Source organism: Roseivivax sp. GX 12232 (assembly GCF_021272185.1).
GTDB lineage: Bacteria > Pseudomonadota > Alphaproteobacteria > Rhodobacterales > Rhodobacteraceae > Roseivivax.
In genome coordinates, this window is the sequence record NZ_JAJSEC010000001.1 from 730,847 (window position 1) to 786,443 (window position 55,597).

Annotated in this window: 56 protein-coding genes and 3 tRNA genes (2 of these 59 cut by a window edge); 39 read left to right on the plus strand and 20 right to left on the minus strand. The window is 68.8% G+C overall.

What is annotated here, in order from left to right:
• The 6 genes from LR948_RS03345 to LR948_RS03370 all read left to right on the plus strand — a co-directional run.
• Positions 1-1,135, plus strand: the 3' portion of a protein-coding gene (locus LR948_RS03345) for a diguanylate cyclase (protein WP_232752503.1). 1,010 nt of this gene lie to the left of the window's left edge; only the last 1,135 of its 2,145 coding nucleotides appear in the window; its start codon lies off the left edge, out of view; the stop codon is at positions 1,133-1,135.
• A 59-nt stretch (positions 1,136-1,194) separates the two neighbouring features.
• Positions 1,195-4,638, plus strand: coding sequence for a pyruvate carboxylase (locus LR948_RS03350; protein ID WP_232752504.1), 3,444 nt, complete (start codon positions 1,195-1,197; stop codon positions 4,636-4,638).
• Entirely contained in the window at positions 4,635-5,039 is a 405-nt protein-coding gene (locus tag LR948_RS03355) for a VOC family protein (protein WP_232752505.1), read from the plus strand. Before LR948_RS03350 ends, LR948_RS03355 begins: the two co-directional genes overlap by 4 nt.
• Positions 5,040-5,115: 76 nt before the next feature.
• Positions 5,116-5,523: a rhodanese-like domain-containing protein gene (locus LR948_RS03360; protein ID WP_232752506.1), complete on the plus strand. Its 408-nt coding sequence runs from the start codon at positions 5,116-5,118 to the stop codon at positions 5,521-5,523.
• A gap of 84 nt (positions 5,524-5,607) precedes the next feature.
• A tRNA-Gly gene (locus LR948_RS03365) sits at positions 5,608-5,682 on the plus strand.
• Between the two features lie 22 nt (positions 5,683-5,704).
• Positions 5,705-5,779: transfer RNA gene (locus LR948_RS03370), tRNA-Gly, on the plus strand.
• A 128-nt stretch (positions 5,780-5,907) separates the two neighbouring features.
• Here LR948_RS03370 and LR948_RS03375 read toward each other — a convergent pair.
• Positions 5,908-6,147 carry an Lrp/AsnC ligand binding domain-containing protein gene (locus LR948_RS03375; protein WP_232752507.1) on the minus strand — a complete coding sequence of 80 codons (240 nt, stop codon included), beginning with the start codon at positions 6,145-6,147 and terminating at the stop codon, positions 5,908-5,910.
• A gap of 132 nt (positions 6,148-6,279) precedes the next feature.
• Here LR948_RS03375 and hisB point away from each other — a divergent pair, with 132 nt between their 5' ends.
• Together hisB and hisH are read left to right on the plus strand one after the other, a co-directional pair.
• Positions 6,280-6,867 carry an imidazoleglycerol-phosphate dehydratase HisB gene (gene hisB, locus LR948_RS03380; protein ID WP_232752508.1) on the plus strand — a complete coding sequence of 196 codons (588 nt, stop codon included), beginning with the start codon at positions 6,280-6,282 and terminating at the stop codon, positions 6,865-6,867.
• A 2-nt stretch (positions 6,868-6,869) separates the two neighbouring features.
• Positions 6,870-7,508: an imidazole glycerol phosphate synthase subunit HisH gene (gene hisH / locus LR948_RS03385; protein WP_232752509.1), complete on the plus strand. Its 639-nt coding sequence runs from the start codon at positions 6,870-6,872 to the stop codon at positions 7,506-7,508.
• Between the two features lie 253 nt (positions 7,509-7,761).
• On the opposite strand, the gene LR948_RS03390 is transcribed toward hisH, so the two are convergent.
• Positions 7,762-8,151, minus strand: a complete 390-nt coding sequence (locus LR948_RS03390) for a DUF2147 domain-containing protein (RefSeq protein WP_232752510.1) — start codon at positions 8,149-8,151, stop codon at positions 7,762-7,764.
• Positions 8,152-8,290: 139 nt separating this feature from the next.
• On the opposite strand from LR948_RS03390, the gene hisA reads away from it, so the two are divergent.
• On the plus strand, positions 8,291-9,013 hold the full coding sequence (gene hisA, locus LR948_RS03395) for a 1-(5-phosphoribosyl)-5-[(5-phosphoribosylamino)methylideneamino]imidazole-4-carboxamide isomerase (RefSeq protein WP_232752511.1): 723 nt from the start codon (positions 8,291-8,293) through the stop codon (positions 9,011-9,013).
• A 22-nt stretch (positions 9,014-9,035) separates the two neighbouring features.
• Here the strand turns inward: hisA and LR948_RS03400 are convergent, their stop codons facing one another.
• Positions 9,036-9,497, minus strand: coding sequence for a DUF302 domain-containing protein (locus LR948_RS03400; protein WP_232752512.1), 462 nt, complete (start codon positions 9,495-9,497; stop codon positions 9,036-9,038).
• A 136-nt stretch (positions 9,498-9,633) separates the two neighbouring features.
• On the opposite strand from LR948_RS03400, the gene hisF reads away from it, so the two are divergent.
• Positions 9,634-10,392 carry an imidazole glycerol phosphate synthase subunit HisF gene (hisF, locus tag LR948_RS03405; protein ID WP_232752513.1) on the plus strand — a complete coding sequence of 253 codons (759 nt, stop codon included), beginning with the start codon at positions 9,634-9,636 and terminating at the stop codon, positions 10,390-10,392.
• Complete coding sequence (locus tag LR948_RS03410; protein WP_232752514.1) at positions 10,389-10,700, plus strand: phosphoribosyl-ATP diphosphatase; 312 nt, start codon at positions 10,389-10,391, stop codon at positions 10,698-10,700. Before hisF ends, LR948_RS03410 begins: the two co-directional genes overlap by 4 nt.
• Before the next feature lie 96 nt (positions 10,701-10,796).
• Here LR948_RS03410 and LR948_RS03415 read toward each other — a convergent pair whose 3' ends face one another.
• The 15 genes from LR948_RS03415 to tldD form a co-directional block, all read right to left on the minus strand.
• Complete coding sequence (locus tag LR948_RS03415; RefSeq protein ID WP_232752515.1) at positions 10,797-12,053, minus strand: aminotransferase class V-fold PLP-dependent enzyme; 1,257 nt, start codon at positions 12,051-12,053, stop codon at positions 10,797-10,799.
• On the minus strand, positions 12,050-12,253 hold the full coding sequence (locus LR948_RS03420; RefSeq protein WP_232752516.1) for a DNA gyrase inhibitor YacG: 204 nt from the start codon (positions 12,251-12,253) through the stop codon (positions 12,050-12,052). The genes LR948_RS03415 and LR948_RS03420 overlap by 4 nt, the downstream gene beginning before the upstream one ends.
• On the minus strand, positions 12,250-13,272 hold the full coding sequence (locus LR948_RS03425; protein ID WP_232752517.1) for a ribonuclease E/G: 1,023 nt from the start codon (positions 13,270-13,272) through the stop codon (positions 12,250-12,252). Before LR948_RS03425 ends, LR948_RS03420 begins: the two co-directional genes overlap by 4 nt.
• Positions 13,269-13,850 (minus strand): nucleoside triphosphate pyrophosphatase, encoded by a 582-nt coding sequence (locus tag LR948_RS03430; RefSeq protein WP_232752518.1) that lies wholly within the window; start codon positions 13,848-13,850, stop codon positions 13,269-13,271. Before LR948_RS03430 ends, LR948_RS03425 begins: the two co-directional genes overlap by 4 nt.
• A gap of 64 nt (positions 13,851-13,914) precedes the next feature.
• Positions 13,915-14,133 (minus strand): translation initiation factor IF-1, encoded by a 219-nt coding sequence (infA, locus tag LR948_RS03435; protein WP_005978431.1) that lies wholly within the window; start codon positions 14,131-14,133, stop codon positions 13,915-13,917.
• 90 nt (positions 14,134-14,223) lie between these two features.
• Complete coding sequence (locus tag LR948_RS03440) at positions 14,224-15,114, minus strand: carbon-nitrogen hydrolase family protein (protein ID WP_232752634.1); 891 nt, start codon at positions 15,112-15,114, stop codon at positions 14,224-14,226.
• Between the two features lie 19 nt (positions 15,115-15,133).
• Positions 15,134-15,424, minus strand: a complete 291-nt coding sequence (locus LR948_RS03445; protein WP_232752519.1) for a GNAT family N-acetyltransferase — start codon at positions 15,422-15,424, stop codon at positions 15,134-15,136.
• Positions 15,417-15,809: a DUF1801 domain-containing protein gene (locus LR948_RS03450; protein ID WP_232752520.1), complete on the minus strand. Its 393-nt coding sequence runs from the start codon at positions 15,807-15,809 to the stop codon at positions 15,417-15,419. Before LR948_RS03450 ends, LR948_RS03445 begins: the two co-directional genes overlap by 8 nt.
• A 4-nt stretch (positions 15,810-15,813) precedes the next feature.
• Positions 15,814-16,440, minus strand: coding sequence for a 3-oxoacid CoA-transferase subunit B (locus tag LR948_RS03455; RefSeq protein ID WP_232752521.1), 627 nt, complete (start codon positions 16,438-16,440; stop codon positions 15,814-15,816).
• Between the two features lie 3 nt (positions 16,441-16,443).
• Positions 16,444-17,502: a PAS domain-containing protein gene (locus tag LR948_RS03460; protein WP_232752522.1), complete on the minus strand. Its 1,059-nt coding sequence runs from the start codon at positions 17,500-17,502 to the stop codon at positions 16,444-16,446.
• Positions 17,503-17,506: 4 nt separating this feature from the next.
• A complete protein-coding gene (locus tag LR948_RS03465; protein WP_232752523.1) occupies positions 17,507-18,205 on the minus strand; it encodes a CoA transferase subunit A in 699 nt (232 codons plus the stop codon).
• Positions 18,206-18,291: 86 nt separating this feature from the next.
• A complete protein-coding gene (topA, locus tag LR948_RS03470; RefSeq protein ID WP_232752524.1) occupies positions 18,292-20,805 on the minus strand; it encodes a type I DNA topoisomerase in 2,514 nt (837 codons plus the stop codon).
• A 458-nt stretch (positions 20,806-21,263) separates the two neighbouring features.
• A complete protein-coding gene (locus LR948_RS03475; RefSeq protein ID WP_232752525.1) occupies positions 21,264-21,437 on the minus strand; it encodes a hypothetical protein in 174 nt (57 codons plus the stop codon).
• 158 nt (positions 21,438-21,595) lie between these two features.
• Complete coding sequence (gene dprA / locus LR948_RS03480; RefSeq protein WP_232752526.1) at positions 21,596-22,861, minus strand: DNA-processing protein DprA; 1,266 nt, start codon at positions 22,859-22,861, stop codon at positions 21,596-21,598.
• A 77-nt stretch (positions 22,862-22,938) separates the two neighbouring features.
• Complete coding sequence (gene tldD, locus LR948_RS03485) at positions 22,939-24,360, minus strand: metalloprotease TldD (protein WP_232752527.1); 1,422 nt, start codon at positions 24,358-24,360, stop codon at positions 22,939-22,941.
• A 281-nt stretch (positions 24,361-24,641) separates the two neighbouring features.
• Here tldD and coxB point away from each other — a divergent pair, with 281 nt between their 5' ends.
• The 11 genes from coxB to LR948_RS03540 all read left to right on the plus strand — a co-directional run bounded on the left by coxB (position 24,642) and on the right by LR948_RS03540 (position 36,745).
• Positions 24,642-25,529 (plus strand): cytochrome c oxidase subunit II, encoded by an 888-nt coding sequence (coxB, locus tag LR948_RS03490; RefSeq protein ID WP_232752528.1) that lies wholly within the window; start codon positions 24,642-24,644, stop codon positions 25,527-25,529.
• Between the two features lie 87 nt (positions 25,530-25,616).
• Positions 25,617-26,561, plus strand: coding sequence for a heme o synthase (cyoE, locus tag LR948_RS03495; RefSeq protein WP_232752529.1), 945 nt, complete (start codon positions 25,617-25,619; stop codon positions 26,559-26,561).
• 20 nt (positions 26,562-26,581) lie between these two features.
• Positions 26,582-26,737, plus strand: coding sequence for a hypothetical protein (locus LR948_RS03500; RefSeq protein WP_370634857.1), 156 nt, complete (start codon positions 26,582-26,584; stop codon positions 26,735-26,737).
• Positions 26,737-27,321: a cytochrome c oxidase assembly protein gene (locus tag LR948_RS03505; protein ID WP_232752635.1), complete on the plus strand. Its 585-nt coding sequence runs from the start codon at positions 26,737-26,739 to the stop codon at positions 27,319-27,321. The genes LR948_RS03500 and LR948_RS03505 overlap by 1 nt, the downstream gene beginning before the upstream one ends.
• 26 nt (positions 27,322-27,347) lie before the next feature.
• Positions 27,348-28,148 (plus strand): cytochrome c oxidase subunit 3, encoded by an 801-nt coding sequence (locus tag LR948_RS03510; RefSeq protein WP_232752531.1) that lies wholly within the window; start codon positions 27,348-27,350, stop codon positions 28,146-28,148.
• Positions 28,149-29,268: 1,120 nt separating this feature from the next.
• Positions 29,269-29,955 (plus strand): SURF1 family protein, encoded by a 687-nt coding sequence (locus LR948_RS03515; RefSeq protein WP_232752532.1) that lies wholly within the window; start codon positions 29,269-29,271, stop codon positions 29,953-29,955.
• On the plus strand, positions 29,952-31,340 hold the full coding sequence (thrC, locus tag LR948_RS03520; protein ID WP_232752533.1) for a threonine synthase: 1,389 nt from the start codon (positions 29,952-29,954) through the stop codon (positions 31,338-31,340). Before LR948_RS03515 ends, thrC begins: the two co-directional genes overlap by 4 nt.
• Complete coding sequence (locus LR948_RS03525) at positions 31,337-32,599, plus strand: pitrilysin family protein (protein ID WP_232752534.1); 1,263 nt, start codon at positions 31,337-31,339, stop codon at positions 32,597-32,599. Before thrC ends, LR948_RS03525 begins: the two co-directional genes overlap by 4 nt.
• Complete coding sequence (locus LR948_RS03530) at positions 32,599-33,183, plus strand: GNAT family N-acetyltransferase (protein WP_232752535.1); 585 nt, start codon at positions 32,599-32,601, stop codon at positions 33,181-33,183. The genes LR948_RS03525 and LR948_RS03530 overlap by 1 nt, the downstream gene beginning before the upstream one ends.
• Positions 33,184-33,686: 503 nt before the next feature.
• On the plus strand, positions 33,687-34,439 hold the full coding sequence (locus tag LR948_RS03535; RefSeq protein ID WP_232752636.1) for an MBL fold metallo-hydrolase: 753 nt from the start codon (positions 33,687-33,689) through the stop codon (positions 34,437-34,439).
• Positions 34,440-35,323: 884 nt separating this feature from the next.
• Complete coding sequence (locus LR948_RS03540) at positions 35,324-36,745, plus strand: FAD-binding oxidoreductase (RefSeq protein WP_232752536.1); 1,422 nt, start codon at positions 35,324-35,326, stop codon at positions 36,743-36,745.
• Here the strand turns inward: LR948_RS03540 and LR948_RS03545 are convergent.
• Positions 36,737-37,585, minus strand: coding sequence for a lytic transglycosylase domain-containing protein (locus tag LR948_RS03545; RefSeq protein ID WP_232752537.1), 849 nt, complete (start codon positions 37,583-37,585; stop codon positions 36,737-36,739). The genes LR948_RS03540 and LR948_RS03545 overlap by 9 nt on opposite strands.
• Before the next feature lie 334 nt (positions 37,586-37,919).
• Between LR948_RS03545 and LR948_RS03550 the strand changes: the two genes are divergently transcribed.
• The 17 genes from LR948_RS03550 to LR948_RS03630 all read left to right on the plus strand — a co-directional run bounded on the left by LR948_RS03550 (position 37,920) and on the right by LR948_RS03630 (position 54,980).
• Complete coding sequence (locus LR948_RS03550; RefSeq protein ID WP_232752538.1) at positions 37,920-38,120, plus strand: hypothetical protein; 201 nt, start codon at positions 37,920-37,922, stop codon at positions 38,118-38,120.
• A 163-nt stretch (positions 38,121-38,283) separates the two neighbouring features.
• The gene (locus LR948_RS03555; RefSeq protein ID WP_232752539.1) at positions 38,284-38,484 is read left to right on the plus strand and encodes a hypothetical protein; all 201 of its coding nucleotides are present in this window, start codon (positions 38,284-38,286) and stop codon (positions 38,482-38,484) included.
• 36 nt (positions 38,485-38,520) lie between these two features.
• Entirely contained in the window at positions 38,521-39,360 is an 840-nt protein-coding gene (gene cpaB / locus LR948_RS03560) for a Flp pilus assembly protein CpaB (protein WP_232752540.1), read from the plus strand.
• A gap of 205 nt (positions 39,361-39,565) precedes the next feature.
• Complete coding sequence (locus LR948_RS03565) at positions 39,566-40,981, plus strand: type II and III secretion system protein family protein (protein ID WP_232752541.1); 1,416 nt, start codon at positions 39,566-39,568, stop codon at positions 40,979-40,981.
• Positions 40,982-40,985: 4 nt separating this feature from the next.
• On the plus strand, positions 40,986-41,681 hold the full coding sequence (locus LR948_RS03570) for an OmpA family protein (protein WP_232752542.1): 696 nt from the start codon (positions 40,986-40,988) through the stop codon (positions 41,679-41,681).
• Positions 41,682-41,874: 193 nt separating this feature from the next.
• Complete coding sequence (locus LR948_RS03575) at positions 41,875-43,125, plus strand: AAA family ATPase (protein ID WP_232752543.1); 1,251 nt, start codon at positions 41,875-41,877, stop codon at positions 43,123-43,125.
• Between the two features lie 15 nt (positions 43,126-43,140).
• Positions 43,141-44,571 (plus strand): CpaF family protein, encoded by a 1,431-nt coding sequence (locus LR948_RS03580; RefSeq protein WP_232752544.1) that lies wholly within the window; start codon positions 43,141-43,143, stop codon positions 44,569-44,571.
• Positions 44,572-44,576: 5 nt separating this feature from the next.
• Positions 44,577-45,542, plus strand: a complete 966-nt coding sequence (locus tag LR948_RS03585; RefSeq protein ID WP_232752545.1) for a type II secretion system F family protein — start codon at positions 44,577-44,579, stop codon at positions 45,540-45,542.
• A 10-nt stretch (positions 45,543-45,552) separates the two neighbouring features.
• Positions 45,553-46,524, plus strand: a complete 972-nt coding sequence (locus LR948_RS03590; RefSeq protein WP_232752546.1) for a type II secretion system F family protein — start codon at positions 45,553-45,555, stop codon at positions 46,522-46,524.
• A 3-nt stretch (positions 46,525-46,527) separates the two neighbouring features.
• On the plus strand, positions 46,528-47,100 hold the full coding sequence (locus tag LR948_RS03595) for a tetratricopeptide repeat protein (protein WP_232752547.1): 573 nt from the start codon (positions 46,528-46,530) through the stop codon (positions 47,098-47,100).
• 27 nt (positions 47,101-47,127) lie between these two features.
• Positions 47,128-47,976, plus strand: coding sequence for a lipopolysaccharide assembly protein LapB (locus tag LR948_RS03600; RefSeq protein WP_232752548.1), 849 nt, complete (start codon positions 47,128-47,130; stop codon positions 47,974-47,976).
• 13 nt (positions 47,977-47,989) lie between these two features.
• On the plus strand, positions 47,990-48,484 hold the full coding sequence (locus LR948_RS03605; protein WP_232752549.1) for a prepilin peptidase: 495 nt from the start codon (positions 47,990-47,992) through the stop codon (positions 48,482-48,484).
• 98 nt (positions 48,485-48,582) lie between these two features.
• Positions 48,583-49,890 (plus strand): ATPase, encoded by a 1,308-nt coding sequence (locus LR948_RS03610; protein ID WP_232752550.1) that lies wholly within the window; start codon positions 48,583-48,585, stop codon positions 49,888-49,890.
• A gap of 103 nt (positions 49,891-49,993) precedes the next feature.
• A tRNA-Met gene (locus LR948_RS03615) sits at positions 49,994-50,070 on the plus strand.
• A 923-nt stretch (positions 50,071-50,993) separates the two neighbouring features.
• Entirely contained in the window at positions 50,994-51,515 is a 522-nt protein-coding gene (locus LR948_RS03620; RefSeq protein ID WP_232752551.1) for a hypothetical protein, read from the plus strand.
• A 423-nt stretch (positions 51,516-51,938) separates the two neighbouring features.
• Entirely contained in the window at positions 51,939-53,489 is a 1,551-nt protein-coding gene (gene murJ, locus LR948_RS03625; protein ID WP_232752552.1) for a murein biosynthesis integral membrane protein MurJ, read from the plus strand.
• A gap of 3 nt (positions 53,490-53,492) precedes the next feature.
• Positions 53,493-54,980 (plus strand): phosphatidylserine/phosphatidylglycerophosphate/cardiolipin synthase family protein, encoded by a 1,488-nt coding sequence (locus LR948_RS03630; protein ID WP_232752553.1) that lies wholly within the window; start codon positions 53,493-53,495, stop codon positions 54,978-54,980.
• 46 nt (positions 54,981-55,026) lie between these two features.
• On the opposite strand, the gene LR948_RS03635 is transcribed toward LR948_RS03630, so the two are convergent.
• Positions 55,027-55,597 carry the 3' portion of a rhomboid family intramembrane serine protease gene (locus tag LR948_RS03635; RefSeq protein ID WP_232752554.1) on the minus strand. 113 nt of this gene lie beyond the right edge of the window, so only the last 571 of its 684 coding nucleotides appear in the window; its start codon lies off the right edge, out of view — the gene reads right to left on this strand; it ends in the stop codon at positions 55,027-55,029.

Consider the following 55,597-nt stretch of genomic DNA (forward strand, 5'->3'; position numbering starts at 1 on the left):
CCGCGACGTGCTGGACGGCATGGCCGCCTGGAACGGCGGGCGCGCCGCCGACCATATCCGCCCCGACAGCTGCTGGGGCCTGCGCCGCGGCCGCAGCTACGCCTATGGCAGCAGCGAGGTGAACTTCGCCTGCGCCCATGTGCCCGACGTGGACGACCGCGCCTATTACTGCTTCCCGATCCTCGCCCATGGCGAAACCGTGGGCCTCATGCATGTCCGCGCCCGCCCCGAGATCACCAACGCGCGCTTCCGCGAGCTGCGCAAGCTCGCCCAGATGTGCGCCGAACAGATCAGCCTGGCCATCGCCAATGTTCGGATGCGCGACCAGCTGCACGACCAGTCGGTGCGCGACCCGCTGACCGGCCTTTATAACCGCCGCCACCTGACCGAGGCGCTGCGCCGCGCCATCGACGGCGCCGCCCGCAGCATGGGCGCCGCGGCGCTCCTCTCCTTCGACGTGGACCACTTCAAGAAGTTCAACGACACCCACGGCCATGACGCCGGCGACATGGTGCTGCGCGCCGTGGGCTCGGCCATGGACGCACTCGCCGACGGCGACGAGGCCGCCTGCCGCACCGGCGGAGAGGAGTTCATGCTGCTCCTGCCCGAGGCCGACGCCGAGGCCGCCATGGACCGCGCCGAACTGCTGCGCCGCACCGTCGAGGCGGTGACCGTGCGCTATGGCGAAAAGACCCTGCCGCATATCTCGATTTCGGTGGGCGTGGCGGTCTTCCCCGACCACGGGCGCCTGCCCCAGGACCTCATGCGCGCCGCCGACGAAGCGCTCTACGAGGCCAAGCACCGGGGCCGGAACCAGGTGGTCCTCGCCGGCAGCGGCGCGGCCCTCGACGCACCCGGCACGGCGGAAGCGCAACGCCCTGCGCAACCCGTCGCGACCGACACGGCCTCAGGTCAGCTCGCAGCCCTCCGCTCCGCCCCAAGCACTCCCGACGCGGCACCGCAGAAAGCCGGTCCGGCGCCCGAAGCCGCGCTCCGCAAGGCGACCGAGACCGGCGCGGCCCCCGGCGCTTCGCCCCGCAAAACCGCCCAGACCGCCGCCCCGCGCGGCCCCGCAGGCGCCGCCAGGAACGGCCCCGAGGGCCCGCAAAAACCCGCCACACACGGCACTGGTTGAGGTCAGAATAGTTCCACCCTACGATGCTGCGCAGCAGAAAATTGCGGGGTGGACCCAAAATGCCAGACTTCCAAAAAATCCTCATCGCCAACCGCGGCGAGATCGCGATCCGCATCATGCGCGCCGCCAACGAGATGGGCAAACGCACGGTTGCCGTCTTCGCCGAGGAGGACAAGCTGGGTCTGCACCGCTTCAAGGCCGACGAGGCCTATCGCATCGGCGAGGGCCTCGGCCCGGTCCAGGCCTACCTCTCGATCGAAGAGATCATCCGCGTCGCCAAGGAAAGCGGCGCCGACGCGATCCACCCGGGCTACGGCCTCCTCTCCGAGAACCCCGATTTCGTCGACGCCTGCGACGCCGCCGGCATCGTCTTCATCGGCCCCAAGGCCAAGACCATGCGCGCGCTCGGCGACAAGGCCTCGGCCCGCCGCGTCGCCATCGAGGCCGGCGTCCCGGTGATCCCCGCGACCGAGGTCCTGGGCGACGACATGAAGAAGATCCGCGCCGAGGCCGACGAAATCGGCTACCCGCTGATGCTCAAGGCCTCCTGGGGCGGCGGCGGCCGCGGCATGCGCCCGATCCTGTCGGCCGACGAGCTCGAAGACAAGGTCAAGGAAGGCCGCCGCGAGGCCGAGGCCGCCTTCGGCAACGGCGAGGGCTATCTCGAGAAGATGATCACCCGCGCCCGCCACGTCGAGGTGCAGATCCTCGGCGACAGCCAGGGCAACATCTACCACCTCTTCGAGCGCGACTGCTCGGTCCAGCGCCGCAACCAGAAGGTCGTCGAACGCGCCCCCGCGCCCTATCTCTCGGACGCCCAGCGCGAACAGCTCTGCGAGCTCGGCCGCAAGATCTGCGCTCATGTGAACTACGAATGCGCCGGCACTGTCGAATTCCTGATGGATATGGACAGCGGCGAGTTCTACTTCATCGAGGTCAACCCGCGGGTGCAGGTCGAACACACCGTCACCGAAGAGGTGACCGGCATCGACATCGTCCAGGCGCAGATCATGATCGCCGAGGGCAAGAGCCTGGCCGAGGCCACCGGCAAGGCCAGCCAATACGACATCGCGCTGAACGGCCATGCGCTGCAGACCCGGATCACCACCGAGGATCCGACCAACAACTTCATCCCCGACTACGGCCGCATCTCTGCCTATCGCTCGGCCACCGGCATGGGCATCCGGCTCGACGGCGGCACCGCCTATGCCGGCGGCGTCATCACCCGCTACTACGATTCGCTCCTGGTGAAGGTCACCGCCTGGGCCGCCACGCCCGAGAAGGCCATCGCCCGGATGGACCGCGCGCTGCGCGAATTCCGCATCCGCGGCGTCTCGACCAACATCGAGTTCGTCGAGAACCTGTTGCGCCACCCGACCTTCCTGTCGAACCGCTACACCACCAAGTTCATCGACGAGACGGCGGACCTGTTCGACTTCAAGCCGCGCAAGGACCGCGGCACCAAGGTGCTGACCTATATCGCCGACATCACGGTGAACGGTCACCCCGAGACCGAGGGCCGCCGCAAGCCCGCCGCCGACCTGCGCCCGGCGAAACCGCCCAAACCCCTGACCGAGACGCCCGCCAAGGGCACCCGCAACCTCCTCGAGGAGAAGGGCCCGCAGGCGGTCGCCGACTGGATGGCCGCGCAGAAGCAGCTCCTGATCACCGACACCACCATGCGCGACGGCCACCAGTCGCTCCTGGCCACGCGCATGCGCTCGATCGACATGATCAAGGTGGCGCCGAGCTATGCCGCCAACCTGCCGCAGCTCTTCTCGGTCGAATGCTGGGGCGGGGCGACCTTCGACGTGGCCTACCGCTTCCTGCAGGAATGCCCCTGGCAGCGGCTGCGCGACATCCGCGCCAAGATGCCCAACGTGATGACCCAGATGCTGCTGCGCGCCTCGAACGGCGTGGGCTACACGAACTACCCCGACAACGTGGTCGAGGGCTTCGTGAAGCAGGCCGCGACCTCGGGCGTCGACGTCTTCCGGGTCTTCGACAGCCTGAACTGGGTCGAGAACATGCGCGTCGCCATGGACGCCGTGATCGAGAGCGGCAAGCTCTGCGAAGGCACGATCTGCTACACCGGCGACATCAACGACCCCGACCGGGCGAAATACGACCTCAAGTATTACGTCGCCATGGGCAAGGAGCTGAAAGCCGCCGGCGCCCATGTGCTGGGCCTGAAGGACATGGCGGGGCTGCTGAAACCCGCCGCCGCCGGCCCGCTGATCCGCGCCCTCAAGGAGGAGGTCGGCCTGCCGATCCACTTCCACACCCATGACACCTCGGGCGCCGCCATCGCCACGGTCATGGCCGCCGCCGAGGCCGGCGTCGACGCGGTGGATGCCGCCATGGACGCGCTCTCGGGCAATACCTCGCAGCCGACCCTGGGCTCGATCGTCGAGGCCACGCGCTTCACCCCGCGCGAGACCGGGCTCGACATCAAGTCGATCCGCGCGATCTCGGACTACTGGGAGGTGGTGCGCGCGCAATATGCGGCCTTCGAATCGGCCATGCAGTCGCCCGCCTCCGAGGTCTACCTGCACGAGATGCCGGGCGGCCAGTTCACCAACCTGCGCGCCCAGGCGCGCTCCATGGGGCTCGAGGAACGCTGGCCCGAGGTGGCGCGCACCTATGCCGAGGTGAACCAGATGTTCGGCGACATCGTGAAGGTCACGCCGTCGTCGAAGGTGGTGGGCGACATGGCGCTGATGATGGTCAGCCAGGGCATCACCCGCGAGGAGGTCGAGGACCCCAAGAAGGACATCTCCTTTCCCGATTCGGTCATCGACATGATGAAGGGCAACCTCGGCCAGCCCCCCGGCGGCTGGCCCAAGGGGCTGCAGAAGAAGGTGCTCAAGGGCGAGAAGCCGCTCAGCGACCGGCCCGGCAAGCACCTCAAGCCCGTCGACATCGAGGCCGCACGCGCCGAGCTGGCCGGCAAGTTCGAGGACGTGGAGTTCGACGACGAGGACCTGAACGGCTACCTGATGTATCCCAAGGTCTTCACCGATTACATCACGCGCCACCAGCAGTACGGCCCGGTGCGCACCCTGCCGACCAAGACCTTCTTCTACGGCATGGAACCCGGCGAGGAGATCACCGCCGAGATCGACCCGGGCAAGACGCTCGAGATCCGGCTGATCACCGTGGGCGAGACCCAGGAAAACGGCGAGGCCCGCGTCTTCTTCGAGCTGAACGGCCAGCCGCGCTCGGTCCGGGTGCCGGACCGCAAGGCCACCGGCGGCAAGGCCGCGGCGCTCAAGGCCGAGATGGGCAACGCCGATCATGTCGGCGCGCCGATGCCGGGCGTCGTGGCCTCGGTCGCGGTGGAGCCGGGCAAATCGGTGAAACAGGGCGATCTTCTGCTCACCATCGAGGCGATGAAGATGGAGACCGGCCTGCACGCCGAGCGCGACGCCAAGGTGAAGGCGGTGCACGCCAAGCCCGGCGCCCAGATCGACGCCAAGGACCTGCTGGTCGAATACGAATGAGCAGCGGGGCCCCGCGCCGCCGCCTCGCCCTGGTCTCGGTCCTGGTGCCGGACTACGCGGCGGGGCTGGCGTTCTTCGTCGACACGCTCGGTTTCGAGTGCCGCGAGGACAGCGACCTGGGCGGCGGCAAGCGCTGGGTCCGGGTCGCCCCCGAGGGCGCCGAGACCGAGTTCCTCCTGGCCGAGGCCAAGGAAGACCAGCGCGCCGCCATCGGCGCCCAGGGCGGCGGGCGCGTCTGGCTGTTCCTCGCGACCGACGATTTCGACCGCGATCACGCGCTTTTCACCCGCCGCGGGGTGGTCTTCGAAGAGGCGCCCCGCCATGCCCCCTACGGCAAGGTCGCGGTCTTCCGCGACCCTTTCGGCAACCGCTGGGATCTGATCGAATACGCCCAGGGTTAGGGCCCGGAACCCCCGCGGCCCCGACGGCACGCGCCCCAGGGCGCCCGACATCCGCCCCAGCAAGGGAAGGCACCCCATGAGCAAGCTCACACTCTCCGCCGCCGATCTGGTCGCCGAGGCGCGCAGCCAGATCGCCGAGATCCCCACCGAGGAGGCGCTGTCGCTCGCCGAGGCCGAGGATGTGGTGATCGTCGACATCCGCGACGTGCGCGAACGCGCCAAGACCGGCTACATCCCCGGCTCGGTGCATGCCCCGCGCGGCATGCTCGAGTTCTGGGTCGACCCCGACAGCCCCTATTTCCGCGAGGTCTTCGGCCAGGAGGAGAAGCGCTACGTCTTCCACTGCGCCTCGGGCTGGCGCTCGGCGCTGGCGGTCTTCCAGCTGCAGAAGATGGGCTTCGAGGCCGCGCATCTGCGCGACGGCTTCAACGACTGGGTGGCCAAGGGCGGCCCGGTGACCGGCCCCGAAGCCCAGAAGGGCTGAGGGGGAAATTTCCTGCCGCCGCGCGAAATTTTCCCCTTGCAGCCCGCGCGGCGATTTTTTACATCCGCGTCACTCGATTGGTAAGCGGGCGTAGCTCAGGGGTAGAGCATTACCTTGCCAAGGTAAGGGTCGGGCGTTCGAATCGCCTCGCCCGCTCCAAATCGAGCCAGACGATGGATATGCGGGCGTAGCTCAGGGGTAGAGCATTACCTTGCCAAGGTAAGGGTCGGGCGTTCGAATCGCCTCGCCCGCTCCATCGGTCTTCTTCTCTTCGGAAAGTTTCAGAATCTGCGCCGAGCGCCGTCGCGCGCCGCCGCGTTGGATCGCAACAAACTGCGCCCCGCCCGACGACATCAGCCCCGCGACGCCAAGCCCCTGCCCCGCTCAGAACGCCTTGAAGGTCAACGTCGTCAGCGACCGCTCGATCCCCGGGATCACAAGCAGGTTCTCGTTGATGAACTTCCCGATGTCCTGGTCCTCGGGCACATAGAGCTTCAGCAGCAGGTCGTATTCCCCGGAGGTCGAATAGAGCTCCGAATGCAGCTCGCGCAGGGCGATCTCCTCGGCGACCTCGTAGGTCTTGCCCGGCGTGCAGCGGATCTGGATGAAGACACAGGCGCTCATGGCACTCTCCCTTAAGCTCGGGCGCCAAGCTGGCACGGAAGTCACGGGCGCACAATGCCCCCGCGAACCGCCCCTTTTACTTCGCCGGACCGAGACCTATAACCCGCCCCGAACGCAGGAAGGACGCCCAGGATGCGCAAGGCCGAGATCACCCGAAAGACCGCCGAGACCGAGATCTCGGTCACGCTGGAGCTCGACGGCAGCGGCACTTTCGACAACCAGACCGGCGTCGGCTTCTTCGACCACATGCTCGACCAGCTCGCGCGTCATGCGCTTTTCGACATGACGGTGCGCTGCGACGGCGACCGCCATGTCGACGACCACCACAGCGTCGAGGACACCGGCATCGCCATCGGCCAGGCGCTGGCCAAGGCCATCGGCGACAAGCGCGGCATCCGCCGCTATGGCTCGTGCCTCTTGCCCATGGACGACGCGCTGGTGCGCGCCGCGCTCGACCTCTCGGGCCGGCCCTACCTGGTCTGGAACGTCGCGCTGCCCTCCGAGAAGATCGGCAGTTTCGACACCGAGCTGGTGCGCGAGTTCTTCCAGGCGCTGGCCACCCATGGCGGCATCACCCTGAACGTCGAGGCGCTCTCGGGGCTGAACAGCCACCACATCACCGAGGCCGCCTTCAAGGCCGTCGCCCGCGCCCTGCGCGAGGCGGTCGAGCCCGACCCCCGCACATCCGACGCCATCCCATCGACGAAGGGCTCGCTCTGACCATGCTCACCGCGATCATCGACTACGAAAGCGGCAACCTGCACTCTGCCGACAAGGCTTTCCGCAACATGGCCCGCGAGCATGACGCCGGCGAGGTCGTGGTGACCTCCGAGGCCGAGATGGTCGCCCGCGCCGACCGCATCGTGCTGCCCGGCGACGGCGCCTTCCCGGCCTGCGCCGCGGCGCTGCGCGGCAAGGGCGGCGTCTACGAGGCGCTGCTCGAGGCGGTCGAGACCAAGGGCCGGCCCTTCATGGGCATCTGCGTCGGCATGCAGCTCATGGCCCGCAAGGGCCACGAATACGAAGAGGCCGAGGGCCTGGGCTGGGTCGACGGCGAGGTCCTGAAGATCACCCCCTCGGACCCGGCGCTGAAGGTGCCGCACATGGGCTGGAACGACCTGGTGATCGACCAGCCGCACCCGGTGCTCGAGGGCGTGCAGACCGGCGATCACGCCTATTTCGTGCATTCCTACCAGATCCGCATGGCCGATGCGGCGCAGCGGCTTTCCTACGTCGACTACGGCGAGGAGGTCACCGCGGTGGTGGGCTCGGAGAACCGCATCGGGCTGCAGTTCCACCCCGAGAAAAGCGCCGCCACCGGTCTGCGGATGATCGCGAACTTCCTGAAGTGGGCGCCCTGAGCGGGATCTGAGCCGGGCGCGGCGGGCAGGATTGGGCGTGGACCTAACGCCCGGCACGCCCACGCCTGACGCCCGGACCTAAAGCGCGACGGCCACCGCTCTGCCACGGTGCAGCGCCCGAGACCTACGGGCCCCAGCGTCCCAGCCACAGGCGCCTCAGCGCCCCACTCCCACCACTAAACAAAAAAAGGCCGGGCACCCGCCCGGCCTTTCTCGCATCACGACGCCGGCCCCGGCGCCCCGGGGCCCGCGATCAGTTCACCCGGCTCCAGGTCTGGCTCGAGCAGATCAGCCCGCCCGCGACGCAGCCCTGCAGCTTCAGCTTATTGCCGTTGAGCTGCATCTTGCCGAGGTAGATCTTGTCGTTCGACGGCCGCCAGACGCGGCCCTCGTATTTGCCGCCCCCCTGCGGGACCATGTTGCGCACCAGCGCCTTGCCCTTGTTGGGCGAGTCGTATTCGCCCTCGGCGTTGAAGGTGCGGTCGATGGTGCCGCAGATCTTGCCGCCGTTGCAGCTCACCAGGCCGATATGGGCATAAGACCCGTCGTCGACCTCGGTCTTCCAGGTGCCGAGGATCGGATCGGCGAAGGCCGCGGTGGCGCTCAGGGCCAGGCCCGCCAGGGCCATCAGGACAGGCTTCATGACTTTCCTCCCAAAAAGTTCATCGCCCGCAGCCTGACGCGCTTTGCCCGCGCCGATCAAGGTTGACGCAAGGTCGCGTTGCATGTGCCGTCCCGTCATGCCATCTGGCCTGCGACCCGAGAGCCTTGGAAGCACCGCCATGATCCTTTTCCCCGCCATCGACCTCAAGGACGGCCAAGCCGTGCGCCTCCTGCGCGGCGACATGGAGAAATCCACCGTCTTCAACGACGATCCCGCCGACCAGGCACGGGCCTTCGTCGCGGCGGGCTGCGACTGGCTGCATCTCGTCGACCTGAACGGCGCCTTCGCGGGCACGCCGGTCAATGCCGCCGCGGTCGAGGCGATCCTCGCCGCCTGCCCGGACACGCCGGCGCAGCTCGGCGGCGGCATCCGCGACATGGCGACCATCGAGACCTGGCTCGACAAGGGGCTGGCGCGGGTGATCCTCGGCACCGTGGCGGTCGAACAGCCCGATCTCGTGCGCGAGGCCGCGCGCGCCTTCCCGGGCCAGGTGGCCGTGGGCATCGACGCCCGCGACGGCCGCGTCGCCACCAAGGGCTGGGCCGAGACCACCGATGTCGACGCCACCGATCTGGCCCGCAGCTTCGAGGACGCGGGCGTCGCGGCGATCATCTACACCGACATCAACCGCGACGGCGCCATGGGCGGGCCCAACACCGCCGCGACCGAGGCCCTGGCCCGCGCGGTCTCGATCCCGGTCATCGCCTCGGGCGGGGTCTCCTCGCTCGAGGACCTGACGCGGCTGCGCGACACCGGGGTGATCGCCGGGGCGATCTCGGGCCGGGCGCTCTACGACGGGGCGCTCGACCTCTCGGCGGCGCTGGCCGCGCTCAAGGCCTGAGCCGCGCCCCACCGCGCGCCGCTCACTCCGACGTGGCGGCGCCGGTAAGCTTCTCGAGCGCCCCGGCCATCTGGTCCAGGTAGTCCGCCTCGGGCGCGACCCCGTAGCCCTCGAACATCGCCGCAGGCCTCTCGTAGGCCAGCTGCACCTGCCCCTCGGCATCCTCGTAGGCCAGGACCTTCAGCGGCAGCTGCAGCCCGGCCAGCGCATCGTCCTGCATGGCGGGCGTGCCGATCTCGGGGTTGCCGAAGATCAGAAGCTCGCTTTCCGCCAGCTCCATCTCGACGCTCTCGGCCCCGCCGGCGTGATCGACCCGGGCGAAGATCGTCGCGCCGGCGTTCTTCACCGCGGTCTCGAGCTTGTCGATGGTCACCGCCACCGAATGCGGGCTTTCCTTCTGCACCACATGATTGTCGGCCAGGGCCGGGGCGGCGCCCAGAAGCAGGCAGGACAGGGCGGCGACGGGGCGGGCAAAGCGGGTCATCTGTGTCTCCTCGATCAATTCTCACGCCCAACGCGCGCCCGCGCCCCGCCGTTTCCCCGCCCCGGCCCGACTGGCCGACTTGTGATCGGCGCCGCGCTTCGGCATATCCGGGTGCAAGCGAAAGGACGGATGTTTCATGCTGAAGACACGTATCATCCCCTGTCTCGACGTGGCCGATGGCCGCGTGGTCAAGGGCGTCAACTTCGTCGACCTGCGCGATGCGGGCGATCCGGTGGATGCCGCGCGCGCTTATGACGCCGCCGGCGCCGACGAGATCTGTTTCCTCGACATCACCGCCAGCCACGAGGACCGCGACACCATGCTCGACGTGGTGACCCGGACCGCCGAGCAGTGCTTCATCCCGCTCACCGTCGGCGGCGGCGTCCGCTCGGTCGAGGATGTGCGCAAGCTCCTGCTGGCGGGCGCCGACAAGGTCAGCTTCAACTCCGCCGCGGTGGCCGATCCCGACGTGGTGACCCGCGCCGCCGACCAGTTCGGCAGCCAGTGCATCGTGGTGGCGATCGACGCCAAGACCGTCGAGGACGGCCGCTGGGAGATCTTCACCCATGGCGGCCGCCGCGCCACCGGCATCGACGCGGTGGACTTCGCGCTGACCATGCAGGCCAAGGGCGCGGGCGAGATCCTCCTGACCTCGATGGACAAGGACGGCACTCGCTCGGGCTTCAACATCCCGCTGACCCGCGCCATCTCCGAGGCGGTGACGATCCCGGTGATCGCCTCGGGCGGCGTCGGCACGCTCGACCACCTGGTCGAAGGCGTGACCGAGGGCGGCGCCTCGGCGGTGCTGGCCGCCTCGATCTTCCACTTCGGCGATTACACCATCGCCGAGGCGAAGGAGCACCTGGCCCAGCACGGCATCCCGGTGCGGCGATGACCCTCGAGGAACTGGCAGAGATCGTCGCGGCCCGCGCCGCGGCCGACCCCGAGGAGAGCTGGACCGCGAAGCTCCTGGCCAAGGGCCCGGAGAAATGCGCCGAGAAATTCGGCGAAGAGGCCGTCGAGGCGATCATCGAGGCCGCCAAGGGCGACCGCGCGCGGCTCACCTCCGAGGCCGCCGACGTGCTCTTTCACCTGCTGGTGATGCTGCGCGCCCGCGACGTGGAGCTTTCCGACGTCATGGAAGAGCTTGCCGCGCGCCAGGCGCGCTCGGGCCTCGCCGAAAAGGCCGCCCGCGGGAGCTGAGCGCCCCGCCCCACCCTTCATCTTGGTCAAAATACCTCGGGAGCGCGAGGGCAGCGCCCTCGCCCGGGCCCCTAGGCGGGGCCCGGCCGTCACGTCTCAGGTCATCCGCGCCAGCGCCGAGAGCAGCGCGGCCACTTCCGCGCGGGTGTTGTAGTGGCAGAAGGAGACCCGCACCGCCGAACCCAGCCCCAGCGGATCGAGCACGTTGCCCGAATAGTGGTCCGCCTTGCGGGTATGGGTGCGGATGCCCTCGGCGTTCAGCCGCTCGACGATCTCGGTGGCCTCGAGCCGGGCATGGGCGAAGGTCACCAGCCCCTCGCGGCGGGCGTTCTCGGCCCCGCCCAGCACCGTGACCTCGGGCATCTCGGCCAGGCCGCGCAGGTTGTCGGTGCCGAAGAGCGCCGCGTCGCAGAGCATCTTCTCCTGCGCCGCGATGGCCCCCGCGGCGGCCTCGAGCCGCGCGCGCGGCGCCTCGGCGCCCGAGACCGCGCCGCCGAGCCAGTCGAAATAGGCCACCACGTCCGAGAAGGTCGCATAGGCCCCGGTGTCGCGGGTGCCGAGCTCCCAGCTGCCGGGGCCGCCGGCGAGCGTGTCATGCGGCAGATCCGCCAGCCGGTCCGAGGCCCAGGCCACCCCGTAGCCGTGCCGCGAGAAGACCTTGTAGGGCGAGATCACGTAGCCATCGACATCCGCGCCGTCGATGTCGATGCCGCCGTGACAGGCGTGCTGGATGCCGTCGACGATGACCAGCGCCTCGGGCGCCACGGCGCGGATCGCCGCGGTGATGCCCGCGATGTCGTTGCCGATGCCGGTCACCGGCGAGGTGTGCAGGATCGTGGCGACCCGGGTCTCGGGCGTCACCAGCCGGGCGTAATCCTCGGGCGCGACGCCGCCCGTCGCGCTGTCATGCGGCACCTCGACGTAGGGCCGGCTGGATTCGGCTGCCCAGCGCCGCGCCGCCGAGCGCGAGGCGGGATGTTCCACCGAGGAGCCCAGCACATGGCCGCCCTCGGGCGCGCCGAGGCAGGCCTCGCGGATCAGCCGGAACAGCAGCTCGGTGCCGCTTTCGCCCAGGATCACCTGGCCGCCCTCGGCGTTGAAGAAGCGCCGCGCATCGGCGCGGGCCCGGTCGATCGCGGCGTTGAGCGCGGCGCTCGCGGCATTGGCCCGGCCCTGGTTGTCGGGCACCGCGGCGTAGCGCGCGGTGGTCTCGACCACGGATTTCAGCGTCAGCGCGCCGCCGGCGTTCTCGAAGAAGACGCGCGGGCCGGTGAAGGGGCAGCTCTCGACATGGGCGAAGCGGTCGCGGACTTCCGCGATCAACCCGTCATGGGCCTCGATGGGTGTAGTCAATGCGTGCTCTCCCCGGTGGTGTCGCTTTTGGCCCGTGCCCGCATCGCCTGGTCGAGCGCCTCCTCGACGTCCTCGGGGTTCTCCGAAGGCACGGCATAGCCGCCCGAGAACCACTTCGACAGGTCCAGGTCGGCGCAGCGGCGCGAGCAGAAGGGCCGGTAGTCGGCCTTGGTGTCCGCGTTGCAGATCGGGCAGCTCATTGGATCAGATCCCCCAGCGCGACGCGGTCGCGTTTGCGTTGCAGCTCGATGTTGCCCATGGGCGTCCAGCCCACGAAGGTCGTCTCCACGGCATCGGACTTCAAGGCGGCGCGCAGGACCTGTTCAATCTGCCGGCGCTCCTTCTTGGGGAAGGGCGCGGGGTCGATGACCACCACGCCGCCGAGCCCGCGCAGGCGCAGCTGGCGCGGCAGGTCGCGCAGCGCGGCGATCGTGGCCTTCAGCCCCGCCGCGGGCGAAGTGTCGCCGCCGGTGTTCACGTCCACCGCGACCAGCGCGCGGGTCAGCTCCACCGCCATGTGGCCGCCGCCCTTGAGCGGCACCAGCGGGTGCGCCAGCGCCTCGATGGCCTCGGCGACGCCGCTCTCCTCGAAGGCCTCGGGGCCGCGCAGGACCTCGGCGGGCATGTCCCATTCGCGCCAGGCGCGGGCATGGGGGCTGTCGCCCGCCACCAGCACCTCGGGCGCGCGGCCCTGGTCGGCCAGCACGCTGTCACAAAGCGCGCGCATCTCGCGGATGTCCTCGGCGATGGCCTCGCCGTCGGCGCCCGCGCAGGAGGACCGCAAGATCAGCCCGTGCTCGGCGCCTGCCATTTCCGCATGGGCGATCTCCAGAAGCGCGTCGCGCATCTCCTCGTCGCGGATGCGGCGCGAGATGTTCAGCCCCGGCGCCTCGGGGGTGACGATGGCGTAGCGGCTCTTGAACAGGAGCTTCGCGGTGACCGGCACCGCCTTGCCCGGCTCGGCATGGCCGGTGACCTGGCACAGGAGCGGCTCGCCCGGCGAGATGCCCTTGATCTGGCGCAGGTAGACCTTGCCCTCGGGGGTCTCGAGGAAGATGCCCCCCTGCCCTTTCATCGGCCGGCCCGCGACGCCGCGGTAGATGGTGCCCGGCACCGGGCCGTCGCCCTCGAGGAAGAGGTCCTCGAGCTGCCCGTCGATCATCAGCGCCGCCGCCTCGCGGCCGCGGTGCTCCCCCAGGACAACCTGTGCGCCCTTCATGCCGTCTCTCCGTTCCAGACCTGAATGCCCGCCGCGCCCAGAAGCTGCGCCGTCTCGGCGAGCGGCAGGCCCACGACGGCGGTGAAGGAGCCCGAGATCCAGGGGATCAGCGCCCCCGCGGGCCCCTGGATGCCGTAGCCGCCCGCCTTGCCCTGCCAGTCGCCGGTGGCGAGATAGCCGCGGATCTCGTCTTCCGAGAGGCGCTTCATCTTGACCTGGCTGACCACCTCGCGCTCCCAGAGCGCGTCGCCCCGGCGCACCGCGACGGCGGTGATGACCCGATGACGGCGCCCCGAGAGGCCGCGCAGGAAGGCCTCGGCCTCGCCCGCGTCGGCGGGTTTGCCGAGGATGCGTCGGCCGAGCGCCACGGTGGTATCCGCCGAGAGCACCACGTCGCCCTCTCCGGCGCGGACGGCCAATGCCTTTTCCCGCGCCATGCGGATGCAATAGGGCCGCGGCAGCTCACGCGGGCGCGGCGTCTCGTCGATATCGGGCGGGCGCACGTCATCGGCCACGAGCCCCAGCTCGGCCAGAAGGTCGCGCCTGCGCGGGCTTCCCGATCCCAGAATCAGCGCCATGTGGCACACCCCCGACATGAAAGAGGGGCCCGAAGGCCCCCGTTTCGCACCGCGCGGACGCGGTTCACTTGAAGCGGTAGTTGATGCGGCCCTTGGTCAGATCATAGGGCGTCATCTCAACCTGCACCTTGTCGCCAGCCAGAACCCGGATGCGGTTCTTCCGCATCTTGCCTGCCGTATGCGCGATGATCTCATGGCCGTTTTCAAGCTCGACCCGGAACGTCGCGTTCGGCAGGAGTTCCTTCACGACACCGGGAAATTCGAGCGTATCTTCCTTGGCCATGGTCTCTCCTGCATTGCGTTCACCCACCGAGAAGCCGTGCCTCTCCGTGCGATGCTGTTAAATGGTCCGGTTTTCCCGGCATTTCAAGGGTCAATCTGGCTTCAGCCGCACTTCGACCGGCGGACCGTCGCGGCCGGACTGCTCTTCCCAGTGGGTGCGGTTCAGAACCACGCCGTCGCGGCGGACCCGGCCGACGCGGTCGAGGTCGACCGAGGCATAGGCCCAGCCGGGCTGGTCGAGCCGCCCCTCGGCCAGGATGCCGTTCGGCGGGAAGCCGGTGTCGGGCGGGCCGAAGACGCCACCCATGCCGCAGTTGAAGTCCACCGCCTCGTTCCAGGCAGCCGCCCCCACGGTCGAGGCCATGACCGCGACGCATTGGTTCTCGAGCGCGCGGGCCATGGCGCCGATGCGGACGCGGGAATAGCCCGCCCGCGCCTCGGTGCAGGAGGGCACCAGCAGGAGCTCCGAGTCCTTCAGCGCGCGGCCGAAAAGCGGATATTCCGCGTCGTAGCAGATCAGGATGCCGATCCGGCCCAGCGCGGTGTCGAAAATGTGCAGCGGCCCGCCCGAGGCGATGCCCCAATCCTCGCGCTCGAAGCGGGTCATGATCTGCTTGTCCTGGTGGCCCGCCTGCCCGTCCGGCGAGAACAGCCGGGCGCGGTTCACCGGGCGCGGCCCGAGCCCGGGGTCGAAGACCGGCCCCGAGGCGGCGAGGATATGCACCCCGTGTTCGGCGGCCAGCCTTGCGTGCAGCGCGTCGGCCTCGGGCACCCGGTCCGAGACCGCCCGAAGCGAGGCTTCGAGGTCGCCCGCCACCCGCAGGCCGCCCAGGGTCGCCAGCTCCATCGCGCCGTATTCGGGGAAGACCAGCAGATCGGCGCCCGCGCCCGCGGCATCGGCCACCCAGTAGGACAGCTTGGTCTCGTAGGCGCCCCAGTCGGGCAGGATATCCATCGGGTAGGCCGCGGCGGCCACGGTAATCATTCGTCCGGCCATGTTCTCATACCTGGAAGACATCGGCCCAGTCCGGGTGACGCCGGCGCTGAGCATTCACGAAAGGGCAAAGCGGCACGATCTTCACGCCCTCGGCGCGGGCGTCCGCGACCATCCGGGCGACCAGCGCCTGCCCGGCGCCGGTGCCGCGCAGGGCCTCGGGGACGCCGGTGTGATCGGCGATGATGAGCCGCGGCGAGGCGATGGAATAGGTCAGCTCGGCCTCGGCGCCGTCCTGCCGCAGGAGATAGCGGCCCCGGCCCTCGGCCACTTCACGGGTGATCTCGCCCTCAGCCAAGTGCGGCGCGCCTTTCCTCGAGCGCCGCCAGCAAGAGCGCCCGCAGGCCCGGCGCGGCGACCGCCTCGGGCGAAGTGAGCTTGACGTGCCGCAGCGCCTTGCCGCCGCCCTCGAGCAGCCCCTCGGGGTCGGGCAGCGAGGCGCCCTGGAAGAACCCGAGGTTCACATGGGAGGCATGCGGCATGGCATAGGCGTAGCCGTCGCGCATCTTGGCCGGGCCGAGGCCCCACCAGACGCTGTTCTCGCGGCGGCTGGCCTTTTCATGGGCCCCGGGGTCGATCCCGGCCACCAGCGCGCGGATCGCCTGCAGCGTTCCGGCATGGGCCGGGGCCGCCGCGATCAGGTCCTCGAAGCTGCCCAGCGTCGTGTCGCGGCGGAACTCCATGCGCTCAGAGGATCGTCGCCTCGGTGGCTTCGCGCAGCTGCTCCTCGGTCACGCCCTCGGCCAGTTCAACGATCTTCAGACCGCCCTCGACCACGTCGAGCACGCCGAGGTTGGTGATGATCCGGTTGACCACGCCGGTGCCGGTGAGCGGCAGCGTGCAGGCCTTCAGGAGCTTCGATTCACCGGCCTTGTTCTGGTGGTCCATGACCACCACCACGCGCTGCACCCCGGCGACGAGGTCCATCGCGCCGCCCATGCCCTTGACCAGCTTGCCGGGGATCATCCAGTTCGCCAGGTCGCCGTTCTCGGCCACTTCCATGGCGCCGAGGATCGCCATGGCGATCTTGCCGCCGCGGATCATGCCGAAGCTGGTGGCGCTGTCGAAATAGGAGGTATGCGGCAGCTCGGTGATGGTCTGCTTGCCGGCGTTGATGAGGTCGGGGTCGGCCTCGCCCTCGTAGGGGAACGGCCCCATCCCGAGCATCCCGTTCTCGGATTGCAGGGTCACGTTGACGCCCTCGGGGATGTAGTTCGGCACCAAGGTGGGGATGCCGATCCCGAGGTTGACATACGTGCCGTCCTCCAGCTCCTGCGCGGCGCGCGCGGCCATCTGCTCACGGTCCCAAGGCATGTGTCAGGCTCCTTCCTGGTCCAGATCGTAGGGGTCGATGGGCACGTCCACCATGACGATGGTGCCCGCCGCGCCCCGCACGACGTTTATGGTTGCGTCAAGCCCTTCCAAGAGGGCGGCGATCAGCCGCCCGCCGACCGTCGCGGTCGAGGGCCATTCGATGTTCTTCGAGATGCCGACGCCATCGTCGGCGACGACGATGCGCAGGCCGCCCGCGGCGAGCCGCGTCACGCGCAGCTCCACGAGGCCGCGGTCGAGCCCGGAGAAGGCATGGGTGAAGGCGTTGGAGAGCGCCTCCGAAAGGATCAGCGCCAGCCGCACCGAGGTGTCGAGGCTGACCTCCACCTGTTCGAGGTGCTGCATGAAGCGGATGCCGGGGCGGCATTCGTGGAAGACCACATTGGCCGCCACCCGGCTCATCATCGCGCCAAGGTCGATCCGGTGCCGGCCCGGAGTCTCGTCGCTCATGCGCATTTCTTCGTAGACCAGCTGCAGGCAGTCGAGCCGCCGCGGCAGGGCCTCGATCTCGTGCACCGGGTCTTCCTGGCTGCGTTCGGGCGCGGGCTCCGAGATCGAGGCCAGGATCAGCGACAGGTCGTCCTGCACCCGCTCGCGGATCGCCTTCAGGCTGTCGTCCAGGAACTCCCCGTCCGACTCGTCGTCGCGCAGCTCCTTCTGGAGGCCGAGGTAATACATCGGCTCGCCGCCCTCGCCGAGGATCGGCGCGATGATCAGCCGGTTCAGGAAGGGCTCGCCGCTGGCGCGGTAGTTGAGGATGTCGACGCTCACGTCCCGGCACTTCTCGACCGCGGTGCGGATCCGGTCCACGTCGTCCTTGTCGGTGCGCTGGCCCTGCAGGAACCGGCAGTTCCGGCCGATCACCGAGGAGCGGTTGTAGCCGGTGGTCCGCTCGAAGGCGTCGTTGACGTAGACGATCGGGTTGTCGGGCGCGTTGGGGTTGGTGATCACCATGGCCAGCGAAAGCCGGGAAAAGCCGGCCAGCGCGGCCCTGTCATCTAGGACCGCGCTCAGCTTTCTGGGGGTGACCGGCGCGCTCGACATGCGCTCAGGCGGCGGGGCGCGTCGTCAGCTTCTCGATGCGCTTTTCGTGCTCGCCCTGGATCAGGCGGTGCACGTAGACGCCCGGAAGATGGATCTGGTCGGGATCAAGCTCGCCGGGTTCGACGATCTCCTCGACCTCCATCACGCAGACCTTGCCGCACATGGCCGCCGGCGGATTGAAGTTGCGGGCGGTCTTGCGGAAGATGCAATTGCCCGTGGTGTCGGCCTTCCAGGCTTTCACGATCGACAGATCCGCGAAGATCCCACGCTCGAGAATGTAGTTCTCGCCGTCGAAGTCCTTGACTTCCTTGCCTTCGCCGATCTGCGTGCCGTAGCCGGTCTTGGTGTAGAAGCCCGCGATGCCGGCGCCGCCGGCGCGCATCCGCTCGGCCAGGGTGCCCTGCGGGTTGAACTCCAGCTCGAGCTCGCCCGAGAGATACTGGCGCATGAATTCCGCGTTTTCGCCCACGTAGGAGGACATCATCTTCCGCACCTGCCGGGTCTGCAGCAGGATGCCGATGCCGAAGTCGTCGACGCCGGCGTTGTTCGACGCGAAAGTGAGGTCCTTGACGCCCGACTCCTTGATCGCCTGGAGCAGGAGCTCGGGAATGCCGCACAGGCCGAAACCGCCCGCCGCGATAAGCATTCCGTCATGCAGGAGACCGTCAAGCGCCTCGGTTGCGGATCCGTAGACTTTTTTCATTCTGCCGTCCCTCTGAAGCGAATTTGCTCACTTGTGGCCCCAGCCCTCCGCGAAGTCAATGCGGCCAGCCGGGACCCGGGGAGGGGCTATTTCTTCGCGGCCTTCTTCTTCGGCGCGGCCTTCTTCTTGCCGCCCTTCTTGGCCTGTTTCTCGGCGATCAGCTCGACCGCGCGCTCCATCGTGACGTCGGCGGGCTCGACCTCCTTGGGCAGGGTCGCATTGACCTTGCCCCATTTCACGTAAGGCCCGTAGCGCCCGTCGAGCACGTTGACCGGGCCGCCCTCCTCGGGGTGTTCCCCGAGCTCTTTCAAGGGCTTGGCCGCAGCACCCCGGCCCGCGCCGCGCTTGGCGGCCTTCTCGGCCAGGACGTCGACGGCGCGGTTGATGCCGATCTCGAAGACCTCGTCGACCTCCTTGAGGTTGGCGTAGAGCCGGCCGTGTTTCACGAAGGGCCCGTAGCGCCCGATCCCGGCCTCGATGGGCTCGCCGTCCTCGGGGTGCTTGCCGACCTCGCGGGGCAGGCTCAGGAGCGTCAACGCCTTCTCGAGGTCCATGTCCTCGGGGGCCCAGCCCTTGGGCAGGCTGGCGCGCGGCGGCTTCTTGTTCTCCTCGGTCGCCTCGCCGCGCTGGACATAGGGCCCGAAGCGGCCCGAGCGCAGGCTGATCTCGTCGCCCTGGTCCTCACCGAGGATGCGGTCGCCCGCGCCCTCGTCGCCGCCGATCGGGCGGGTGTAGCGGCACTCGGGGTAGCGCGAGCAGCCCACGAAGCCGCCCGACCTCGAGGTCTTGAGGTGCAGGCTGCCCTCGCCGCAAAGCGGGCAGATGCGCGGGTCGCTGCCGTCTTCCTTCGGCGGATAGAGCTGCGGCGCCAGCGCGTCGTCGAGCACGTCCAGCACCTCGGCGATGCGCAGGTCCGAGGTCTCGGAGATCGCCGCGGAGAAATCGCGCCAAAACTTCGAGAGCAGCTCCTTGTAGTCGCGCTCGCCCGCCGAGACGTCGTCGAGCTCCTCCTCGAGCGCGGCGGTGAAATCGTATTCCACGTAGCGCTTGAAGAAGTTCAGAAGGAAGATCGTGACGATCCGGCCCTTGTCCTCGGGGATCAGGCGGTTCTTGTCCTTGCGGACGTATTCGCGGTCCTGGATCGTGGTGATCACGCTGGCATAGGTCGAGGGCCGGCCGATGCCCAGCTCTTCCATCTTCTTGACCAGCGTCGCCTCGGTGTAGCGCGGCGGCGGCTGGGTGAAATGCTGCTCGGGCGTGATGCCGCGCTTCTCGGGGGTGTCGCCTTCGGAAATCTGCGGCAGGCGCTTGTCGTCGTCGTCGACCACGTCGTCGCGGCCTTCCTCGTAGACCCGCATGAAGCCGTCGAAAAGCACCACCTGCCCGGTGGCGCGCAGGCCGACCTGTTCGTCGCGGCTGCCGATCTCGACGGTGGTGCGCTCGAGGCGCGCGGCCTCCATCTGGCAGGCCAGGGTGCGCTTCCAGATCAGGTCGTAGAGCTTCTTCTGGTCGGCGTCGCGCAGGCCCAGCGCGACGGCGTCCTTGGTCATGTCGGTCGGCCGGATGCATTCATGCGCTTCCTGCGCGTTCTTGGCCTTGTTCTTGTACATCCGCGGCGAGGAAGGGACGTATTCGGCGCCGTAGCGGTCCTTGATCGCGTCGCGGGCGGCATGCACCGCCTCGGGTGCCATGTCGATGCCGTCGGTCCGCATGTAGGTGATGTGCCCCGCCTCGTAGAGCCGCTGCGCGGTCGACATGCAGATCTTGGCGCCCATGCCGAACTTGCGGCTGGCCTCCTGCTGCAGGGTCGAGGTCATGAAGGGCGCGGCAGGGTTGCGGTTGGCGGGCTTGGCCTCGACCGAGGTGACGCTGAGGTCGCGGCTCTCGATGGCTTGGACCGCCATTTCCGCCTGGGTCTGGTTCTCGAGGTCGTAGCGGTCGAGCTTCTTGCCGGCCAGCGTGACCAACCGGGCCTCGAACTCCTTGCCGCGCGGGGTCGCGAGCAGCGCCTTGACCGACCAGTATTCCCGGGCGCGGAAGGCCTCGATCTCCATCTCGCGCTCGACCACGAGCCGCAGGCAGACCGATTGCACCCGGCCCGCCGATTTCGCCCCCGGCAGCTTGCGCCAGAGCACCGGCGAGAGGTTGAAGCCCACCAGGTAGTCGAGCGCCCGGCGCGCCAGGTAAGCCTCGACCAGCGGGGCGTCGATCTCGCGGGGCGATTTCATCGCCTCGGTCACCGCCTGCTTGGTGATGGCGTTGAAGGTGACGCGGCGGACGTCGGTGTCCTTCTTGATCGAGCGCCGCTTGGTCAGCGCCTCCTTCAGGTGCCAGGAGATCGCCTCGCCCTCGCGGTCGGGGTCCGTGGCGAGGATCAGCGCGTTGTCGTCCTTCAGCGCGTCGGCGATGGCCTTGACATGCTTGCGGCTGTCGTTGGCCACCTCCCAGGTCATGTCGAAGTCCTGGTCTGGGTTCACCGAGCCGTCCTTGGGCGGCAGGTCGCGGACATGCCCGTAGGAGGCCAGGACCGTGTATTCCGATCCCAGGTACTTGTTGATCGTCTTGGCTTTGGCCGGGGATTCGACAACGACAACGGGCATAATGAACGGACCTCGGGGAAAAAATGTTCAGCGGGATATGGGCGGGGAACATGTGTCGTGCAAGCCGAGATTGTCAATCAAGCTTGGCGGCGGGGTGCCGGGCGGCGGGTTTGCGGAGGTGGGTTTCGGGGGCTGTTTCGCTGGCGTGGCACGGCGGGATGGCGGGACAGAGAGGCCGCGGCGGCGTGGCCCGGTGAGGGCTGGCGGCGGCGCGCCAAGGCGCGGGCGCAGGGCGGAATTCCACGGGCGGGGGGCGCGGGACGGCGCGTCCGACTTCGGCCGCGCGGCGGGATCTCGCGGCGCAGGTGCTGCGTGCCACGTCACGCCCAGACGCCGCGGCGGACTGTCACGGCGGAGCCTCGTGCCGGAATGTCACGGCCCGGCAAAAGAAACGGCCCGGTGCGGGACATGCACCGGGCCGTGTCGCATCGCGCAGCGCAACCGCTGAAGCGGCGGCGTCAGCTGTCGGGAAGATCCCGGGTGTTCACGATGACCCAGTCCTCTTCGAGGACGGTGCCGTCCTTGGCCAGAAGCGGATCATAGGCCAGCTCGACCTCGTAGCGTTCGACAACCGCGCAGGCCGAGAGGGTCAGGGCGAAGACGGAAAGCAGAGCAAGTTTGACGGATTTCATTAGGACATCCCCATTTTACATAAACGGTTTAAGACCTTACGTAACCTGCCCCATTAGCAATTCTACGTCAAAACGTTAACGAATCAACTTATTTGAATGTGTGCGTGCGGCTTCCGCGCAGCATGGTTAATGCTTGGGCGGTGCCGGCTGAGCGGGGCTCAATCGGGCAGCCGCGCGACCATGCCGCCGGCGGCGCGGCGGATGCGGCCTTCCAGCTCGAGATCGGTGAGCAGCGGCGCGATGTCCCGCGCCGGCCGCGCGAGGTCGCGCATGAGCTGATCCTCGGCGATGGGCGAAGGCCCGAGACGTGACAGGATTTCCTGGTGCAGCGCGAGAGTGGTGTCGGGTAGCACCGGGGGTTTCGCGGTGTTTGCAGGCGCCGGGGCCTTCGGTGTGCCTGCCTCCGCCATGTCGTCCCGGGCCCCCTGCCCGGCCCGTGACACAGCCGCCCTGCCCGGCCCTGCTTCCCGCGCGACCCCCGGCCCCAGCGGCAGCGGCGCTTGCGGGTCGTCCTGGTCGATCACCTCTTCGGGGTCGAGCGCCTCGAGCACGTCGCCCGCGCCACGCACCAGCGCCGCGCCGTCGCGGATCAGCATGTTGCAGCCCGCGGCCCTTGCGTCGAAGGGATGGCCCGGCACCGCCATGACCTCGCGGCCGAGGTCCAGCGCCGCCCGCGCGGTGATCAACGAGCCCGAGCGCGCCGCCGCCTCCACCGCGATCACCGCCCTTGAGAGCCCGGCGATCAGCCGGTTCCTGGCGGGGAAATGCCGCGCCTGGGGCGTCATGCCCATGGGTTGTTCGCTGATCCTGCAACCGCCGCCTGCGACGATCTCAGCCGCGAGGCCCGCGTTTTCCTGCGGGTAAAGCACATCGACCCCGCCGCCCATGACCGCCAGGGTGCCGGTCGACAGCGCCGCGCGATGCGCCTCGGCGTCGATACCGCGGGCAAGGCCCGAGACCACCACCTGCCCCGCGTCACCAAGGTCCGTGGCCAGCCGCCGCGCCATGCGCCGGCCCAGCGAGGAGGCGTTCCGCGCCCCGATGAGCGCCACCATGGGGCGCGCAAAGAGCGCCGGGTCGCCCATCACCCAGATGAGCGGCGGCGCATCCTCCAGATCGGTGAGCCGGGCGGGATAATCGGCATCGCCCCGGCAGATCAGCCGCGCCCCGGCGGCCCGGCCGGCGCGCAGTTCGGCGGCGACCACGGCTTCGGGGCAGATGCGATAGCCGCCCACGCCCGCCTCGGCGGCAATCTCGGGCAAAGCCTCAAGCGCCGCGCCCGGCGTGCAGAACTCGCCCAGGAGCCGGTAGAAGGTCGAAATGCCGACGCGGCGGCAGCGCAAGAGACGGAGCCAGTCGAACCGCGCGTCTTCCGTGGGGGGTGGGAGTAGGGGATGAGTGGAAGAAGGAAAATCCTCGGCCATTCGCCAGCCCCGTCTCGTTGCCCGAGCAGGTCTAGCGCACCGAGGGTTAAGCCACCCTTAACATCCCGCAAAAAACCTCAGGTGCCGGCGCCGCCCACGGTCAGCCCGCCGATCAGCACCGAAGGCTGGCCGACGCCGACGGGCACCCATTGCCCCTGCTTGCCGCAGTTCCCCATGCCCGGATCCAGCGCCATGTCATCGGCGAGCCCGCGGATCTGCTGCAGCGCCGTGGCGCCGTCGCCGATCAGCGTGGCGCCCTTGACCGGGGCGCCGATCTTGCCGTCCTTCACGCGGTAGGCCTCGGTGCAGGAGAAGACGAACTTGCCGTTGGTGATGTCGACCTGCCCGCCGCCGAAGCCCACGGCGTAGATGCCGTCCTTCAGCTCGGCCACCAGATCCTCGCGCTTGGCCTCGCCGCCCAGCATGTAGGTGTTGGTCATGCGCGGCATGGGGATATGGGCGTAGCTCTCGCGGCGGCCGTTGCCGGTGGGCGCGGCGCCCATCAGCCGGGCGTTCTGGCGGTCCTGCATGTAGCCCACGAGGATGCCGTCCTCGATCAGCACGTTCTTGCCCGAGGGCGTGCCCTCGTCGTCCACGGTGATCGAGCCGCGCCGGTCGGGAATCGTCCCGTCGTCCAGCACCGTCACCCCCGGTGCGGCGACGCGCTGCCCCATGAGCCCCGCGAACGCCGAGGAGCCCTTGCGGTTGAAGTCGCCCTCGAGCCCGTGGCCCACCGCCTCGTGCAGCAGGATACCCGGCCAGCCCGGCCCCAGCACGATGTCGAAGGTGCCCGCGGGCGCGGGCTCGGCGGAAAGGTTCACCAGCGCGATGCGCAGCGCCTCGCGGGCCTTGGCCTCCCAGTCGGCGCGATCGACCAGCCCGTCGAGCAACACCCGCCCGCCGCCGCCGGCGGTGCCGCTTTCGCGGCGGCCGTTCTCCTCGACGATGACGCTGACGTTGAGCCGGGTCATCGGCCGCACGTCGGAGACCTGCGTCCCCTCGGCGCGCAGGATGGTGACCTCCTGCAAGGAGGCCGCGAGGCTCGCCGAGACCTGCACGACGCGCGGATCGAGGTCGCGCAGGAAGGCGTCGATCTCGCGCAGGGTGTCGAGCTTCACCGAGAAGGGCAGGCCCGCGATCGGGTCGGCATCGGTGTAGAGCCGGCGATTCGTGGCCTGCGGGGCCGCGGCCATGCTGCCGCCGCCGGCGCCCACGGCCAGGCGGGCGGTCTCGGCGGCGCGGCGCAGGGCGGGCTCGTCGATCTGGGTGGAATGGGCATAGCCCGCCACCTCGCCCCGGACCGCGCGCAGCCCGAATCCCTCGGAGGCGTCGTAATTCGCGGTTTTCACCCGCCCGTCGTCGAACAGCACGCTCTCGCTGCGGCGCCGCTCGAAGAAAAGCTCGCCGTCGTCGGCGCCCGCGAGGGCCTCGCCGAGGACGGTGCTTGCGGTCTCGGCATCGAGATGCGTCTCGAGCGGGCGGAAGGGCGCGTCGGTCATGGATACTCCGTCTGGGCAGGCCCGGCGCGGCCCGGCGGGGGCCGCCCCGGGGGCGGTCGGATCGCCGCGGCGGGGCGCGGGCGGGCGGGAACCGGGACAGTCGCCCGGGGCTGGGGCGGGCACAAGCGGCTCTTTGCCGCAAGTATCCGCCTTTACTCCGCCCGTAGGAATATGGTTTTAACCGGCGTCGAAACAACGGGGGAACGCGCGCCCGGATCTCTGCCGCTTGGCACGCGCTCCGGACCGGCCCGACGCAAACGACGAAACCACCTAGGTGTTACATGCGAACCAAGACGATGATTGCGGGGTTTCTCACGGCCCTTCTTGCAGCTCCGGCGCTGGCCCAGAGCAATGAGGTGATCGGCGCGCCCAAGGCCGGCGGCATCGGCTTCCAGCCGGCGGCGACGGAACTGGCCCGCGACCTGCAGTGGCTCGACGGCATGATCACGGTGATCATCACCGCGATCGTGATCTTCGTCATGGGGCTCCTGGCCTGGGTGATCGTGCGCTACAACCGCCGCGCCAACCCCGAGTCGGCGAGCTTCACCCACAACACCCCGATCGAGATCGCCTGGACCATCGTGCCGATCGTGATCCTGGTCTTCATCGGGGCCTTCTCGCTGCCGGTGTTGTTCAAGCAGCAGGAGATCCCGGAAGGCGACGTGGTCATCAAGGCCACCGGCTACCAGTGGTACTGGGGCTACGAATATCCCCAGGAAGGCTTCGGCTTCGACAGCTACATGATCGGCTCGCCCGCCACCGGCGGCGACAACTCCTACACCGAGGAGGTCGAGGCCCAGCTGACCGAGGCCGGCTACGAGCCCGAGCACTTCCGCCTGGCCACCGACACCCAGGTCGTGGTGCCGGTCGGCAAGACCGTGGTCGTGCAGGTCACCGCCGCCGACGTGATCCACTCCTGGACCATCCCGGCCTTCGGCGTGAAGCAGGACGGCGTGCCCGGCCGCCTCGCCGAGCTGTGGTTCACCCCCGAGCAGGAAGGCATCTACTTCGGCCAGTGCTCGGAGCTCTGCGGCATCGCGCATGCCTATATGCCGATCACCGTCAAGGTCGTGAGCCAGGAGGAATACGACACCTGGCTGGCCGAGATGAAGGAAGAATACGCCTCGGCCGAGACCGGCGAGAGCTACAAGATCGCCGCGGCGCAGTAAGCGCCCGGAAACTGACCGGGCGGCCCGGGAGACCGGACCGCCCGCCCCCCGTTCCAGACCTGCCCCAGCCCCGAAGCCCCGCGCCAGATGACCGATATCAGCCTTCAGACCCTGACCGAGGACGAGCCGCAGTTCGGCGACTACTTCGCGCTGCTGAAGCCGCGGGTGATGACGCTGGTCGTCTTCACCGCCTTCGTGGGCCTTCTGGCCGCGCCGGACGGCCTGCATCCCTTCGTGGCCTTCTGCGCGGTGCTTTTCATCGCTGTGGGCGGCGGCGCCTCGGGCGCGCTCAACATGTGGTGGGACGCCGACATCGACGCGGTGATGCGGCGCACGGCCAAGCGGCCGATCCCCTCGGGCCGCGTCTCGCGCGACGAGGCGCTGGGCATTGGGCTGACGCTCTCGGGCTTCTCGGTGGTCTTCCTGGGGCTCGCGACCAACTGGGTTGCGGCGGCCCTCCTGGCCTTCACCATCTTCTTCTACGTCGTGGTCTACTCGATGTGGCTGAAGCGCTCGACGCCGCAGAACATCGTGATCGGCGGCGCCGCGGGCGCCTTCCCGCCGATGATCGGCTGGGCCGCGGCCACCGGCGGCGTCTCGGTCGAGAGCGTGCTGATGTTCGCGCTGATCTTCATGTGGACCCCGCCGCACTTCTGGGCGCTGGCGCTCTTCATGCGCTCGGACTACGACGATGCCGGCGTGCCGATGCTGACCGTGACCCACGGCCGCCCGGCCACCCGCCGGCACATCCTGATCTACACCCTGCTTCTGGCCGCGCTGGCGCTGGCCATGGCGGCGACCTCGGTCGGCGGCCCGGCCTACCTCCTCTGCGCGCTGGTGCTGAACGCGCTCTTCGTGAAGGGCGCCGTGGCGATCTGGCGCCGCGACGAGGTCCAGGCCGAGGCCGACAACTACGCGGTCGAGAAGCGCTTCTTCAAACTGTCGCTCCTGTATCTCTTCGCCCATTTCGGCGCGATCCTCGCCGACCAGGCGCTGGCGGCACTGGGGCTTGGCTTCGGAGGTCTGTTTTGAGCCTCTCTCGCAGACATGACATGCACGTCCGGCGCTTCAGCCGGAACCTCGGCGTCGGGCTGTGCCTCGCCGCCCTGATCGCCATCGTCTTCGGGCTGACCTTCGTGAAGGTCACCCGCGGCGACTTCGAGATGCCCCGGGGACCGGCGGCAACCCAATCGGCAGGAGGCGAATGATGGCGATGGACGGCAAGACCAAGACGGTGGCGCAGCTCGTCGGCGTGGCGACCTTCATGGGCGCCATGGCCTGGGCCTCGGTGCCGCTCTACGACTGGTTCTGCGCGGTGACCGGCTACGGCGGCACCACCGGGACGGCCGAGGCCGGCAGCGGCGAGGTGCTCGACCGCGAGATCACCGTGCGCTTCGACGCCAATGTCGAGGCCGGGATGCCCTGGGAGTTCAAGCCGGTCGAACCCGAGATGACCGTCAAGATCGGCCAGGACGGGCTGGCCTTCTACGAGGCCTACAACCCGACCGACGAACCCATCGCGGGCCAGGCCGGCTACAACGTCGCCCCCTTCGTGGCGGGCAGCCATTTCTCCAAGGTGCAGTGCTTCTGCTTCACCGAGCAGGTGCTGATGCCCGGCGAGCGGGTGCAGATGCCGGTCAGCTTCTTCGTCGATCCCGCGATCGTCGATGACCCGGACACCCGCAAACTCAACCATATCACGCTCTCCTACACCTTCTACGAGATCGACCTGCCCGAGGACGTGCAGGAAAGTCTCGACGAGGGCAGCCAGAGCGCGGCCAACGTCAACTAACGCGGAAAGCGAGCGAGGGAACCCAGATGGCGCACGCGAAAAACCACGACTACCACATCCTGAACCCCTCGATCTGGCCCTTCCTGGGCGCGGTCGCGGGGTTCGTCATGCTGTTCGGGGCGGTGCTCTGGATGAAGGACAGCGGGCCCTGGATGTTCCTCATCGGCCTTGTCGGCGTGCTCTACGTGATGTTCGCCTGGTGGTCCGATGTGGTCAGCGAAAGCCAGGTCGGCGATCACACCCCGGTGGTGCAGATCGGCCTGCGCTACGGCTTCATCCTGTTCATCATGTCCGAGGTGATGTTCTTCTTCGCCTGGTTCTGGTCGTTCTTCAAACACGCCATGTACCCGATGGGCCCGAACTCCCCGGCCGAGGACGGCGTCTGGCCGCCCGCGGGCATCGAGACCTTCGACCCCTGGCACCTGCCGCTGATCAACACGCTGATCCTGCTGTGCTCGGGTGCGGCGGCGACCTGGGCACACCACGCGCTGGTGCACGAGGACAACCGCGAGGACATGAAGTGGGGCCTGATCATCGCCATCGTGCTGGGCCTGATCTTCTCGGTCTTCCAGGCCTATGAGTACAGCCACGCGGCCTTCGGCTTCTCGGGCAACATCTATGGTGCCAACTTCTTCATGGCGACCGGCTTCCACGGCGCGCATGTGATCATCGGAACGGTGTTCCTCTTCGTCTGCCTGATGCGGCTGATGCGGGGGCATTTCACGCCCAACAAGCACGTCGGCTTCGAGGCCGCCGCCTGGTACTGGCACTTCGTCGACGTGGTCTGGCTGTTCCTCTTCGCCGCCGTCTACGTCTGGGGCGGCTGACCCGGCCGGACCTTCTTAGGACGCTGATTGCCACGCGCCCGCCCTCAACGGCGGGCGCGTTTTGGTTTGGGGGTGGGGGGTGGTTGCTGGGCGGTTGGGCGGCCGGGCGGCCGGGCATGACGGTGTTAGGGGATTGCGCGGGTCCGGCTTGGGTCTCTTGAGTCGCACGGGCACCGCTCGGACCAACGCCCCCAACAATGCACCCCAGGACGCACCCACGCCAACCCCACCGCGAAACACGCCCACCGCCCGACACCTGAAACGCCCCCGCCACCACAAGCCCCCTCTCACCCCTCGCACCAGAGGGCGCGCGCCGGACCGGGGGTCGGCGCTACCGACCTCCGAGCGAGGCGCTTTATCCCAACAAGGTCAGGACAAGCGTCGATCTAAGCACGCCATCCCAAGGAGCGCCGGCCCAAGGCGCCGGTCCGGCGCGCGCCCGGCACCTTCGGTGCTATTCGGGCACAGGTGGGCGCCCCGCTCTCCAAGGTCAGGGCAAAGACCAAGCCGGGGCGAAGCAGCGCCTGGAAGACAAGTGCAATCGCTTGGAACCGGGCGGACCACATGCGCAGGCTCCCATCCTCACCCAGCAGCCCCTACCCGCTCTCAACCCGCGCAACGGAGGGCGCGCGCCGGACCGGGGGCCGGCGCTACCAACTTCTGAGCCAAGCGCTTTATCCCAAAAAGGTCAGGACTAGGTCTGATCTATGCGCGCCACTCTCAAGAGCGCCGGCCCATCGGGCCGGTCCGGCGCGCGCCCGGCACCTTCGGTGCTATTCGGGCGCAAGAAAGGGGGCGTGTCCGCCGGTGCCGTGCCGGGGGTCTTGATTGTGAGGGCGGAAAGTCCTGAGCCGTCACCGACAGGGCAGCGGGGCGGCGGTGACGGGTCTGGGGAAGTTACGAAGACAAACAATCAGTGATTGGTCCGAGGCAAAGGTCGGGGGGATCAAGCAGCAGAAAAGCAGGAGCGGGAAGGAGACGGCGGCATAACGCGATCCCAGCGGTGCAGCCCCCCACGCGACCCCGCACCACACCGCCGCCGCGGCAGCTCCGCATTGAACCTGCGCGCGCAACGGGATAGAGCAACGCGAACCTTCAACACGGATGCCCGCGTGCCCTCGTGAAACGCCTCATCGCCCCGCTTCTCTTCGGCCTGATCGGCACCGCGATCCTGATCTCTCTCGGGGTCTGGCAGGTGCAGCGCCTGGCCTGGAAGGAAGGCATCCTGGCCCAGATCGAGGAGCGCATCTCCGGCCCCGCCGAGCCGCTGCCGCGGGTGGTCGACCCCGAGGCCCAGCGCTACCAGCCGGTCGCCCTCGAAGGCGAGATCGAGCCGGGCGAGCTGCACGTCCTCGTCTCGGTCAAGCGCCAGGGCCCGGGCTACCGCATCATCGCCCCCTTCGAGACCGAGAACGGCCGCCGGGTGCTCGTCGACCGCGGCTTCGTGCCCGAGGCGGCCCGCGACGCCACCCGCCGCACCGGCCCGACGGAGGTCAGCGGCAACCTGCACTGGACCGACGACCGCACCTCCTCGACGCCCGAGAACGACGTCGAAGGCAACATCTGGTTCGCCCGCGACATCGCCCCTATGGCCGAGGCGCTCGGCACCGAGCCGCTCCTGGTCATCGCCCGCGCCGAGACGCCGCCCGCCCCGGGCATCGCGCCTCTGCCGGTCTCGACCCAGGGCATCCCGAACGACCACCTGCAATACGCCATCACCTGGTTCTCGCTGGCCGCCATCTGGATCGCGATGACCCTCGCCTACATCCTGCGCGGCAGCTTCGCCCGAAAAGAGGTCCGGCCATGAACTACGTCTCGACCCGCGGCAGCGCGCCCGTCCTCGGCTTCGAGGACACCATGCTTTCCGGGCTGGCCCGCGACGGCGGCCTTTATGTCCCCGAGACCGTGCCGCAGATGAGCGCGGGCGACATCCGCGCCCTGCGCGGCCTCTCCTACGAGGAGCTGGCCTTCCGGGTCATGCGGCCCTTCGTGGCCGATGCCTTCGACGACGCCACCTTCATGCGGCTGATCGAGAACGCCTACCGCGACTTCGGCCATGCCGCCCGCGCGCCGCTGGTGCAGCTCGGCCCCGGGCATTTCCTCTGCGAGCTCTTCCACGGGCCCACCTTGGCCTTCAAGGACTTCGCGATGCAGCTCATCGGACAGATGTTCGAGGAGGCGCTGAAGCGCCGCGGCGACCGGGTGACCATCGTCGGCGCCACCTCGGGCGACACCGGCTCGGCGGCGATCGAGGCCTTCCGCGGGCTCGACGCGGTGGATGTCTTCATCCTCTTCCCGCATGGCCGGGTCTCCGAGGTGCAGCGCCGCCAGATGACCACGCCCAGCGAGGCCAACGTGCATGCCATCGCGCTCGACGGGCATTTCGACGACTGCCAGGCGCGGCTCAAGGACATGTTCAACCACTTCGAGTTCCGTGACGAGGTGCGGCTCGCCGGGGTGAACTCGATCAACTGGGGCCGGGTGCTGGCGCAGATCGTCTATTACTTCTCCTCGGCCGTGGCGCTCGGCGCGCCCGACCGCAAGGTCAGCTTCACCGTGCCCACGGGCAATTTCGGCGACATCTTCGCGGGCTATATCGCCAAGCGCATGGGGCTGCCGATCGACAAGCTGGTGGTCGCGACCAACCAGAACGACATCCTGCACCGCTGCCTGACCAGCGGCGCCTATACGACCGATACCGTAGCGCCCTCGATCTCGCCCTCGATGGACATCCAGGTCAGCTCGAACTTCGAACGGGCGCTCTTCGACGTCTACGGCCGCGACGGCCGGGCGGTGAGCCAGCTCATGGAGGAGCTGAAGGCCGGCGGCTTCCACGTCAGCCAGGGCGCGCTCGAGGGGCTGCGCGCGCATTTCGCCTCGGGCCGCGCCTCCGAGGAGGACACCAGCGCCACGATCGCCCGCGCCCGCGCCACGATGGGCGAGCTTCTCTGCCCGCATAGCGCCGTCGGCGTGAAGGTGGCCGAGGAACACCTCGACCCCGCCGTGCCCATGGTCACGCTCGCCACCGCGCATCCCGCGAAATTCCCCGACGCGGTCGAGGCCGCCACGGGCCTCCGCCCGCCCCTGCCCGACCGCATGGCCGATCTATTCGACCGGCCCGAACGTGTCACGCGCGCCGAGAACGACCTCGCCGCGCTCGAAACCCTGGTAAAGGACCGCATCGCCCATTGACCTACCGGATCACCACGCTCCCCAACGGCTTCCGCATCGTCACCGAGAACATGCCGCACCTGAAATCCGCGGCGCTTGGCATCTGGGTCGGCGCGGGCGGACGGCATGAGCGCGCGGCCGAGAACGGCGTCGCGCATTTCCTCGAGCACATGGCCTTCAAGGGCACCGCCTCGCGCAGCGCGCTGAAGATCGCCGAGGAGATCGAGGACGTGGGCGGCTACATCAACGCCTATACCTCGCGCGAGACCACGGCCTATTTCGCCGGCGTGCTCGAGCCCGACGTGCCGCTGGCGCTGGACCTGATCGCCGACATCCTGCGCAATCCCGCCTTCGAGGACCGCGAGATCGAGACCGAGCGCGGCGTCATCCTGCAGGAGATCGGCCAGGTCCGCGACACGCCGGACGACATCATCTTCGACTGGCTGCAGGAGACCTCCTATCCCGACCAGGCCATCGGCCGTTCGATCCTCGGGCCGGTCGCCAATGTCTCGCGCTTCGGGCGCGACGACCTGGCGCGCTTCGTAGATGAACACTACGGGCCCGACCGGCTGATCCTCTCGGCGGCGGGCGCGGTCGACCATGACGCGCTGGTGGCCCAGGCCGAGGCGCTTTTCGGCGACCTTGCCCCGCGCCCGGCGCGCGACGCCGATGCCGCGCGCTTCCGGGGCGGCGAGATCCGCGAGGCCCGGGCGCTGGAACAGGCGCATTTCGCGCTGGCCTTCGAGGCCCCGGGCTACCGCGCGCCGGATTTCTTCGCGGCGCAGATCTACGCCACGCTCCTGGGCGGCGGCATGTCCTCGCGGCTCTTCCAGGAGATCCGCGAGCGCCGCGGCCTCTGCTACACGATCTTCGCCAATTCCGGCGCCTATGCGGACACCGGCACCACGACGATCTACGCCGGCACCTCGGCGGCGGAACTGCCGGGCCTCGCGCGGCTGACCATCGACGAGATGAAGCGCGCCGCCGAGGACATCGGCACCGCCGAGATCGACCGCGCCCGCGCCCAGCTCAAGGCGGGCCTGCTGATGGGGCTCGAAAGCGCCTCGGCGCGCGCCGAGCGGCAGGCGCGCATGGTGCAGATCTGGGGCCATGTCCCCGAGATCGAGGACACCATCGCCCGCATCGACGCGGTGAGCCTCGCCGATGTGCGCGCCCATGCCGAGGAGATCGCCGCGCGCGCCCCGGCGGCGCTGGCGCTTTACGGTCCGGTCGAGGAAGCCCCCTCGCTCGAGACCCTGAACGCGGCCCGCGCCGCCTGATGCTGTCGCGCCGCCGGAAACTGCGCCTCGAGACCGAGCGGCTGACCCTGCGGCCGCCGGTCCATGCGGATTTCACCGGCTGGGCGGCGCTGCGCCAGGACAGCCGCGCCTTCCTGGTCCCCTGGGAGCCGACCTGGGCCTCGGACCATCTGACCCGGCGGGCCTTCACCAACCGGGTCTACTGGGCCAACCGCTCGATCGCCGGCGGCACCGCCGTGCCGGTCTTCCTGGTGCGCCGCGAGGACCAGATGCTGCTCGGCGCGCTGACGCTCGACAACATCCGCCGGGGGCCCGCGCAATCGGGCACGCTGGGTTACTGGATCGGCCAGCCCTTCGCCCGGCAGGGCTACATGCAGGAGGCGATCGAGGCCATGGCGCATTACGCCTTCGGCAAGCTCGACCTGTCGCGGCTCGAGGCCGCCTGCCTGCCCGAGAACGTCGCCTCGCGCGGGCTGCTCGAACGGTCGGGCTTCAAATACGAGGGCGTCGCGCAGAGCTACCTGCAGATCAACGGGCGCTGGCGGACGCATGTTCTTTACGCAAGTCTGCGCAGCGACCGGCGCGGACGGACCCAGGTGGGCTGACCTCGCGCTGACGTGACCCCGGGACGGCAGGGCTGTGCTAGCCTCGCGCCCAGGAGGTCCCGCCCATGTTCCGCATCATCGCCGCGCTTGTCCTGAGCGCCCTGCCCGCCCTCGCCACCGCCCAGGACGCCGACCGCCGGCCCTCGCATTGCATCGCGCTGGCCGAGGCCGCGCCGGGGGTGTCGTATCTGCAGCAGGCGGGGGTTTCTGCGCCAGAACGGCTTGGGGGCGTGGGGGCGTCCGGGGGGCTTTGGTCGGGCGGCTCTGGGGCGGCGGGGTTTGGCGGTTCGGCTCCGGGGCATGGGGCGGGCAGTTCTCTAGTGCCTGCTGGTTTTGCGGGTCCGGCTGTCGCGTTGGGTTCGGTTGGCTCTCAGGCCGTGATCGCCCGCGCTGACCCCGCCGAGAGTCGTTTCGCTTCTGCGCGCCTGTCCGCAAATGGCCCCGCCGTCACGCCTCAGCCCGCGCCGCCTCTGGCCCTTGAGGCCGCCGCATACGCTTCCCCCATTGCAACCCGCGCGCCCCGCAGTGCCGCCGCCGCGCAAAGCCCTACCAAAGCGAACTGGCAGGCGCCCGTCCCGGAATACTCGGTCCGGCTGCATTACATCAGCCATGCCTCCTTCCTTCTGCAGACCCGCGGCGGGCTCAACGCCGTCACCGATTTCACCGGCTTCATCGGCAACACCACGCTCCTGCCCGACGTGGTCACCATGAACCACGCCCATTCCACCCATTGGACCGCCAATCCCGACCCCGCGATCCCGCATGTCCTGCCGGGCTGGAGCGAGAGCTTCGGCACGCCCGTCCGCCATCACCTCGATCTCGGCGAGATGCTGGTGCGCAACGTCTCGACCGACATCCGCTCGGCCTTCGGCGGACGCGAGGACAACGGCAATTCGATCTTCATCTTCGAGGTCGAGGGCCTCTGCATCGGCCACCTCGGCCATCTGCACCACGAGCCCAGCCCCCAGCAATACGCCACCATCGGCCGGCTCGACGTGGTCATGGTCCCGGTCGACGGCGGCTACACCATGGCGCGCACCAACATGATCAACGTGCTGGAGCGCCTGAAGAGCCGGGTGATCGTGCCGATGCACTGGTTCTCCGGGCTGGCGCTCGAGGCCTTCCTCGAGGAGATCGGCCCCGGTTTCGCGGTGGAGCGCGTCGAGGGCCCGAGCCTGGAGGTCTCGCTCGCCACCCTGCCCGAGCGTCCGACGATCATGGTGCTGCGCCCGGAGTTGTTGAGGGACCCGGGGTGAAGGGAGGTGGCGTGGGCCGTGGGGGGAGGATCGGTGGGTGTTGGGGCCTTGGCATGTGGCCCTCAATTGCAGCGCCTGAGAGCACTGCAATGACCAGCGCCCAGTCTTTCCCGACCGGCACAACGCCGGAAGCGAATACTCCGACTTCGCCGCGACCAAGACCCACTGCCGTGCCTGTAGCTAAACCCAAAGCCCTCGCCGGCGCTCCATCCGACGAACCAACGACGCAGCCCTCATCCTCTCATCCCTCCCCACCAGAGGGCGCGCGCCGAACCGGGGGCCGGCGCCGCTGACCTCTGAGCGGCGCGCTTTATCCCAACAAGGTCAGGGCTAACGACAATCTATGCGCGCCACTAAAAGAGCGCCGGCCCAAGGGGCCGGTCCGGCGCGCGCCCGGCATCTTCGATGCTGTTCGGGCGCAGGAAGGCGTGGGATGTCGACAGCAGGGTCAGAATGCCACCGAGGAAACACGGGGACCCCAAGGTCCGCCTAGATGAGGTCAAAGGACGCGCCAGTCTGTCCGGCAGCGCTGCCTGGCCACAGAGACCAACCCTCCCCCTCTCAACCCTCCCTACCAGAGGGCGCGCGCCGGACCGGGGGCCGGCGCTGCCGCCCTCTGAGCTGCGCGCTTTATCCAGGCAAGGTCAGGACGAGCGGTGATCTTAGCGCCCCGCCCACAAGAGCGCCGGCCCATCGGGCCGGTCCGGCGCGCGCCCGGCACCTTCGGTGCTGTTCGGGCGCAAGAGGGGCTCGGCCTCGATATGAGCCCTCCAGAGGCGACCATCAGGGCCCAGCGGCCCCGCCTGCACCCTCACCCCCCACTGGCCCCCGGCCCGCCGCCGCGCTATCCCGAGGGGGCACGCAAGCCAGGAGACCTCCCGCCCGTGACCCTGAACGCCGCCGACGACGCCTTCCTCGCCCGCCTGACCGAGGCCCTGCCCGCCGACACCCTGCGCCCCGCCGAGCCGCGCTACACCGAGGAGCCGCGCGGGCGTTGGCGCGGCACCGCGCGGCATGTCGCCCTGCCCCGCACCACCGAGGAGGTCGCCACCATCGTCCGGCAGGCCAACGCGGCCCAAGTCCCGCTCGTGCCCTACGGCGGCGGCACCGGGCTCGTCGGCGGCCAGGTCAGCCAGGAGGGCGCCGAGCCCCTGATCCTCAGCCTCGAGCGCATGACCCGGATCCGCGCCAGCTACCCCGAGGAAAACGTGCTGGTGGCCGAGGCCGGCGCCATCCTCGCCGATGTTCAGGCCGCCGCGCGGGCCGAGGACCGGCTCTTCCCGCTGTCGCTGGCCTCCGAGGGTTCGGCACGGATCGGCGGGCTCCTCGGCACCAACGCGGGCGGCGTGAACGTGCTGCGCTACGGCAATGCCCGCGACCTCTGCCTGGGGCTCGAGGCGGTGCTGCCCTCGGGCGAGGTCTGGCACGGGCTGCGGCGGCTCAGGAAGGACAACACCGGCTACGACCTGAAGAACCTCCTGATCGGGGCCGAGGGCACGCTGGGGGTGATCACCGCCGCGGCGCTGAAGCTTTCGCCGCTGCCCGCGGCGACCGGCACAGCCCTTCTGACCGTGCGCGACCCCAAGGCGGCGCTGGCGCTCCTCTCGCGGGCCCGGGCGCGGCTCGGCGAGGGGATCTCGGCCTTCGAGCTGATGAGCGGCATGGGCTATGCCTTCCTCGCCGAGGCCATCCCCGAGCTGCGCCAGCCCTTCGACAGCGCCCCCGGCTGGTCGGTGCTGATCGAGATCGGTCTGCCCGAGGGGCTCGACCCCGCCGAGGCGCTGGAGGCGCTCTTCGCCGAGGCACTGGAGGCCGGCCTGGTCCAGGACGGGCTCATCGCCCAGTCCGAGGCCCAGGCGCGCGACTTCTGGCAGATCCGCGAGCGCATCCCCGAGGCCAACCGCGCCATCGGGGCGATCTCCTCGCATGACATCTCGCTGCCGCTCTCGGCGATCCCGTCCTTCATCCCCGAAGGGATCGCCCGGCTGAAGGCCCTGGGCGACTTCCGGGTCAACTGCTTCGGCCATGTCGGCGACGGCAACCTGCATTACAACGTCTTCCCGGTGCCCGGCCAAAGCCGCGCCGACCACGAGGACAAGCGCGACGCGATCAAGCGTTGCGTGCATGACCTGGTGCACGAGATGGACGGATCGGTCAGCGCCGAACACGGGATCGGCCGGCTGAAGGTCGGCGACCTCGAACGCTACCAGGACCCAGCCAAGCTGGGCGCCATGCGGGCGATCAAGGCCGCGCTCGACCCCAACGGCATCATGAACCCCGGCGCGGTGCTGCGCGCCTCAGGGTGAGACGTTGAAGACGCAGCCGTCCGACAAGAGCATCGGCGGCGTCTTACAGAGCCCGCGGGCCACCTCGAAGGCGGCCAGCACCTTGGGCACGTAGTCGCGCGTCTCGGCGAAGGGCGGCACGCCGCCGGCCTCGGCCAGGGCCGTCTCGCCGGCGTTGTAGCCCGCCAGCACCAGGACCGGGTCGCCGCCATAGGCGCGCATCAGGCGGTCGAGAAAGGCGATCCCGCCGCGGATGTTCTGGGCCGGGTCGAAGGCGTCGCTGACCCCGAAGCTCGCCGCGGTCTCGGGCATGAGCTGCATCAGCCCCTGGGCGCCGGCGCGGCTGACCGCCTCGGGCCGGCCGCCGGATTCCACCGCCATGACCGCGAGCGCCAGCGCCGGAGAGACCTGGGTGTCGACGCTGTGCAGCAGGAGGTCGCGACCGTAGCGCGCCGCAAGATCCTGCACCGCCTGCATCCGGGGGGCCGCGACCGGCGCGCCGCCCGGCCCGGATTTCAGCGCCGCCAGCGCCGGCTCGAGCCGCCCCGGCCCCGCCGCCGCCGCGCGCTCGGGCGCCACCTGGTCCCAGAACCAGCCGTAGCGCGCCTCGGGCCCGGGCGCGCGCGGGGAGGCCGCCTCGGCACCGGGCGCGGCCCCGGGCTCCGGCGGCGCCTTGGCCTCGGGGGCGGCATAGACGGCGGGGTTGGCGCGCGGGGCGATCTGCACCGTCACGCGCTTCTGGCTGCCGGGGGCCGGCGGCTTGACGAAGCGCGCCGAGAAATCCCCGCCCGGGGTCTCGGCCCCCGCCGGCGCCGCCGCCAGGAGGGCGGCCAGAAGCCAGGACCTTGTGATATGGGGCATCTGCTCATTGCCTCTGTCTGTTGCGACAAGTGTCGCACATCCGCGCTTTGCGCCCAATGGCGCGCGGCAAACCGGGCGGAATCGCCAGATTATCGTGTTCCCGCCCCCTCACCCGGCGGCAAGAAGCGGGTATTTCCCAGCGATTCCAGGCGTTAACCCAAACATCGCAAAAATAGCATCAATTACGGAAAAGGATCCATTGCGGTCAAAATCGTGCCCCAATCCGACGGCTATATGAAGCCATACCGACAAGGGCGCGGGGAGGATGAGAGACCCCCGAAAACGTCCGACCCGGTGTGGTAACGAGAGCAAACTGAACCCTACGGAGACGACCATGTTCAAATTCCTCAACACCTTCCGCAAGGACGAAGACGGCGCAGTCACGGTTGACTGGGTCGTGCTGACCGCAGCCGTTGTCGGCCTTGCCGTGGCCGCTTACTCGGGCCTGTCCGGCCAGGCACTCGACCTGATCGGCGATGCCGCTGCAGACGTCGACGCCGAGCAGGACGTCGTTCTGGCACCGGCCGGCGACTGACCCCGCCGCGTGACCGCGTAAGACTGAGAGGGCCCCTGCGGGCCTTCTCGAAACCCCGGGCCCGGGGCACGGGCCGAGCGGATGGGGCAGGTTCAAGCGGGCTCCGACCGACCCGGACAGGCCCGCGCCAAGGCGCCGGCCTCGGACAAAGCGAGCAGCCAGCATGTTTTCCCATCTCAAGACCTTTTCCCGCAGCGAATGCGGTGCGATCACTGTTGACTGGGTGGTCCTGACCGCCGGCACCATCGCACTGGCCATCGCCGCCTACACGCTCATGGGCGGGCAGACGCTCGACCTCGTGAACGACACATCGAACACCATCGACGCCGAAGAGGACGTGGTCCTGACCGGCGCCGGAGACTGACGCCGCCGCCCGCCTGCGAGACGAAAGGAAGGCATCATGCGACTGATTTTTGGACTTGTCCTGATCGCGGGCATCGGCCTGGCGGGCTTCGCCGTCTACATGGCGCAGACCTATATCGGCGCCTATGAGACCGCCCTGAAGGAAGAGCGCGCCAAGCAGAAAGAGGCGGTCGACACCCAGACCATCTATGTCGCCGCCAAGCCGCTCGCCTACGGGCAGACCATCACCCCCAAGGACGTGAAGCTCGTGCAATGGCCGACCGAGGCCCTGCCCGAGGGCTTCTTCGACGAAGAAAACCCGCTGCTGGCCGAGGGCATGGACCCCCGCGTGGTGCTGCGCCAGATCGAGACCAACGAAGCGGTCATGGCCATCAAGGTCTCTGAGCCCGGCGGCGACGCGGGCATCACCTCGCGGCTCGAGAAGGGCATGCGCGCCTTCGCCATCAAGGTCGACGTGGCCTCGGGCGTCTCGGGCTTCCTGCGTCCCGGCGACCGCGTGGACATTTACTGGACCGGCCGCATCAACAACGACGACGTGACCAAGCTGATCCAGACCGGGATCGAGCTGATCGCCATCGACCAGAGCGCCAATGCCGACAACGCCAACGGCGCGACCATCGCCCGCACGGTGACCGTCGCCGCCCGCCCCCAGCAGGTCGCGGCGCTGGCCCAGGCGCAGTCGACGGGTGATCTGTCGCTCTCGCTCATGGCCTCGGACGACACCACCATCGCCGAGGCGATCGAGGTCGACCAGCGGTCGCTCCTCGGCCTGGAGAAGCGCGAGCCCAAGGCCGCCGCCGCCACGCCCGAGGTCTGCACCATCCGCACCCGCAAGGGCTCCGAGGTCGTGCAGATCCCGATCCCCTGCACAAACTGACCTGATATCAACACCTTGGAAGCGGCGCCCCGGCGGGGCGCCGTTTCTCTGTGCGGGCCCGGGCCAGGTGCATGTTGCCGGCGTCCCACATGAAAAGCGCCGCGAAAGTGGTTGATTCTTGCAAAAAATCGATTTCTCGCACAGGGTTTTGCCGAAGGCGGGCGCAAGACCTGCGGCATGAGGCGTGATCGGAAAGGCAGGTCACATGAACATCGACGGAATTCTGCGGGCGGTCCTCCTGGGGGTCGTCCTTGGCGGCGCACCGGCATTGGCGCCCCAGGCCGAGGCCGAGTCCCTGCGCGTGGTGCGCGGCGGCGTCGGCTCGATTCTTCCCGTTGCGATGAACCGCGCGGTTGTTGTCGAAAGCGGCACACCCTTTGCCGAGCTTTCGATCGCGAACCCGGGCATCGCCGACATCTCTTCGCTCTCGGACCGCACGATCTACGTGCTGGGCAAGGCACCCGGCACCACGACGCTGTCGATGTTCGACGCCGAGGGCCAGCTCATCGCCAATGTCGACGTGCGGGTCTCGGCCGATATCTCCGAATTCAAGGAACGGCTGAAGCAGATCCTCCCCGACGAGCCCATCGAGGTGCGCACGGCCAATGACGGCATCGTCATGTCGGGCACCGTCAGCTCGGTACAATCGCTCGACCGGGCACTGAGCCTCGCCGAACGCTATGCGCCCGAGCGCGTGTCGAACCTCATGCAGGTCGGCGGCGTCCAGCAGGTCATGCTGAAGGTCCGTTTCGCCGAGATGCAGCGCTCGGTCTCCAAGGCCCTGCGCTCTTCGGTGAACATCGCCGGCGATCTTCTCGGCGGCGAGGCCGGACAGGTCACCACCGGCAGCTATCTCAGCACCAATCCGTCGACCGGGGCCGTGCCGCTCGATGCCTCGACCGCAGGGGCTTCGATTCTGAACTTCGACGTCGGCGGGCTGGAGATCGGCATCCTGCTCGAGGCGCTCGAGACCAAGGGCATGGTGCGGATGCTGGCCGAGCCGAACCTGACCGCGCTTTCGGGGCAGGAAGCCTCCTTCCTCGCAGGCGGGGAATACCCGGTGCCGGTCAACAGCGGCGACGAGCAGGTGACGGTCGAGTTCAAGCCCTTCGGCATCCAGCTCGATTTCGTGCCCCGCGTCGTCGACGGCAAGATCATCAACCTCGAGCTGTCGACCACGGTCTCGGCCATCGACAGCTCCTCGGGCATCGAGCTGAACAACATCTCGATCGACGGTTTCTCCACCCGCAGCGCCGCGACCACGGTCGAGCTGGCCGACGGCGAGAGCTTCGCCATCGCGGGCCTCCTGCAGGACGACTTCCGCGACAACAGCTCGCAGCTGCCCTGGATCGGAGATGTACCCGTCCTTGGCGCGCTTTTCCGCAGCGCCGAATACACCCGCGAGCAGTCGGAGCTGGTGATCATCGTCACCCCGCATCTCGTCACGCCCACGCGCGGCGAGGCGCTGGCCCTGCCCACCGACCGGGTGCGGCCGCCGACCGAGCGCGACCTCTTCCTCTTCGGCAACACCCAGGCGCCCGGCCCCCGGGCCCAACGCGGCGCCGCGGGCGAGGTCGCCACGCAGGATTTCAACGGCTCCTACGGCTACGTGATGGACTGAGGCGATGACCAAGCGACACTCCCCGACCCGCCGCCCCGCCACCCTGGCGCTTTGCCTCGGCGCCGCCGCCATCCTGGCGGGCTGCGCCAACGAGGCGGGCCTCTCGGTCACCGGCGGCTTCAACCGCGAGGCCGGATCGGTCATCGACCGGGGCGACTTCGGGGCCGCGACCAAGAACAACATCGCGGTGCTCTCGGGCGAGAAGAGCTACACCATCAGCCTGGCCCGGCGCTTCGACGCCGAGGTGCCCTCGACCGTCAACTTCGCCTTCAACTCCGCGCGCCTGGAACCCGGCGCGCGCGAGATCCTGCGTCGCCAGGCGGCCTGGATCCGGCAGTTCCCCGAAGTCCGCTTCCGGGTCTTCGGCCATACCGACCTCGTGGGCTCGGACGCCTACAACAAGCGGCTGGGCCTCGCCCGGGCGCAGGCGGTGGTGCAATACCTCGGCAGCCAGGGCATCTCGCTCGACCGGCTCGAGGCGGTGGTCTCCTTCGGCGAGACCCAGCCGCTGATCGCCACCCAGAACCGCGAGCGGCGCAACCGCCGCACGGTGACCGAGGTCTCGGGCTTCGTGCAGGGCCACCAGAACGTGCTCGACGGCAAATACGCCCAGATTATCTACCGCGAATACGTCAACTCCGCGGAGCCGACCTCGACGCTGAACGCCAGCAGCTCGCTGGGCGAAGCCTCCGGCGAGTGAGCTGACCGTCAGCGGAAACCGTACAATTACGGTTTTTTCGTCCAAATGTTGCCGCCTTTGAATGTGACTTTCGCTGGATACCGACAGGTGTCCGCGGGCGTGAGCGCCGGTGCGGCACCGGCGCCGGAGGGACGCGGCGGGCCAGGGCCCGCGCTCACCCGCCGCCGCCCGACAGGCAAAGGATGCGAGGCAGATGAGCACCGTGACCGACGAAAGCGCAGAGGGCGCGCCGATTCGCGCCTGCACGATCAGCCGCGACGTGCAGTTGTTCGATCTGCTGATCGAGGACATGGAATCGCTCCTGGGCGAGGCCTGGGGGGATCTGAGCTTCGACGAGGCGCTGACCTTCCTGGGCCAGCCCGACGCCGAGGGCCTGGAGTTCGTCGCCATCGCGCTCGACCAGAGCGACGAGGACCAGATCGACCGGATCGTCTCGATCATCACCACCGCCAAGGCGCGCCGCATCAAGGTCGTGCTGATCGCCGAGGACGTCTCGCCGGCGGTGCTGCACCGGATGCTGAAGAACGGCGGGGACGAGTTCGTCCCCTACCCGCTCCCCGAGGGCGAGCTGGCCGCCGCCGTGGAGCGGATGCGCCGCCCCGCGCCCGCGCCCGCCAGCGCCGCGCAGCCTGACGCCGAGGGCGTGAAGCTCGCCTCGGAAGGCGACGGCGTGCTGATCGCGGTGCAGGGCATGGCCGGCGGCGTCGGCGCCACCACCTTCGCTGTCAACCTCGCCTGGGAACTGGCCACGGTCGAGAAGGACAAGACCAAGTCGCCGCGCGTCTGCCTGATCGACCTCGGCCTGCAGTTCGGCTCGGTCGCCACCTATCTCGACCTGCCCCGCAAGGAGACCGTGGTCGAGCTTCTGGCCGACATGAGCTCCTTCGACGAGGAGACCTTCGCCCAGGCGCTGCAAAGCTACGAGGACCGGCTCGACGTCTTCACCGCGCCCTCGGACCTGCTGCCGCTCGACATGATCGGGCCGGACGACGTGACGCTGCTGCTCGACGTGGCGCGCAATCACTACGACTACGTGATCGTCGACATGCCCTCGCCGGTGCTGGTCTGGTCGGAAACCGTGCTGCAGGCCGCCCAGGTCTATTTCGCGCTGACCGAGCTCGACATGCGCTCGGCGCAGAACACGCTCCGGCTGAAGCGCGCGCTGCAATCCGAGGACCTGCCCTTCGAGAAACTGCGCTTCGTGCTGAACCACGCGCCGAAGTTCACCGACCTGCAGGGCAAGAGCCGCGCGCGGCGCATGGCCGAGAGCCTGGAGATCGCGCTCGACCTGCAGCTGCCCGACGGCGGCAAGCAGGTCAGCCAGTGTTGCGATCATGGCATCCCCATGGGTCTTCAGGCCGCGAAGAACCCGCTTCGCCGCGAAATCGCCAAGGTTGCCCAGTCTCTTCACCAGATCGGCCAGAGCGCGGCAGAAGCCGCCTGAGTGTGAGAAAAGCACATGTTTTCGAGATACAAGAAACCCACGCCCCAGCCCGCAGGCGCCCCGCCCGCCGCGCCCGAGCCCACGGCCGAACTGGCCCGCCAGCCCACGGCGATGCGCAAGCCGATGAAGGCGCGCCCGGCCGAGGCGGCCCCGGCCGACAAGGAGAAGAAGCGCAAGGAGCGGCTGGCCGAGATCAAGCTGGAACTGCACCGGGCGCTGCTCGAGAACCTCAACCTCGCCGCGCTCGACCAGGCCACCGAGGCCGACCTGCGCGCCGAGATCCAGGCGATCACCACCGAGAACCTGCAGGAACGCGCCATCGTGCTGACCCGCGACGAGCGGCTGCAGCTCAACCAGGAGCTCTACGACGAGGTGAAGGGCCTGGGCCCGCTCGAGGCGCTCCTGAAGGACGATTCCGTCTCGGACATCCTGGTCAACGGCCCGCACCAGATCTTCATCGAGCGCAACGGCAAGCTCACGCTCTCGGACATCGCCTTCAAGGACGAGCGTCACCTGATGCGGATCATCGACAAGATCGTCTCGGCGGTGGGCCGGCGCGTCGATGAATCGAACCCCTACGTCGACGCGCGCCTCTCGGACGGCTCGCGCTTCAACGCCATGGTGCCGCCCATCGCCATCGACGGCAGCCTGGTCTCGATCCGTAAGTTCAAGAAGGACAAGCTCGGGATCGACGACCTGGTGGGCTACGGCGCCTTCTCCGAGGAGATGGCCGTCTACCTGCAGGCCGCCGTGGCGACCCGGCTGAACGTGATCGTCTCGGGCGGCACCGGCTCGGGCAAGACCACCACGCTCAACGCGCTCTCGTCCTTCATCGACGACAGCGAGCGCATCCTGACCATCGAGGACACCGCGGAACTGCAGCTTCAGCAGACCCATGTCGGCCGGATGGAAAGCCGCCCCGCCAACGTCGAGGGCAAGGGCGCCGTCACCCCGCGCGACTGCCTGAAGAACGCGCTCCGGATGCGCCCGGACCGGATCATCGTCGGCGAGACCCGCGGCGAGGAAGTGATCGACATGCTGCAGGCCATGAACACCGGCCACGACGGCTCGATGACCACGATCCACGCCAACTCCGCCCGCGACGGCATCGCCCGCCTCGAGAACATGATCGCCATGGCCGGCATCGAGATGCCGCTGAAGGCCATGCGCAGCCAGATCTCCTCGGCGGTCAACCTCCTGGTGCAGGTCTCGCGCCTGCAGGACGGCTCGCGGCGCATGGTCTCGGTGACCGAGATCACCGGCATGGAGGGCGAGGTCATCTCCATGCAGGAGATCTTCCGCTTCCAGCGCGTCGGGCTGACCCCGGACAACAAGATCCTCGGCCATTTCACCGCCACCGGCGTCCGCAGCCACTATTCGGAACGCTTTAAGATGTGGGGCTATGACCTGCCGCCCTCGATCTACGAGCCGTTCAGACCGGAGTGAGTGCCATGTTGAGTGCCGAGTACATCATTTACGGAGCGATTTTCCTGGGCGTGATCGTGCTGGTCGAGGGCATCTACCTGGTGGCCTTCGGCAAGTCGATCAGCCTCAACAACCGGGTCAACCGCCGTCTGCAGATGCTCGACAAGGGCGAACGCCGCGAAGAGGTGCTCGCCAAGCTCCGCAAGGAGATGGACCAGCACCTCGAGGGCGCGGGCATCCCGCTCTATTCCCTGCTCGCCGACCGGGCGCAGAAGGCCGCCATCGCCTTCACTCCGAACCAGCTGCTGGGGATCATGGCGCTGGTCTGCGCGGCGGCCTTCCTGGGCCTGACCATGATGACCGAGACCGGCATGGCGGTGCGGGTGGTGCTGGCCCTGGGCTTCGGCATCGGCGGCGTGTTCTTCTGGGTCAACTCCAAGGCCAAGAAGCGCCTCGACATGATCGAGGAACAGCTGCCCGACGCCATCGAGCTCATGGTGCGCTCCCTGCGCGTGGGCCATCCCTTCTCCTCGGCGATCTCCATCGTCTCGAAGGAAATCCAGGACCCGCTGGCGACCGAGTTCGGCGTCATCGCCGACGAAAGCACCTATGGCCGCGACATCGGCGAGGCGCTGAAGCACATGGCCGAACGGCTCGACATGCAGGACCTTCGGTTCCTCGCCGTGGCGGTGACCATCCAGCAGCAATCGGGCGGCAACCTGGCCGAGATCCTCGAGGGGCTCTCCAAGGTGATCCGCGCCCGCTTCCGGCTGTTCCGCCGGGTCAAGGCGATCACCGCCGAGGCGCAGTGGTCGGGCAAGTTCCTCTCGGGCTTCCCGGTGGCGGCGCTGATCTTCATCCAGGTCTCCAAGCCCGACTACTACGACGGGGTGATCGACCACCCGCTGTTCATCCCCGCCTGCTTCGCGGTGGCGATCTTCCTCATCGCCAACCTGCTGGTCATGCGGATGCTCGTGAACATCAAGGTCTGAGGGGGGCGGCATGCAGATCATCGACAGCCTCAACGCCTATCTGACCGAGCTTCTCGGGCCGGCCGGACCGCTCTTCGCGGTGGCGGGGCTGGGCCTTCTGCTGCTGCTCATCGCGATCCCGCTGATGCTCTCGCAGAAGCCCGACCCGATGGACAAGCTGCGCCAGCCCGAGCGCAACAAGCGCGCCGAGACCGGCGCCAAGGCGGTGCTGCGCGAGAAGGCCAAGAACGACAAGCTGAACCGCTACGCGCAGTTCCTCGAGCCCAAGAACGAGCAGGAGTTCAGCTCGGTCCGGCTGAAGCTGATGCAGGCAGGCTACGGCTCCAAGGAGGCGGTGCGCTACTACTACTTCCTGCAGGCCGCGCTGGGCATCATCGGGCTGGGCCTCGGCACGCTTTACTACCTCTTCGCGCTCGGCGATGCGGCCACCACGCAGGACATGATGCTCTATGTCCTGGGCCCCGGCGCGGCAGGCTACTACTTCCCGAAATACTGGGTCACGCGCCGCGCCGCCGAGCGCAAGGAGCAGATCCAGGACGGCTTCCCCGACGCGCTCGACATGATGCTGGTCTGCGTCGAGGCCGGCCAGTCGATGGACCAGTCGATCGTGCGGATCTCCAAGGAGCTTCGGGCCTCCTACCCCTTCCTTGCCGACGAGTTCCAGCTCGTGAGCTACGAGATGAAGGCCGGCAAGGACAAGACCGCGGTCCTCAACGACATGTCCGAGCGCTGCGGCGTGCAGGACGTCTCCTCCTTCGTGACCGTGCTGAACCAGAGCCAGACCTTCGGCACCTCGATCGCCGATGCGCTCCGGGTCTATGCCTCGGAGATGCGGGACAAGCGGGTGATGCGCGCCGAGGAGAAGGCAAACAAGTTGCCGACCAAGATGACATTGACCACAATGATGCTGACCGTGCCGCCGCTGCTCATCATCCTTGTCGGGCCCTCGGCGGTGAACATCATGAACATGTCGGGGAACTGACCCATGTCCCTTCCCCTCGCGGGGACGCTGACAGCACTGAGCCTGGGCCTGGCGCTCGCGGGCTGTTCCGGGGACACCGGGATGCCGCCCGAGGGGCAGCTTTTCGCGCCCGAGATCGACCCCGAGGGCACCTCGGTCGACGGGCTGATCGTCGGCCACCGCCTGATGGACAACGACGAGCCCGAGCTGGCGCTCGAGGCCTATACCCGCGCCGCGGCGACCCGCGGCCTCACCCTCGAGGTGCTGACCGCGCTTGGCTCGGCCAACCTGGCGCTGGGGCGGCTGAACCAGGCCGAGGCGCTCCTGCGCGAGGCGGTGGACCGCGACGGCGCGGCGCCCGAGGCCTGGAACAACCTTGGCGTGGTGCTGATGGAATTGGGCAAGACCGCCGAGGCCTCCGAGGTCTTCCGCCGGGCCTTCGCGCTCGACGATGGCCGGAATGACTCAATCCGCGACAATCTCCGCTTGGCGCTCGCAAAAATGAGCGATCCGGTCTATGCTGAGGCCAATGAAGAAGAATTCAAGCTCGTGCGGAGGGGCCAGGGCGACTTCCTGATCACCGAAGGCGGGCCGTGAGGCAGAAGCAGGACAAGGACGCAGCAAATGCGCCACTCCCCCCTTATCGCCCTCTGCACCGCAGGGGCCTTCGTGCTGTCCGCATGTGACAAGAACGAAGCGCAGACCGTCGACCGCAACTTCCAGGGCGTGAACGCCATCGACGGCACCGGGCTCAACGACGTCATGCTGACGGTGGCCGACCCCAACGAGTCCGTGAACTACTTCCGCCGCGCCACCTCGGAGGCGCCCGAGAAGATCGAGCACCGCCGCGGCCTCGCGAAATCGCTGATCCGCGCCAAGCGCGTGCCCGAGGGCGTCGCCGCCTGGAAGCGCGTGGTCGACCACGAGGAGGCCACCAACGAGGACGCCGTGGGTTTCGCCGACGCGCTGATCCGCTCGGGCGACTGGGAACGCGCCGAGGCCACGCTGAACGCCATCCCCCCGACCCATGAGACCTTCGAGCGCTACAAGCTCGAAGCCATGGTCGCCGATGTGAACGAGGACTGGGACAAGGCCGACAGCTTCTACGAGATCGCCCTGGGGCTGACCACCAAGCCCGCCGGGGTGATGAACAACTGGGGCTATTCCAAGCTCACCCGCGGCGAATACGCCGAGGCCGAACGGCTCTTCGCCGACGCCATCCGGCAGGACCAGTCGCTCTTCACCGCGAAGAACAACCTGATGCTGGCCCGGGCCGCGCGCGGCGACTACACGCTGCCGGTGATCCCGATGAGCCAGATCGAACGCGCCGAACTCTTGCACACCATGGCGCTGGCGGCGGTGAAGAAAGGCGATGTGGAGACCGGCAAGGCGCTTCTGCGCAGCGCCATCGAGACCCATCCGCAGCACTTCGAGGCCGCGGCTGTCAGCCTCGAAGCGCTCGAGACCTCCTGAGCGGGGGCGGCGGGTGAACCTCTCGGCCTGGGCGGCGCTCTGGTTCCTGCCCTTCGTGCTGCCGATCTGCGCTTACGTGGTCTTCACCGACCTGTCGCGGATGAAGATCACCAACCGCGCGGTTCTGGCGCTGGTCCTGGTCTATGCGCTTGTCGGCGCGCTGGTCCTGCCCTTCGAGACCTACCTCTGGCGCTACCTGCACCTGGGCCTGGCCCTGGCGGCGGGCATCGCGCTCAATGCCGCGGGCGTGCTGGGCGCGGGCGACGCGAAGTTCGCCGCCGCCGCAGCACCCTTCCTGCATCCCGGCGACCTGGTGCTGGTCTTCGCGCTTCTCACCGGGCTCATGCTGGCCGCCTTGGCCGCCCATCGCATCGCCCGGGCAAGCCCCCTGCGCCGCCTCGCCCCGGACTGGGAGAGCTGGACCGCCAAGGGGCGCTTCCCCATGGGCCTCGCGCTCGGCCCGGCGCTCGCGACCTACCTGGCGCTCGGCGCGCTCTACGGCGCCTGAGGCGCCTTCGCGCAAATTCCAAAGCCCGGCCCAACACTCGCCACAAAGCTCTGGTGTCTTGAGCGCAAAGAAACGACCGGGCGAAAGGGACCGCCGCGATGAACATGCAGGCCACCAACGTGATGGCGCCGCCGCCGCCGAAACGCTTGCAGGACATGCAATTGCCCCTGGTGATGATGCGCGACATCGTCATCAAGACGATCTTCCGCAAGAACGTGGGCACGGTCAGCGACCTGGCGCGCGCCATGTGTCTGCCGGTGCCGATCACCCAGGAGCTGGTGGACCACGCCCGCGGCCAGAACCTGCTCGAGGCCATGGGCACCATGTCCGCCACCCGCGGCGGCGAGATGGGCTACCAGCTCACCGACAGCGGCAAGGCGCGCGCGCTCGATGCGCTGACCCAGTCGGAATATTACGGCCCGATGCCCGTCCCGCTCGAGGTCTACCGTGAACAGGTGGAACGCCAGTCGATCCGCAACATCCAGATGACCCGCGAGCAGCTCACCAATGCCATGGGCCACCTGGTGCTGCCGGACGCGCTGCTGGACAACCTCGGCCCCGCGGTGACCTCCGGGCGGTCGATCCTGATGTATGGCCCGCCGGGCAACGGCAAATCCTCGATCTCGAACGGCATCCGCGACGCCATGGGCGACAAGATCTACGTGCCCCGCGCGATCGAATATTCGGGCTCGGTGATCACCGTCTATGACCCGATCGTGCATTCCAAGGCCGAGCAGCTCGAGGACGACCCGACGCAGCTCCGCCGCCGGGTGCTTTACGACACCCGCTACGTGCTCTGCGAGCGGCCCACGGTGATCACCGGGGGCGAGCTGTCGCTGAACATGCTGGACCTGGTCTACAACCCCACCGCGCGGACCTACCAGGCGCCCTTGCAGCTGAAGTCCACCGGCGGGATCTTCATCGTCGACGACCTCGGCCGCCAGGCCGAGCCGCCGCAGAAGCTGGTGAACCGCTGGATCGTGCCGCTGGAGGAATCCAAGGACATCCTCGCCCTGCAGTCGGGCGAGAAGTTCGAGGTGCCCTTCGACACGCTGGTGATCTTCTCGACGAACTTCCACCCCAATGAGATCTTCGACCAGGCGGCGCTCAGGCGGATCTTCTTCAAGATCAAGATCGACGGCCCGAACCAGGAGGACTTCCTGAAGATCTTCGCGCTGGTGGCCCGGAAGAAGCGCATGCAGCTTTGCGAGAAGAGCCTCGTGCACCTCCTGAAGACCAAGTATCCGACGATCAACAACGTCTATGCGAACTACCAGCCGATCTTCCTGATCGAGCAGATGATCTCGGTCTGCGATTTCGAGGGGCTGCCCTACAAGATGACCCCTGAGCTGGTGGACCGCGCCTGGGCGAACATGTTCGTGAAGGACGAGAAGATCGCCAAGTGAGGCTTGGTGTCGGAGGGGGTCGCGGGGCCGGCTCCGGGGGCGGAATTTTCCCGCAAAACCCGCTTGACCCTCCCCCGAGCCTCCCTTAATCAGCCCGCACTCCGGCGGAGTAGCTCAGTTGGTTAGAGCAGAGGAATCATAATCCTTGTGTCGGGGGTTCAAGTCCCTCCTCCGCTACCATTCCCCTTCAGATGATCGGTGAATGACGCCCGGGTCTTCGGGTGAGGCGCCTTGTGCGTGAGTGCGCCGGGTGGCGCGGGTCTCCGGGTGATGCGCCTTGGGCGTTGGTGCGCCGGGAGGCGCGGTTTTCCTTTAAATTGCAGATGATTACTGTCGCGCGCTGCGCGAGCCCGCGGGGCGTTCGGCGCCTCGCGGCGTGATCTGTCATGCCGTCGTCTCGCCACATGCCGAGCCCTCGGCCAAAGTCTGTAGCGCCCCTGCGCGACCCGTCGGTTCCCTCCACTACCCCGCAACGGCGTCGCTATCTTCACCGTCTGACACCTGCGCAGGACCTCGGACACCCACCCCCTCTCACCCCGCACACCAGAGGGCGCGCGCCGGACCGGGGGCCGGCGCTGCCGACCTCTGAGCAAGGCGCTTTATCCCGGCAAGGTCAGGACTAGAGAATAGCTATGCGCGCCACCCCAAGGAGCGCCGGCCCAAGGGGCCGGTCCGGCGCGCGCCCGGCACCTTCGGTGCTGTTCGGGCGCAGGTTGGGCTGCGGGTGGGTGATGTTGCGCGACAGGTGCGTCGGGGCGTGACGGTGGCGTCGGGGATGCCTGTGCAAGGGCGTCTGCCCTTCCGACGCAGCAATGGCCGCTGTCTTTCGACCGGGAAAGGGCAGCGCGAACGACGCTCGACGGGAACGACGCTCGATGGGGACAAGCCGCGCGACCGAACAGGCGGCCAGGCGGCCTGCCTCACCACCATAACCTCACCCCAAGCCTTCGCCCGCCATCCCTCCGCGCACCTCACCCGCCCCCCTTCTCGGCAATCCCCCGCTGACCCCGCGGCAGCGCATTGGAACTCACCCCCGGGGGGTCGCCCTTTCCCGGGCAGATGCCCCGACGGGCATAGGCAATGACGATCCGAAAGGAGCCAACATGACCTATCGCATGCTCACCGCCTCCACCGCCGCAGCCGCGATGCTTCTCGCCGGTGCCGCAACCGCGCAGGACGAGGACAAGGACAACGTGGCCGCCCAGGCCGGCGACGTGGCACAGGAAATCGGCGAGACCTTCTATGCGATCGGCGAAACCGCGACCGACACCGCGCAGGCGGGCGTCGGAGCCGTGGGTGAGCTGGCCGAAGAGCCCTATGGCGCCGCCGCCAACATCTCCGCGCAGCTCGACGCCGCGCTGACCGCCGATGCGGTGGTGCGCTCGAGCGACGGCGAGATCCTCGGCACCGTCACCCGCACCGACCTCGATGGCGATCGCGTGATGATCGACCTCGACGGCGAGATGGAAGGCGCGGACGAGCGCGCGCTCGAGAACGCCGCGGTGCAGGTCAGCTCGCTCTCCGCCGCGGAAGGCGAAGGCGACCTGACGCTCGACATGACCCGCGCCGAGTTCGAGACCGCGCTGCGCGCCGCGCCGCAGGCCAGCCTCGACGCGCAGATGTAAGCGGGGCTCCGCCACCCGGATCCGGAGGCGCGGCGGAGGGGCCGGTCCCCAAGCAAAGCCCTGACGCCGACCTCTGGCAGAGACCTGTCGCCTGACACCGGGCGGCAGGTCTTTTTTCTGGGGGCGCCATCGCGCCGGCCATCACGGAATGCCGACCCAGCCGGCCAACACGCGCGCCCCACGGTTTCCAACCATCGGCGCCCAGCCCCTCCGGCCATGCCCCGCGCCCGCTTCGCACCACACCGCGCCATGCCAAAGGTCATGACGCACGCGGGCTTTCCCTTCCCAAGCAGCCCCGCCCCCTCGCCCATCCCTCGACCCGCCTTCCGCCACGGCGGGCCCGCGCCGCGCCCCTTCCCGCAGGCAAGGCGATGGTCTAGACCGAGCTACACGCCAAAGCGTGCAACGAGGCCGAGCCAGTCAATGAAACCGATCCGCCTTCTGTCCGGCATGATGACCGTCGGCTTCTGGACGCTGGCCTCCCGCGTGCTGGGGGTCATCCGCGAGGTGGTGATCCTGGCGCTGATCGGCCCGGGCCCGGTGCTCGACGCCTTCGTCGCGGCCTTCCGCCTGCCCAACATGTTCCGCCGCTTCTTCGCCGAGGGCGCCTTCAACGCGGCCTTCGTGCCGATGTTCTCGAAGCGCCTCGAGGCGGGCGAAGACCCGCTCGCCTTCGCGCGGGACGCGCTTTCGGGGCTGGCGACGGTGCTCCTGATCCTCAGCGCGCTGGCCATGGTCTTCATGCCGGCGCTGGTGGTGGCCACGGCGGGCGGCTTCATCGGCGACGAACGCTTCGACCTGACCGTCGCCTACGGGCGCATCTGCTTTCCCTATATCTTCCTGATCTCGCTGGCGGCGCTCTTCTCGGGCGCGCTGAACGCGGGCGGGCATTTCGCCGCCGCCGCCGCCGCGCCGGTCTTTCTCAACATCACCGTGGTCCTCGCGATGCTCGCCGGCCACCTGATGGGCGGCGAAGTGGTGCTCTGGCTGGTCTGGGCGGTGCCGGTGGCGGGCATCATCCAGCTCGCGCTGGTCTGGATCGCGGCGGAACGCGCGGGGCTGAAGGTGCGCCCCGGGCGGCCGGTCTGGAACGACGAGATGAAGACCCTCGTGCGGGTCGCGGTGCCGGCCGCGCTCGCGGGCGGGGTCATGCAGATCAACCTCCTGGTCGGCCAGCAGGTGGCCTCGCAGTTCGACAAGGCGGTGGGCTGGCTCTACGCCGCCGACCGCCTGTATCAACTGCCGCTGGGCGTCGTCGGCATCGCGGTGGGCATCGTGCTGCTGCCCGATCTCTCGCGCCGCCTGAAGGCGGGCGACGACGCGGGCGGGCGCGACGCCTTCAGTCGCGCGGGCGAATACGCGCTGGCGCTGACGGTGCCCGCCTCGGTGGCGCTGGTGGTGATCCCGCTGCCCCTGGTCTCGGTCCTTTTCGAGCGCGGCGCGACCGGCGCCGACGACAGCGCGGCCATCGCGGTGGCGGTGGCGATCTACGGGCTGGGCCTGCCCGCCTTCGTGCTGCAGAAGGTGCTGCAACCGCTGTTCTTCGCGCGCGAGAACACCAAGGCGCCCTTCCGCTACGCGGTGGTCTCCATGGTGGTCAACGCCGCAGCGGCCATCGGGCTCGCCCCGGTCCTGGGCTGGATCGCCCCGGCCATCGCCACCTCGGCGGCGGCCTGGTCGATGGTCTGGCTCCTGGCCCGCGGCAGCCGCGACATGGGCGAGGTCGCCCGTTTCGACAGCCGCTTCCGCGCCCGGATCTGGCGCATCGTCCTGGCCTCGGTGCTGATGGGCGGGGTGCTTTGGGGAACCCAGTTGCTGGTCGGGCCGTTTCTGGCGCGTGAGGGCTGGCGGTACCTGGCGCTGCTGGTCCTGATCCTGGTGGGAATGGCGGCCTATGGGGCCCTCGGGCAGATGCTCGGCGCCTTCCGCCTGCGGGACTTCGCCAATGCCTTTCGCCGCAAGAGGGCCAGCTAAGAGATGACACCCAAGCCGCTCGTCACCGCCGAAGAGGTCTTCCCCGCGCTCGAGCGGCTGGTCGCCTCGGCGGAGCGCGAGGTGCTGCTGTCCTTCCGGGTGCTGGAGCCCGGCACCAAGCTGCGCGCGCCCGAACTGCGCGAGCGCGGGCTCGAGGATTGGTCGGACCTGATCGCCTGGGTCTCGAGCCGGGGCATCGCGGTGCGCATCCTGCTCTCCGACTTCGACCCGCTCTTCGCCGCGGGGCTGCACCGCGACGCCTGGGCGGCGGCTTCGCGCTTCGCCGACCGGGCCGAGGGCGACACCCAGATCCTTTGCGCGCCGCACGCCCAGGAGGTCGGCTGGCTCTGGCGGCAGATGCTCTGGACCAAGATCACCGAGAAGCTCCAGCACCTGCGCAACGCCGATCCGAACAAGCTGACCCCGGTGCAGCGCGCGGTCCTGAAGCTGCGCCCGCGCCTAAGGCCGGTCTCGATCCACCAGAAGCTCGCCGTGGTCGACGACCGCGCGGCGGTGATCGGCGGGCTCGACGTGAACGAACGCCGCTGGGACACCAATGCCCATCAAGGCTCGGGCGAGGAGACCTGGCACGACGTCTCGGTAGCCATCGAGGGCGACGTGGCCCGCCAAGCGCGCGGCCATTTCATCGACACCTGGAACGCCGCGCTGGAGGGTGAAGCCGCCGACCTCGGCACCCGCGCCCAGGCCATGCCCGCCGAGCCCCGCACCCAGGGCGCCTCGGACCTGCGGCTGGTGCGCACGCTCTCGGTGCCGATGCGCGGGCCCTTCGCCTTCAGCCCGCGCCCGCGCTACCCCGAACACGAGGAAACGCTGCTCCGGGCCTTCGCGGAGGCGCGGAAGCACATCTACCTCGAAACCCAGTTCCTGCGGCACCGCCCCATCGTCCGGGCGCTGATCCGCGCTGCCGAGGCGCAGCCCGAGCTGACGCTGGTGGTGCTCTTGCCGGTCGAGCCCGAGCGGGTGCTTTACGACGGCGACCGCAGCCTCAACGCGCGCCACGCCCATGCGCTGCAGACCCATGCGCTGAACGACCTGACCCGCGCCTATGGCGAACGGTTGGCGATCGTGACCCCGGCGCAGACCAAGAGCACCGAGAACGACCACCCCGAGCGGCTGCATGGCGCCGCGCCGATCTACGTGCATGCCAAGGTGGTGCTGATCGACGACGCCTTCGGGCTGGTGGGCTCGGCCAATCTCAACGGGCGGTCGATGCGTTGGGACACCGAGGCCTCGGTGCTTTTCCGCGACCCCGGCACGGTGCAGGGCCTGCGCGAGCGGCTGGCGGGCAAATGGCTGGGCGCAAGGGCCGCCGAGGGCGACAGCCGGCAGGCTTCGCATTGGCGCGCCGTGGCCGAGGACAACAGCACCCTGCCGCCCGAGGAGCGCAACGGCTTCGCGCTGCCCTATCCGATCGGCCGCGCGCGGCGCTTCTCGCGCTACCTGCCGCTCTTGCCCGCGGATATGTTCTGAGGAAGGGGCGACACCCCAGGCAGCCCGCAGGCCGGACGCTGGCCCCTTAGCGCGCCCGCAGCCGCTCGAGCAGCCGCGCGAACCCGCCCGGCACCAGCACCACCGACATCCCGAAGCCCACCACGAAGCCCGCGATCTCGGCGATCCAATAGGGCCCGCCGCCGAAAAGCAGCCCGAAGACCAGCTGCAACCCCAGGAGCACGCCGATCAGCGTGAAGGCCCGGATCTGCGCCTCGCCCATCTGGCCGAGCTTCAGCCAGAGCAGGTAGGTGAAGGCCCCGATCAGCCCGTAGATCGGCGGGAAGGCCCCGATCAGCGGCACGTCGCGCACCAGCATCCCGTAGATCACCGCCGAGAGCACCGTGCTGGTCACGAAGACCGCCAGCATCCGCAAAGGGCCCATGGCCTCGCCCACGATCTTGCCCAGCGCCAGCAGCATCACGCAGGCGAAAAGCGCCGCGGTGAAGCTGCCGTGCAAGAAGGGATAGCTCAGGAACCGCAGCAGGTGTTCCGCCGGGTAGCGCCCGGTCTCGACCATCCAGTGCATGATCTCGCCGAGGAAGGCATAGGTCTCGATGCCCTGCACCCGCCAGCCGATAGCGCCCGGCCCGCCCAGG

Bases quoted from the DNA above. Each gene is read 5' to 3' on its own strand.
- LR948_RS03455 (WP_232752521.1), bottom strand. From the start codon at position 16,440: ATGCCTTGGGACCGTGAGCAGATGGCCGCGCGCGCCGCGCAGGAGCTG.
- dprA (WP_232752526.1), bottom strand. From the start codon at position 22,861: ATGGCCGAGGATTTTCCTTCTTCCACTCATCCCCTACTCCCACCCCCC.
- LR948_RS03410 (WP_232752514.1), top strand. From the start codon at position 10,389: ATGACCCTCGAGGAACTGGCAGAGATCGTCGCGGCCCGCGCCGCGGCC.
- tldD (WP_232752527.1), bottom strand. From the start codon at position 24,360: ATGACCGACGCGCCCTTCCGCCCGCTCGAGACGCATCTCGATGCCGAG.
- infA (WP_005978431.1), bottom strand. From the start codon at position 14,133: ATGGCCAAGGAAGATACGCTCGAATTTCCCGGTGTCGTGAAGGAACTC.
- LR948_RS03390 (WP_232752510.1), bottom strand. From the start codon at position 8,151: ATGAAGCCTGTCCTGATGGCCCTGGCGGGCCTGGCCCTGAGCGCCACC.
- cpaB (WP_232752540.1), top strand. From the start codon at position 38,521: ATGCGACTGATTTTTGGACTTGTCCTGATCGCGGGCATCGGCCTGGCG.
- thrC (WP_232752533.1), top strand. From the start codon at position 29,952: ATGAACTACGTCTCGACCCGCGGCAGCGCGCCCGTCCTCGGCTTCGAG.
- cyoE (WP_232752529.1), top strand. From the start codon at position 25,617: ATGACCGATATCAGCCTTCAGACCCTGACCGAGGACGAGCCGCAGTTC.
- LR948_RS03565 (WP_232752541.1), top strand. From the start codon at position 39,566: ATGAACATCGACGGAATTCTGCGGGCGGTCCTCCTGGGGGTCGTCCTT.
- coxB (WP_232752528.1), top strand. From the start codon at position 24,642: ATGCGAACCAAGACGATGATTGCGGGGTTTCTCACGGCCCTTCTTGCA.
- LR948_RS03575 (WP_232752543.1), top strand. From the start codon at position 41,875: ATGAGCACCGTGACCGACGAAAGCGCAGAGGGCGCGCCGATTCGCGCC.
- LR948_RS03450 (WP_232752520.1), bottom strand. From the start codon at position 15,809: ATGGAGTTCCGCCGCGACACGACGCTGGGCAGCTTCGAGGACCTGATC.
- LR948_RS03360 (WP_232752506.1), top strand. From the start codon at position 5,116: ATGAGCAAGCTCACACTCTCCGCCGCCGATCTGGTCGCCGAGGCGCGC.
- LR948_RS03375 (WP_232752507.1), bottom strand. From the start codon at position 6,147: ATGAGCGCCTGTGTCTTCATCCAGATCCGCTGCACGCCGGGCAAGACC.
- LR948_RS03510 (WP_232752531.1), top strand. From the start codon at position 27,348: ATGGCGCACGCGAAAAACCACGACTACCACATCCTGAACCCCTCGATC.
- hisA (WP_232752511.1), top strand. From the start codon at position 8,291: ATGATCCTTTTCCCCGCCATCGACCTCAAGGACGGCCAAGCCGTGCGC.
- LR948_RS03590 (WP_232752546.1), top strand. From the start codon at position 45,553: ATGCAGATCATCGACAGCCTCAACGCCTATCTGACCGAGCTTCTCGGG.
- LR948_RS03420 (WP_232752516.1), bottom strand. From the start codon at position 12,253: ATGAGCTGCCCGATCTGCAACGCGGACACCAAGGCCGACTACCGGCCC.
- LR948_RS03600 (WP_232752548.1), top strand. From the start codon at position 47,128: ATGCGCCACTCCCCCCTTATCGCCCTCTGCACCGCAGGGGCCTTCGTG.
- LR948_RS03570 (WP_232752542.1), top strand. From the start codon at position 40,986: ATGACCAAGCGACACTCCCCGACCCGCCGCCCCGCCACCCTGGCGCTT.
- LR948_RS03475 (WP_232752525.1), bottom strand. From the start codon at position 21,437: ATGAAATCCGTCAAACTTGCTCTGCTTTCCGTCTTCGCCCTGACCCTC.
- LR948_RS03400 (WP_232752512.1), bottom strand. From the start codon at position 9,497: ATGACCCGCTTTGCCCGCCCCGTCGCCGCCCTGTCCTGCCTGCTTCTG.
- LR948_RS03620 (WP_232752551.1), top strand. From the start codon at position 50,994: ATGACCTATCGCATGCTCACCGCCTCCACCGCCGCAGCCGCGATGCTT.
- LR948_RS03355 (WP_232752505.1), top strand. From the start codon at position 4,635: ATGAGCAGCGGGGCCCCGCGCCGCCGCCTCGCCCTGGTCTCGGTCCTG.
- LR948_RS03500 (WP_370634857.1), top strand. From the start codon at position 26,582: ATGCACGTCCGGCGCTTCAGCCGGAACCTCGGCGTCGGGCTGTGCCTC.
- hisH (WP_232752509.1), top strand. From the start codon at position 6,870: ATGCTCACCGCGATCATCGACTACGAAAGCGGCAACCTGCACTCTGCC.
- LR948_RS03430 (WP_232752518.1), bottom strand. From the start codon at position 13,850: ATGGCGCTGATTCTGGGATCGGGAAGCCCGCGCAGGCGCGACCTTCTG.
- LR948_RS03545 (WP_232752537.1), bottom strand. From the start codon at position 37,585: ATGCCCCATATCACAAGGTCCTGGCTTCTGGCCGCCCTCCTGGCGGCG.
- LR948_RS03580 (WP_232752544.1), top strand. From the start codon at position 43,141: ATGTTTTCGAGATACAAGAAACCCACGCCCCAGCCCGCAGGCGCCCCG.
- LR948_RS03550 (WP_232752538.1), top strand. From the start codon at position 37,920: ATGTTCAAATTCCTCAACACCTTCCGCAAGGACGAAGACGGCGCAGTC.
- LR948_RS03530 (WP_232752535.1), top strand. From the start codon at position 32,599: ATGCTGTCGCGCCGCCGGAAACTGCGCCTCGAGACCGAGCGGCTGACC.
- hisF (WP_232752513.1), top strand. From the start codon at position 9,634: ATGCTGAAGACACGTATCATCCCCTGTCTCGACGTGGCCGATGGCCGC.
- murJ (WP_232752552.1), top strand. From the start codon at position 51,939: ATGAAACCGATCCGCCTTCTGTCCGGCATGATGACCGTCGGCTTCTGG.
- LR948_RS03630 (WP_232752553.1), top strand. From the start codon at position 53,493: ATGACACCCAAGCCGCTCGTCACCGCCGAAGAGGTCTTCCCCGCGCTC.
- LR948_RS03465 (WP_232752523.1), bottom strand. From the start codon at position 18,205: ATGAAAAAAGTCTACGGATCCGCAACCGAGGCGCTTGACGGTCTCCTG.
- LR948_RS03555 (WP_232752539.1), top strand. From the start codon at position 38,284: ATGTTTTCCCATCTCAAGACCTTTTCCCGCAGCGAATGCGGTGCGATC.
- LR948_RS03350 (WP_232752504.1), top strand. From the start codon at position 1,195: ATGCCAGACTTCCAAAAAATCCTCATCGCCAACCGCGGCGAGATCGCG.
- hisB (WP_232752508.1), top strand. From the start codon at position 6,280: ATGCGCAAGGCCGAGATCACCCGAAAGACCGCCGAGACCGAGATCTCG.
- LR948_RS03505 (WP_232752635.1), top strand. From the start codon at position 26,737: ATGGCGATGGACGGCAAGACCAAGACGGTGGCGCAGCTCGTCGGCGTG.
- topA (WP_232752524.1), bottom strand. From the start codon at position 20,805: ATGCCCGTTGTCGTTGTCGAATCCCCGGCCAAAGCCAAGACGATCAAC.
- LR948_RS03425 (WP_232752517.1), bottom strand. From the start codon at position 13,272: ATGAAGGGCGCACAGGTTGTCCTGGGGGAGCACCGCGGCCGCGAGGCG.
- LR948_RS03595 (WP_232752547.1), top strand. From the start codon at position 46,528: ATGTCCCTTCCCCTCGCGGGGACGCTGACAGCACTGAGCCTGGGCCTG.
- LR948_RS03610 (WP_232752550.1), top strand. From the start codon at position 48,583: ATGAACATGCAGGCCACCAACGTGATGGCGCCGCCGCCGCCGAAACGC.
- LR948_RS03585 (WP_232752545.1), top strand. From the start codon at position 44,577: ATGTTGAGTGCCGAGTACATCATTTACGGAGCGATTTTCCTGGGCGTG.
- LR948_RS03460 (WP_232752522.1), bottom strand. From the start codon at position 17,502: ATGTCGAGCGCGCCGGTCACCCCCAGAAAGCTGAGCGCGGTCCTAGAT.